The 56676-nt window shown below is 72.1% G+C and carries 49 protein-coding genes and 1 tRNA gene (2 of these 50 only partly in view); 24 read left to right on the top strand and 26 right to left on the bottom strand.

The window, feature by feature from the left end:
* A protein-coding gene (locus ABT354_RS16345) for an MFS transporter (RefSeq protein ID WP_351494059.1) crosses the window boundary here: on the top strand, positions 1-1428 show its 3' portion. The gene continues 117 nt to the left of window position 1, outside the view; the window shows 1428 of its 1545 coding nt (coding positions 118-1545); the start codon falls outside the window, past its left edge; its stop codon occupies positions 1426-1428.
* 188 nt (positions 1429-1616) lie between these two features.
* Here the strand turns inward: ABT354_RS16345 and ABT354_RS16340 are convergent, their stop codons facing one another.
* Entirely contained in the window at positions 1617-2132 is a 516-nt protein-coding gene (locus ABT354_RS16340; RefSeq protein ID WP_351494057.1) for a MarR family winged helix-turn-helix transcriptional regulator, read from the bottom strand.
* A gap of 90 nt (positions 2133-2222) precedes the next feature.
* Between ABT354_RS16340 and ABT354_RS16335 the strand changes: the two genes are divergently transcribed.
* Positions 2223-3029 (top strand): dioxygenase family protein, encoded by an 807-nt coding sequence (locus tag ABT354_RS16335; protein ID WP_502983429.1) that lies wholly within the window; start codon positions 2223-2225, stop codon positions 3027-3029.
* A 49-nt stretch (positions 3030-3078) separates the two neighbouring features.
* Here ABT354_RS16335 and ABT354_RS16330 read toward each other — a convergent pair whose 3' ends face one another.
* Positions 3079-4161: a questin oxidase family protein gene (locus ABT354_RS16330; protein ID WP_351494055.1), complete on the bottom strand. Its 1083-nt coding sequence runs from the start codon at positions 4159-4161 to the stop codon at positions 3079-3081.
* A gap of 590 nt (positions 4162-4751) precedes the next feature.
* On the opposite strand from ABT354_RS16330, the gene ABT354_RS16325 reads away from it, so the two are divergent.
* On the top strand, positions 4752-5765 hold the full coding sequence (locus tag ABT354_RS16325) for a sigma-70 family RNA polymerase sigma factor (protein WP_351494053.1): 1014 nt from the start codon (positions 4752-4754) through the stop codon (positions 5763-5765).
* Between the two features lie 137 nt (positions 5766-5902).
* On the opposite strand, the gene ABT354_RS16320 is transcribed toward ABT354_RS16325, so the two are convergent.
* On the bottom strand, positions 5903-6874 hold the full coding sequence (locus ABT354_RS16320) for a helix-turn-helix transcriptional regulator (protein ID WP_351494051.1): 972 nt from the start codon (positions 6872-6874) through the stop codon (positions 5903-5905).
* Between the two features lie 303 nt (positions 6875-7177).
* On the opposite strand from ABT354_RS16320, the gene ABT354_RS16315 reads away from it, so the two are divergent.
* Positions 7178-8695, top strand: a complete 1518-nt coding sequence (locus ABT354_RS16315) for an MFS transporter (protein WP_351494120.1) — start codon at positions 7178-7180, stop codon at positions 8693-8695.
* A gap of 172 nt (positions 8696-8867) precedes the next feature.
* Here the strand turns inward: ABT354_RS16315 and ABT354_RS16310 are convergent, their stop codons facing one another.
* The 3 genes from ABT354_RS16310 to ABT354_RS16300 all read right to left on the bottom strand — a co-directional run bounded on the left by ABT354_RS16310 (position 8868) and on the right by ABT354_RS16300 (position 12154).
* A complete protein-coding gene (locus ABT354_RS16310) occupies positions 8868-9656 on the bottom strand; it encodes a DUF6227 family protein (protein WP_351494049.1) in 789 nt (262 codons plus the stop codon).
* 144 nt (positions 9657-9800) lie between these two features.
* Complete coding sequence (locus ABT354_RS16305; RefSeq protein ID WP_351494118.1) at positions 9801-10907, bottom strand: P1 family peptidase; 1107 nt, start codon at positions 10905-10907, stop codon at positions 9801-9803.
* Positions 10908-10918: 11 nt separating this feature from the next.
* On the bottom strand, positions 10919-12154 hold the full coding sequence (locus ABT354_RS16300) for a low temperature requirement protein A (RefSeq protein WP_351494047.1): 1236 nt from the start codon (positions 12152-12154) through the stop codon (positions 10919-10921).
* Between the two features lie 598 nt (positions 12155-12752).
* On the opposite strand from ABT354_RS16300, the gene ABT354_RS16295 reads away from it, so the two are divergent.
* Together ABT354_RS16295 and ABT354_RS16290 are read left to right on the top strand one after the other, a co-directional pair.
* Positions 12753-13334: a hypothetical protein gene (locus ABT354_RS16295; protein WP_351494046.1), complete on the top strand. Its 582-nt coding sequence runs from the start codon at positions 12753-12755 to the stop codon at positions 13332-13334.
* A 165-nt stretch (positions 13335-13499) separates the two neighbouring features.
* A complete protein-coding gene (locus tag ABT354_RS16290; protein ID WP_351494044.1) occupies positions 13500-14012 on the top strand; it encodes an MscL family protein in 513 nt (170 codons plus the stop codon).
* A gap of 174 nt (positions 14013-14186) precedes the next feature.
* Here the strand turns inward: ABT354_RS16290 and ABT354_RS16285 are convergent, their stop codons facing one another.
* The 5 genes from ABT354_RS16285 to ABT354_RS16265 form a co-directional block, all read right to left on the bottom strand.
* Entirely contained in the window at positions 14187-14390 is a 204-nt protein-coding gene (locus ABT354_RS16285) for a hypothetical protein (protein WP_351494042.1), read from the bottom strand.
* 170 nt (positions 14391-14560) lie between these two features.
* Positions 14561-15400, bottom strand: a complete 840-nt coding sequence (locus ABT354_RS16280; RefSeq protein WP_351494040.1) for an S-methyl-5'-thioadenosine phosphorylase — start codon at positions 15398-15400, stop codon at positions 14561-14563.
* A gap of 271 nt (positions 15401-15671) precedes the next feature.
* Entirely contained in the window at positions 15672-16022 is a 351-nt protein-coding gene (locus tag ABT354_RS16275; RefSeq protein ID WP_351494038.1) for an FmdB family zinc ribbon protein, read from the bottom strand.
* 68 nt (positions 16023-16090) lie between these two features.
* Positions 16091-17395: an MFS transporter gene (locus tag ABT354_RS16270; RefSeq protein ID WP_351494036.1), complete on the bottom strand. Its 1305-nt coding sequence runs from the start codon at positions 17393-17395 to the stop codon at positions 16091-16093.
* A gap of 319 nt (positions 17396-17714) precedes the next feature.
* Positions 17715-19154, bottom strand: a complete 1440-nt coding sequence (locus tag ABT354_RS16265; protein WP_351494034.1) for a potassium/proton antiporter — start codon at positions 19152-19154, stop codon at positions 17715-17717.
* Positions 19155-19420: 266 nt separating this feature from the next.
* Here ABT354_RS16265 and ABT354_RS16260 point away from each other — a divergent pair, with 266 nt between their 5' ends.
* Entirely contained in the window at positions 19421-22279 is a 2859-nt protein-coding gene (locus ABT354_RS16260; protein ID WP_351494032.1) for a penicillin acylase family protein, read from the top strand.
* Positions 22280-22405: 126 nt separating this feature from the next.
* Here ABT354_RS16260 and ABT354_RS16255 read toward each other — a convergent pair whose 3' ends face one another.
* On the bottom strand, positions 22406-23116 hold the full coding sequence (locus ABT354_RS16255; RefSeq protein WP_351494030.1) for a 5-formyltetrahydrofolate cyclo-ligase: 711 nt from the start codon (positions 23114-23116) through the stop codon (positions 22406-22408).
* Between the two features lie 104 nt (positions 23117-23220).
* On the opposite strand from ABT354_RS16255, the gene galU reads away from it, so the two are divergent.
* From galU to ABT354_RS16220, 7 genes are all read left to right on the top strand, one after another.
* The gene (gene galU, locus ABT354_RS16250) at positions 23221-24123 is read left to right on the top strand and encodes a UTP--glucose-1-phosphate uridylyltransferase GalU (protein ID WP_351494028.1); all 903 of its coding nucleotides are present in this window, start codon (positions 23221-23223) and stop codon (positions 24121-24123) included.
* Between the two features lie 4 nt (positions 24124-24127).
* Positions 24128-25531, top strand: coding sequence for a molybdopterin molybdotransferase MoeA (locus ABT354_RS16245; protein WP_351494026.1), 1404 nt, complete (start codon positions 24128-24130; stop codon positions 25529-25531).
* Positions 25532-25613: 82 nt separating this feature from the next.
* Positions 25614-26093: a cyclic pyranopterin monophosphate synthase MoaC gene (moaC, locus tag ABT354_RS16240; protein ID WP_351494024.1), complete on the top strand. Its 480-nt coding sequence runs from the start codon at positions 25614-25616 to the stop codon at positions 26091-26093.
* Positions 26090-26704, top strand: a complete 615-nt coding sequence (locus tag ABT354_RS16235) for a MogA/MoaB family molybdenum cofactor biosynthesis protein (protein ID WP_351494022.1) — start codon at positions 26090-26092, stop codon at positions 26702-26704. The genes moaC and ABT354_RS16235 overlap by 4 nt, the downstream gene beginning before the upstream one ends.
* Positions 26705-26718: 14 nt before the next feature.
* Positions 26719-27336, top strand: a complete 618-nt coding sequence (locus ABT354_RS16230) for a GNAT family N-acetyltransferase (RefSeq protein ID WP_502983428.1) — start codon at positions 26719-26721, stop codon at positions 27334-27336.
* 141 nt (positions 27337-27477) lie between these two features.
* Positions 27478-28650 (top strand): divisome protein SepX/GlpR, encoded by a 1173-nt coding sequence (sepX, locus tag ABT354_RS16225; RefSeq protein WP_351494020.1) that lies wholly within the window; start codon positions 27478-27480, stop codon positions 28648-28650.
* A gap of 129 nt (positions 28651-28779) precedes the next feature.
* Positions 28780-28853 (top strand) — tRNA-Ala (locus ABT354_RS16220).
* A 627-nt stretch (positions 28854-29480) separates the two neighbouring features.
* Here ABT354_RS16220 and ABT354_RS16215 read toward each other — a convergent pair.
* Together ABT354_RS16215 and ABT354_RS16210 are read right to left on the bottom strand one after the other, a co-directional pair.
* A complete protein-coding gene (locus tag ABT354_RS16215; protein WP_351494018.1) occupies positions 29481-30266 on the bottom strand; it encodes an SDR family NAD(P)-dependent oxidoreductase in 786 nt (261 codons plus the stop codon).
* Between the two features lie 65 nt (positions 30267-30331).
* A complete protein-coding gene (locus tag ABT354_RS16210) occupies positions 30332-31024 on the bottom strand; it encodes an HAD family phosphatase (protein WP_351494016.1) in 693 nt (230 codons plus the stop codon).
* 294 nt (positions 31025-31318) lie between these two features.
* On the opposite strand from ABT354_RS16210, the gene ABT354_RS16205 reads away from it, so the two are divergent.
* A complete protein-coding gene (locus ABT354_RS16205; RefSeq protein ID WP_351494014.1) occupies positions 31319-32299 on the top strand; it encodes a ScbA/BarX family gamma-butyrolactone biosynthesis protein in 981 nt (326 codons plus the stop codon).
* Positions 32300-32415: 116 nt separating this feature from the next.
* Here the strand turns inward: ABT354_RS16205 and ABT354_RS16200 are convergent, their stop codons facing one another.
* Positions 32416-32898, bottom strand: a complete 483-nt coding sequence (locus ABT354_RS16200; RefSeq protein WP_351494012.1) for a GNAT family N-acetyltransferase — start codon at positions 32896-32898, stop codon at positions 32416-32418.
* Positions 32899-32962: 64 nt separating this feature from the next.
* On the opposite strand from ABT354_RS16200, the gene ABT354_RS16195 reads away from it, so the two are divergent.
* The gene (locus ABT354_RS16195; RefSeq protein ID WP_351494009.1) at positions 32963-33760 is read left to right on the top strand and encodes an exodeoxyribonuclease III; all 798 of its coding nucleotides are present in this window, start codon (positions 32963-32965) and stop codon (positions 33758-33760) included.
* A gap of 105 nt (positions 33761-33865) precedes the next feature.
* On the opposite strand, the gene ABT354_RS16190 is transcribed toward ABT354_RS16195, so the two are convergent.
* A complete protein-coding gene (locus tag ABT354_RS16190; protein ID WP_351494114.1) occupies positions 33866-34483 on the bottom strand; it encodes a MerR family transcriptional regulator in 618 nt (205 codons plus the stop codon).
* Between the two features lie 238 nt (positions 34484-34721).
* Here ABT354_RS16190 and ABT354_RS16185 point away from each other — a divergent pair, with 238 nt between their 5' ends.
* From ABT354_RS16185 to ABT354_RS16175, 3 genes are read left to right on the top strand one after another with little or no spacing between them, the layout of a single operon-like run.
* Entirely contained in the window at positions 34722-36419 is a 1698-nt protein-coding gene (locus tag ABT354_RS16185; protein ID WP_351494007.1) for a flavin-containing monooxygenase, read from the top strand.
* Positions 36416-37369 carry an alpha/beta fold hydrolase gene (locus tag ABT354_RS16180; RefSeq protein ID WP_351494005.1) on the top strand — a complete coding sequence of 318 codons (954 nt, stop codon included), beginning with the start codon at positions 36416-36418 and terminating at the stop codon, positions 37367-37369. The genes ABT354_RS16185 and ABT354_RS16180 overlap by 4 nt, the downstream gene beginning before the upstream one ends.
* Positions 37366-38259 carry an SDR family oxidoreductase gene (locus ABT354_RS16175; protein WP_351494003.1) on the top strand — a complete coding sequence of 298 codons (894 nt, stop codon included), beginning with the start codon at positions 37366-37368 and terminating at the stop codon, positions 38257-38259. The genes ABT354_RS16180 and ABT354_RS16175 overlap by 4 nt, the downstream gene beginning before the upstream one ends.
* Positions 38260-38474: 215 nt before the next feature.
* Here ABT354_RS16175 and ABT354_RS16170 read toward each other — a convergent pair whose 3' ends face one another.
* Complete coding sequence (locus ABT354_RS16170) at positions 38475-38771, bottom strand: hypothetical protein (protein ID WP_351494001.1); 297 nt, start codon at positions 38769-38771, stop codon at positions 38475-38477.
* 122 nt (positions 38772-38893) lie between these two features.
* Between ABT354_RS16170 and ABT354_RS16165 the strand changes: the two genes are divergently transcribed.
* Together ABT354_RS16165 and ABT354_RS16160 are read left to right on the top strand one after the other, a co-directional pair.
* Positions 38894-39736 carry a helix-turn-helix domain-containing protein gene (locus ABT354_RS16165; protein WP_351493999.1) on the top strand — a complete coding sequence of 281 codons (843 nt, stop codon included), beginning with the start codon at positions 38894-38896 and terminating at the stop codon, positions 39734-39736.
* Positions 39715-39912 carry a DUF397 domain-containing protein gene (locus ABT354_RS16160; protein WP_351493997.1) on the top strand — a complete coding sequence of 66 codons (198 nt, stop codon included), beginning with the start codon at positions 39715-39717 and terminating at the stop codon, positions 39910-39912. Before ABT354_RS16165 ends, ABT354_RS16160 begins: the two co-directional genes overlap by 22 nt.
* Before the next feature lie 53 nt (positions 39913-39965).
* On the opposite strand, the gene ABT354_RS16155 is transcribed toward ABT354_RS16160, so the two are convergent.
* From ABT354_RS16155 to ABT354_RS16135, 5 genes are all read right to left on the bottom strand, one after another.
* Positions 39966-40760 carry an SDR family NAD(P)-dependent oxidoreductase gene (locus tag ABT354_RS16155; RefSeq protein ID WP_351493995.1) on the bottom strand — a complete coding sequence of 265 codons (795 nt, stop codon included), beginning with the start codon at positions 40758-40760 and terminating at the stop codon, positions 39966-39968.
* Positions 40757-41914 carry a serine hydrolase domain-containing protein gene (locus ABT354_RS16150; protein WP_351493993.1) on the bottom strand — a complete coding sequence of 386 codons (1158 nt, stop codon included), beginning with the start codon at positions 41912-41914 and terminating at the stop codon, positions 40757-40759. The genes ABT354_RS16155 and ABT354_RS16150 overlap by 4 nt, the downstream gene beginning before the upstream one ends.
* Positions 41915-41979: 65 nt before the next feature.
* Positions 41980-42729, bottom strand: coding sequence for an energy-coupling factor ABC transporter ATP-binding protein (locus ABT354_RS16145; protein WP_351493990.1), 750 nt, complete (start codon positions 42727-42729; stop codon positions 41980-41982).
* A 71-nt stretch (positions 42730-42800) separates the two neighbouring features.
* Positions 42801-43565, bottom strand: a complete 765-nt coding sequence (gene cbiQ, locus ABT354_RS16140; RefSeq protein WP_351493988.1) for a cobalt ECF transporter T component CbiQ — start codon at positions 43563-43565, stop codon at positions 42801-42803.
* 1 nt (position 43566) lies between these two features.
* Positions 43567-44625, bottom strand: coding sequence for an energy-coupling factor ABC transporter permease (locus ABT354_RS16135; protein ID WP_351493986.1), 1059 nt, complete (start codon positions 44623-44625; stop codon positions 43567-43569).
* A 387-nt stretch (positions 44626-45012) separates the two neighbouring features.
* On the opposite strand from ABT354_RS16135, the gene ABT354_RS16130 reads away from it, so the two are divergent.
* Positions 45013-45363: an SsgA family sporulation/cell division regulator gene (locus ABT354_RS16130; RefSeq protein WP_351493984.1), complete on the top strand. Its 351-nt coding sequence runs from the start codon at positions 45013-45015 to the stop codon at positions 45361-45363.
* Between the two features lie 146 nt (positions 45364-45509).
* Here ABT354_RS16130 and ABT354_RS16125 read toward each other — a convergent pair whose 3' ends face one another.
* Both ABT354_RS16125 and ABT354_RS16120 read right to left on the bottom strand, forming a co-directional pair.
* The gene (locus ABT354_RS16125) at positions 45510-47750 is read right to left on the bottom strand and encodes an MMPL family transporter (RefSeq protein WP_351493982.1); all 2241 of its coding nucleotides are present in this window, start codon (positions 47748-47750) and stop codon (positions 45510-45512) included.
* Between the two features lie 374 nt (positions 47751-48124).
* A complete protein-coding gene (locus tag ABT354_RS16120) occupies positions 48125-48697 on the bottom strand; it encodes a TetR/AcrR family transcriptional regulator (protein ID WP_351493980.1) in 573 nt (190 codons plus the stop codon).
* Between the two features lie 323 nt (positions 48698-49020).
* Between ABT354_RS16120 and ABT354_RS16115 the strand changes: the two genes are divergently transcribed.
* A complete protein-coding gene (locus ABT354_RS16115; protein WP_351493978.1) occupies positions 49021-52320 on the top strand; it encodes a S41 family peptidase in 3300 nt (1099 codons plus the stop codon).
* Positions 52321-53664: 1344 nt separating this feature from the next.
* Here ABT354_RS16115 and ABT354_RS16110 read toward each other — a convergent pair.
* Positions 53665-55254, bottom strand: coding sequence for an MFS transporter (locus tag ABT354_RS16110; protein WP_351493976.1), 1590 nt, complete (start codon positions 55252-55254; stop codon positions 53665-53667).
* Between the two features lie 158 nt (positions 55255-55412).
* Positions 55413-55997, bottom strand: a complete 585-nt coding sequence (locus ABT354_RS16105; RefSeq protein ID WP_351493974.1) for an NADPH-dependent FMN reductase — start codon at positions 55995-55997, stop codon at positions 55413-55415.
* Between the two features lie 132 nt (positions 55998-56129).
* On the opposite strand from ABT354_RS16105, the gene ABT354_RS16100 reads away from it, so the two are divergent.
* A protein-coding gene (locus tag ABT354_RS16100) for an ATP-binding protein (RefSeq protein WP_351493972.1) crosses the window boundary here: on the top strand, positions 56130-56676 show its 5' end (the start). It continues 2786 nt past the right edge of the window; only the first 547 of its 3333 coding nucleotides appear in the window; the start codon lies at positions 56130-56132; its stop codon lies off the right edge, out of view.

The following is a 56676-nucleotide window of genomic DNA, read 5'->3' as shown; positions in this document are numbered from 1 at the left end:
GACGCGACGATCGTGAACATCGCGCTCCCCACCGCCCAGCAGGACCTCGGGATATCCGACGGCAACCGGCAGTGGGTCATCACCGCCTACGCCCTCGCCTTCGGTGGACTGCTGCTCTTCGGCGGCCGGATCGCCGACATCTGGGGCCGCCGGCGCACCTTCGTCGCCGGACTCGTCGGCTTCGCCGTGGCCTCCGCGCTGGGCGGTGCCGCCACCACCGAGGCGATGATGCTGGCCTCCCGCGCCCTCCAGGGCGTCTTCGGCGCGCTGCTCGCCCCGGCCGCGCTCTCGCTCCTCGCGGTGATGTTCACCGACGCCAAGGAGCGGGCCAAGGCGTTCGGCATCTACGGTGCCATCGCCGGTGGTGGCGGTGCCGTCGGTCTGCTGCTCGGCGGCTTCCTGACCGAGTACCTGAACTGGCGCTGGACCTTCTACGTCAACATCCCCTTCGCGGTCGTCGCCGCCGTCGGCGCCTACTTCGTCATCCGTGAGCCGAGCGGTGCCCGTAACCGCGCCCCGCTCGACATCCCGGGTGTGATCCTGTCCACGACGGGTCTGGTCGCCCTGGTCTACGGCTTCACCCGCGCCGAGCACTCCGGCTGGACCGACGCCTGGACGATCGGCATGTTCGTCCTCTCCGTGGTGCTGCTGGCCGCGTTCGTCGCCGTCGAGGCCAAGGTCAAGGCCCCGCTGCTGCCGCTGCGGGTACTGACCGAGCGCAACCGCGCCGGTGTCTACCTCTCGCTGGGCCTCGCCGTCATCGCGATGTTCGGCCTCTTCCTCTTCCTGACCTACTACCTCCAGGTCGTACGGGGATACTCGCCGGTCAAGACCGGTTTCGCCTTTATGCCGATGGTCGTCGGCATGATCGTGGGCTCGACCCAGATCGGCACCCGGCTGATGACCCGGGTCGCTCCCCGGCTGCTGATGGCCCCCGGCTTCCTGCTGGCGGGACTGGGCATGCTGCTGCTGACCCAGCTGGATCTGAACAGCTCGTACACCACGGTGGTCATGCCCGCACAGCTGCTGCTGGGGCTCGGTATGGGTACGGCGTTCATGCCGGCGATGTCGCTGGCGACCTATGGGGTCGACCCGGCCGACTCCGGGGTGGCCTCGGCGATGGTCAACACCTCGCAGCAGGTCGGCGGTGCCATCGGTACGGCGCTGCTGAACACCATCGCGGCCTCCGCGACCAGTGCGTACATCAAGGACAACGCGGCGGGCGCGGGCGACCCGAAGGTGCTTCAGTTCGAGGGCATGGTCCACGGCTTCACCAGTGCGATCTGGTGGGCGGTCGGCATTCTGTTCACCTCGGCGGTGATCGCGTTCACGCTGATCACCAGTGGGCGTCCGGAGATGTCCGGCGGGGCCGGGTCCTCGGGTGAGGGTGCCGAGGACGAGGTCAAGGTCCCGGTCGTCATGCACTGACGGACCCGAGTGGTTTGCGTGGCCTGAACGGCCCGAGTGGCCCGAGCGCAGGGGGATGCCCCGTCCGGAACGATCCGGGCGGGGCATCCGTGTGCCTGGTGACCTGGTGACCTGGTGACCTGGTGCCTCGTGCCCGGTCGCGGCGGGCCGGGCCGGGCGGCGGGCCCTGCGCCGGACCCGCCGCCGGGTCAGCGCAGCCAGGGCAGGTCCGCCCCCGAGTCCTGGGGCTGGAGCCCCTCGGCCATGATCCGCATGATCTCGCCGAGCTGGCGTACCTGGTCCGGGGTGAGCCGGTCGAACATCGCCTGCCGCACCGCCTCCACATGCCCCGGCGCCGCCCGCCGGAGCACCGCGTACCCCGCGTCCGTCAGTACCGCGTTCTGCCCGCGCTTGTCCGTCGGGCACTCCTCGCGCCGCACCCACCCCTTCTTCTCCAGCCGGGCGATGGCATGCGAGAGACGGGAACGGGTGATCTTGGCGTCGATCGCCAGCTCGGTCATCCGCCGACGGTGGTGGGGCGCCTGCGAGAGCTGCACCAGCAGCCCGTAGTAGATGTGCGGCATCCCGGCGTCGCGCTGGAGCTGGCGGTCGAGATGGTCGTCGAAGAGCGTCGTGGCGTGGAGATAGGCGCGCCATACGCCCTGTTCCTCATCGCTGAGCCAGCGCGGGGCGCGCTCGCCGTCCGTCTCGGATGCCGTGTTCATACCACCACTCTACGACTTGTCCTTGAACGTTGAACTATACGGGTCTACCGTGGAGGTAACTTGAAACTTCAAGTGACTGGAGATCCTCCCATGACCACAGCCACCACGACCTGGGCCGCCCCTCCCGGCGGCCCCGCCCGGATGCCCGCCCTCTATCTTTCCCACGGCGCCCCGCCCCTCGCGGACGACCCCCTCTGGCCGGGACAGCTCGCCGCGTGGTCCGCCGCACTGCCCCGCCCCCGGGCCGTCCTCATGGTCTCCGCCCACTGGGAGGAGGCCCCGCTGGCGCTCGGCGCGACCACGACGGTGCCCCTGGTGTACGACTTCTGGGGCTTCCCCGAGCGGTACTACGCCGTGCGGTACGGGGCTCCGGGAGCACCCTGGCTCGCCGACGCGGTCCGTAAACTCCTCCGCCGCGCCGGAACCCCCGTACAGGATGTGCCCGACCGGGGGCTCGACCACGGTGCCTATGTCCCGCTGGCCGAGATGTATCCCGGGGCCGATGTCCCGGTCCTCCAGATCTCCCTGCCGACGCTCGACCCGACCCGTCTGATGGAGATCGGGCGGCGCCTCGCGCCCCTGCGGGACGAGGGTGTCCTGATCGTCGGCAGCGGCTTCTTCACCCACAATCTGGCGGCGCTGCGCCAGAGCGGGGTACCCGGGTGGTCCGCCGAGTTCGACGACTGGGGGCGGCGGGCGCTGGCGGCGGCGGATGTCGACGCCCTCCTCGACTTCGGGAACACCTCCCCGGCGGGCCGGCTCGCCCACCCCAGGACCGAGCACTTCGCGCCCCTCTTCGTCACCCTCGGCGCGGCCGAGGACGAGCTGGACGCGGGGCGCAGTGTGATCGACGGCTTCTGGATGGGGCTGGCCAAGCGGTCGGTGCAGTACGGGTGAGAAAGGGCCCGCAGGGTCTGTGGGGCCAGTGGGGTGGGTGGTGCCGGTCTCAGAGGAAGGGCGTGTTCAGCTCGATCGAGCGGACGGCGGCCACCAGGGCCCGCTCGTCACCGATGTCGAGCGCGGTGTCGGTGAACTTGATCGTGTGGTCGTCGCCATGGGCGGCCGCCCGCTCGAAGATCTCCTCCGGTCCGGCCGGTACGGGGCCGGGCGCGGCCACCGGCGTCAGCGCGGAGTACGCGGCGGTCACGGCGGCACTCGCCGACCAGGCCGCCGCCAGACTCGGCGCCCACAGCGTGCGCGGGAGCGCGGGCAGCGTCCGCAGTACCGCGTTGGGCGCCGTCGCCGCGTGCACCAGCATCACCGGGTCGCTGTGGCCATGGGTGGCGTACCGATGGGTGGCGGCCGTGACCAGCTCCACCAGCCGGGTCCTGGCGGTCTCCGGGTCCGGGGCCTGCCCCGCGCCGGCGGGCCAGTCGGGCAGCGCGGTGAGCTGGGCCAGCCGGGCCTCGATCCCGGCCGTACGGTCGGGCACCGGGGCGACCGCGTCCAGCGCCGCCGCCGCGCCCGCCGGGGCCGGGAGCGCCCGCAGCCCGGTGATCGGCTGGTGCCGGGCGGCCCAGTAGCCGAGGGCATGGGCCAGCTCGGTCACCCGGGGTGCGGTCTCCTCGGTGGTCAGCAGGGTACGGACGGCATGACCGACCCGGATCACCACATGGGTGGCGCCGCCCGCGATCCCCGGCAGCAGTCGGGGCCACCACTCGGTGAGCACCTCCCGCCAGGGGCGGTCGGCGGTCTCCCGCTCGAACCAGAGGGCCCAGTCGGCGATCCGGCGGGGGTCGCCCAGCGCCTCCCGCCAGTTCTTCCCGGTGACCGGGGTCAGCGGCCGGGGCATGTCCTCCAGCTTGTCCCGGTAGCGGTCCAGCCAGGGGTGGACGGTCTCCGCCCGGCCGTGGCGGACCAGCGCCTCCACCGCCATGGGGGCGTGGTTGCTCAGCCAGCCGTCGCGCTCGGGTCCCGCGACATGGATGCGTTCCAGTGCCTCGTCGAGGGTGCCGTCGGTGGCGGGGCTTCCCGCGCCGCCGGTGAGGGGTGCTTTCTGCGGGTTCCGGGAGTCATTTCGGGAGTCCATGGGCGGGACCCTAGGCAGGCGGGCGAGGGCTCCGTAACGGGCTGGGGACCTACACCTCAGGTCCCGGGCGCCGCCCGCCGGAGGGGGTACGGGCGTCCGCCGGACGGTACGGGGCCGCTGCCGGGCAGGTCGTACGCCCTGGGCGTACGACCCGGGGCAACCTGCGAAGGGGTCCCGTCCGTCTCTATGGGTGAGGGGGGAACGGGCATCACCGGGTACCACCGGGTGCCGGGCATCACCGGCCGATGGGTTCGGCGGTGGGTCAGGCCGATGGGTCCGGGCGATGGGTCCGGTCAGTGCGCCGTACAGGGTGCGCGGTGCGCCGGAAGGGGTGCCGGGTGTGACGGGCGTCTCATGAGGGGCCTGGTGGGTGTGTGCGGAGAGTGTTGGGATACACGCGCTGTGACCCCGCTGACCTGCACCTCTATCGGCTCCTTAGCCGTCTCCCCTCCCATGGGGGCAGGCAGGATACTGCAAGATCGTAAAAATTGACGAGGGGCATGGGAATTCTGTCCGGATTCCAGTCGTTGTTTCCATCGGATGCAGGGCACCCGGGAGGGTGTCGCGACCTACTCAGCAAGGGAGCTCGCATGGCAACCCGTGCCGTCGCCCGTCGCCAGTCCGAGGCCAAGGGGACCACTGAGCGTGCCGGGCGCGTGCGCGCGGTGAGCCGCGCGGTGAGCGGGGAGACAGCCGATCGAGATCTGGTCGGTATGTACCTCGACGAGATCGCACGGACGCCGCTGCTCGACGCCGCTCAGGAGGTCGAGCTGTCCCAGACGATCGAGGCGGGGGTGTTCGCCCGCCAGATCCTCGACAAGGAGGTCGAGAGCGAGGCCGAGGGCGCCACCCGTGAGGAGCTGGAGTCGCTGGTCGCCGACGGCGAGCGTGCCAAGGATGTCTTCATCCGCTCCAATCTCCGGCTGGTCGTCGCCGTCGCCCGGCGCTATCCGCGCAGCGGTCTGCCCCTGCTCGACCTGATCCAGGAGGGCAATGCGGGCCTGGTCCGCGCGGTGGAGAAGTTCGACTACGCCAAGGGCTTCAAGTTCTCCACGTACGCCACCTGGTGGATCCGCCAGGCGATCACCCGTTCCATAGCCGACCAGTCCCGCACCATCCGGCTCCCCGTCCACCTGGTGGAGGAGCTGGGCCGGATCCGCCGGGTCCAGCGCGAGTTCAACCGCGAGAAGGGCCGTGAGCCCGAGCCGGCCGAGATCGCCGAGGAGCTGGGCTCCACCCCGGAGCGGGTCACCGACGTCCTCGACTGGGCGCGCGACCCGGTCAGTCTGAACATGCCGGTGGACGACGCGGGCGAGACCCAGTTCGGCGACCTCCTGGAGGACACCTCGGCGGTCTCCCCGGAGCAGTCCGTCCTCACCCTGCTGCGCAGCGAGGGGCTGGACGATCTGATCGGCAAGCTCGACCAGCGGACCGCTTCGATCATCCGCATGCGGTACGGGATCATGGACGGGCGCGAGCGCACGCTGACCGAGGTCGGCAAGGAGCACGGGCTGACCCGTGAGCGCATCCGGCAGATCGAGAAGCACGCACTGCTGGAGCTGAAGCGGATGGCCCGGGACACCGGCTTCGACGAAGCGGCCTGACCGGCCCGGCCGCCCGCCGTGGCCTCTGCCCCGGGGTCTCCCCGGGGCGCCGGCCCGCGCGGGCTCCCGACGCCGCCGGTGCGCCCCTCGTGCCCCGTTCCGCCCGGGGTCGCCTCCCTGCCCCGTTCCACCCGGTGTCATCCGGCCGACGCCGGGTTTTTTCGTACCGCGCGGGCCAGCCGTTCGGCGACCTCCGCCACTTGGTCGGACAGCTCCGCCGGCGCCACCACCCGGAAGTCGCACCCCACCAGGGCCAGCTGTTTCGCCACCCAGTCCAGGGTGTCCGGCCAGGGCATCCGCAGCCGGCAGCCCGACTCCCCGAGGGGCTCCGGAGCGGGGAAGAAGTGCGGCAGCCGCGCGGCCACCCAGTCGGCCGGGGCCTCGAAATCCACCATCACCCGGTGTTCCCGACGGGGCACCAGGGTGTGTCCCAGCAGACCCTGGCCCTCCGGCCGCTCCCGGGGGGTGAAGCGCTCACCGGTCGCCAGGGGGTCGGACAGCCGGTCCACCCGGAAGGTCCGCCAGTCCTCGCGGTCCAGGTCGTACGCCACGAGATACCACCGGTACCCCGCCGAGACCAGCCGGAAGGGCTCCACCCACCGTCTGCTCGGGGTGCCGTCCCCCGCGCGATAGCCGAAGCGCAGCCGTTCCGGCACCCCGACCGCGCCCGCCAGGACGGTCAGGGTGGCCGGGTCGATCGTCGCCCCGTCGCCCCGGGTGAGCGGGACCGTCGCCGCCTGGAGCGCGGCCACCCGGTGGCGCAGCCGGGACGGCAGCACCTGCTCCAGCTTGGCCAGCGCCCGTACGGACGCCTCCTCGATGCCCTCGATGGCATGGCCCGCCCCGGCCCGCAGCCCCACGGCGATGGCGACCGCTTCCTCGTCGTCCAGGGTCAGCGGAGGCATCGCGGACCCGGCGACCAGCCGGTATCCGCCGATCGCGCCCTTGGTGGCCTCCACGGGGTACCCCAGCTCCCGCAGCCGGTCGATGTCCCGGCGGATCGTGCGGCGGCTGACCCGCAGCCGGCGGGCCAGTTCACTGCCCGGCCACTCACGCGGGGTCTGGAGCAGGGAGAGCAGATGCAGCAGTCGCGCCGGGGTATCCGTCATGCCGTCCAGGGTGCCGCCAAAAGAGGACGCGTAATGACCTAGTTCCCTCTTAGTCTCGTTCCCATGAGTTCACACCATCCCGACGGCAGCAGTCCCCCGCACCCGCCCGGCGACACCGCTCACACCGATACCGCTCACACCGGCACCGCCCATGCCGACACCGCTCACCCGGACACCGTTCACGCGGACACCGGGCGCACCGGTGCCGTGCCGCCGGTGCCGTCCGCGCGAACGGCCGGGGACGGCGTGGTGCCGCCCGCCCCGGCGGAGGACCGTCGCCGCTGGATAGCTCTCACGATCGTGATGACCGCCGCCTTCATGGACCTGGTCGACGTCACCATCGTGAACATCGCGATCCCCGCCATCGAGCGGGATCTCGGTGCCTCCTTCAGCGCCATCCAGTGGATCACCGCAGGGTATGCCCTCGCCTTCGCCGCCGGGCTGATCACCGGTGGCCGGCTCGGGGACATCTACGGCCGCAAGCGTCTCTTCCTGATCGGCATCACCGGCTTCACCCTCGCCTCCGCGCTCTGCGGCTTCGCCCTGAGCACCGAGATGCTGGTGGCCTCCCGGATCCTCCAGGGCGCCATGGCCGCGATGATGGTGCCGCAGGTGCTGGCGATCGTCCACACCACCTTCCCCGCCCATGAACGCGGCAAGGTCTTCGGGCTCTTCGGCGCGGTCGTCGGTCTGGGCGCGGTCTCCGGGCCGCTCCTCGGGGCGCTGCTGACCGAGTGGAACCTCTTCGGTCTGGAGTGGCGTCCGATCTTCCTGATCAACCTGCCGGTCGGTATCGCCGGGATCATCCTCGGCCGGATCTACATCACCGAGTCCCGTGCCCCCAAGGCGCTCCGGCTGGACCTGGTCGGTGTCGTCATGGTCACCACGGCGCTGATGATGCTGATCTACCCGCTGACCCGGGGCCGGGAGCTGGACTGGCCGCTGTGGGGCCATGTCTCCATGCTGTGCAGCCCGCTGGTGCTCGCCGCCTTTGTCGTCTACGAGCGGTACAAGACCCGCAAGGACGGCTCCCCGCTGGTGGAGCTGTCGCTCTTCCGGGTGCGCAGCTTCGCCGCCGGTATCGCCGTCCAGCTGACCCTGGGCGTCGTCATGGGTGTGTTCTTCCTGGTGTGGACGCTCTATATGCAGATCGGCCTCGGATGGAGCGCGCTGCGGGCGGGTCTGACGGGGGTTCCGTTCTCGATCGCCGTCTCGGTGGCGGCCGGTATCTCCGTACAGCAGCTGGTGCCGAGGTTCGGCCGCAAGGTGCTCCAGGCCGGGGCGCTGACGATGGTCGGGGGTGTGCTGATCTACCTCTGGACGGTCGACCGTGTGGGTGTCGACATCACTCCCTGGCAGATGGTGCCCGCACTGGTGGTGATGGGTGTCGGCATGGGGCTGATCGTGGCTCCGCTGACGGACGCGATTCTCTCCGAGGTCCCGCGCGAGCACTCCGGCTCGGCCTCTGGTCTGCTCAATACGGTGCAGCAGACGGGTACCGCGCTGGGCCTGGGTCTGGTCTCGGTGGTCTTCTTCGGTGCGATGCCGGACGGCGCCGGTGACGGCATCTCCGGCCATGGCAGCGCCCAGCCGGGCGCGGAGGGAGCCCCTGCGGGCGATCCCGAGGTGATGCGGGAGATGGTGGGCAACACCTTCGGGGAGGCCTTCCTCAACTCACTGGGATGGGTCGCCGGGGTGCTCGGTGTGATTTTCCTGCTGATGTTTCTGCTGCCCGCGCGGCCGAAGCAGCATCTCGAAGGGGGCGGCTCGGACGAGAGCGAGCCGCTGAAGGAGCCGGAGCTGACGCACTCGGGTCGCTAGACCCGGCGGCGCGGCGGCGGCGCGGCGAGGGCGCGGCGGCGGGAGTGGAGCGGTGGTGCGGGGTGGAGCGGTGGGGGGTGGTACGGGGCGGTGCGGCCGGGTGGTGGCGCCGGGCTCGGGGACCCGGGCCGGGAGAGGCCGTCGGTGACGCCATGGGGGGAACGGGTGGGGCTCAGCGCACCCGGGCGCGCAGCTCCATCGCCTCACGGGCGGTGTGCTCCGCCGCGTACACCTCGCACATATGACGGCCGTCGGGGGTGGCCGTGTGCTCCACCTCCCACAGGCTCACCTCGGCACCGTCCAGCAGCAGGAAGGCGTGCTCGTAGAGGGTGAAGCCGGCTTCCTTGCCCGCCACCTGGCACTGCCGGGCGAACACCTGGGTGATGTGGTGGGCGAAGGCCGAGCGCAGCACCCCGGCGGCCTCCTCGCCGGGCCGGTCCGTGTTCTCCGCGCGGCGCAGGACCCGGCGGGCGTGATCCGCCGAGTTGTCCGGGACATACATCCGGGGCAGGGCCGCCGGGGGAGCCGCCATCAGCCCGGCGAGCAGGGCGAGGTCGGCGTCGAGCCCGGGTGCGGCGGCCGGCCTGAGGGGCCCGTACCCCTGGGCCGGGTCGGTGAGGTCACCGGCGTCCGCGAAGCCGGGAAAGCCTGCGGGCAGCCGGGAGGCGGCGAGCCGCACCTCGGCCTCCTCGGTGTACAGCTCGTGCTGTTCGGGGACGTCCGGCCCGCTGCTGTGCACCAGCTCCCACAGGACCAGGGAGCCGCCGTCGCTCAGCAGGAAGGCATGCCGGTAGGTCGCTCGATCGAGGGTGCCGCTGTGATGGGACGAGTGCAGCGAACTGACATGTGTCAGCGCCGATTCGAGCCGCTCGACAACGGTGTCGGGGAGTTCGAAGGAGTTGAGCGCCCGGCCCAGGAGCCGCTGGAGGTGGAGTTCGGTGGTGTCGTGCGGATCGTTCACAGTGGGTCTCCAGGCAGTCGCCGCAAGTAACACGCTGATTGCTAAAAGTAGCCCCTCGATCTGACAGTGCGTCCACTCGTTCCGGAAAACGAGGCAAGACTTTGTGAAGTTCCCGGGTTTTGGACAACATCCATATGCCGTGGATCAGTTGATGTCGTACAGCTCCCGATAGGACGGGAAGACCCCACCGGGCCCGCTGACCGACTCCGCCGCCAGCAGCGCCCCCACGATCGCCCGGGAGACGCACTCCGCGCCCGCCGCCAGCACTTCGTTGAGGACGAGGGGGTGGTTCCGGGCGCCCCCGGGGGCGGCGTTCACGGTCAGCGGCAGCGCCCCCGTGGCGAGGGTGAAGACGGTGTCCCCGTCGCTCATCAGATGGACGGGGCGGACGGCGCGCGCGATGCCGTCGTGCGCCGTACCCGCGAGCTTCTGCGCCTGGGCACGGGTCAGATCCGCGTCCGTACCCACCACCGCGAGCGTGGTGTTCAGCGGCGGCGGCCCGCTCGCCGCGCGCGCCTCGGCCAGCCGTCGTACCGCCTCCGCGTGCCTCCCGGGGGCGGGGAACTCCACCGGCCCCGTCCCGTACCTCCCGTACGGCACCCCGGTCAGCGGGTCGACGGCGTTCCCCACCGCGTTGACGACGGCGAGCGCCCCCACGGTGATCCCCGAGCCGGGCAGCCGGAGGCTCGCCGTGCCCACCCCGCCCTTGAGCCCGCCCGCCACCGCGCCCGTACCCGCCCCGGTGTTGCCCGTCCGCACCGGCGCGCCCACGGCGGAGCGGGCCGCGTCCTCGACGGCGGCGCGTCCGGTGGCGGCGTCCGGGCGGGCCCGCCAGTCGCCGCCCCGCCCGAGGTCGAAGAGGCAGGCGGCGGGGACCACCGGGACGACCTGCCCGGGGCCGCCGACCGGCACCCCCCGGCCCTGCTCCTCCAGCCAGGCCATCACCCCGGTCGCGGCGTCCAGGCCGTAGGCGCTGCCGCCGGTCAGCACCACGGCGTCGACCCGCTGGACGAGATTGCGCGGATCGAGTGCGTCGGTCTCACGGGTGCCGGGGCCGCCGCCGCGTACATCGACGGCGGCCACCGCGCCGCCCTCCGGGGCGAGGACCACCGTCGTCCCGCTGAGCGCCCCGCTGCCCGGCACCCGGGCGTGGCCCACCCGGAGCCCCGTCACATCCGTCAGGGCGTCGTTCCCGCCCCGTCGTTCCGTTCCGTCGTGCGTGATCCCGTCGTGCGTGATCCGGTCGTTCATGCCGCCGTCGTTCATGAGGTCTGCGTACCACGGCGGTCGGCGGGCCCGCCCGGGCCGCCGGAGCCGTGGCCGCCGCCCGGGTGCCGGGAGAGGAAGACCCCGGCCGCGACGGTCGCCGCCGCGACCAGCCCCGCCGCCAGGACGGCCCAGCCTCCGGCGAAGGAACAGACCAGGATCACCGCCGAGGCGAGCGGCAGGGTCGCCTGCTCGGCCGTGCCGTGCTTGAAGTGACGGGCGTGCAGCAGCCACACCATCAGCAGGAAGACCGCCGTGGGGACGGTCACGGCCGCGCCCGCCGCGAGGGCGGAGATATGCGCCTGCCCGGTGGCGTGCTCCACGGCCACCTCCACCCCCGCGCCGATCGCCGCCGCCGAACCGAAGATCAGCACATGGCCGTACCCCCAGGGCAGGGCCTGCCGGTTGGAGATCAGCCGCTCGTGCGCCGGTACGGCGAAGTAGATCCACCACGCCGAGAACACGATCAGCAGCCCACCGGCGGCGATCGGCAGCAGCTCGCCCACCGCGTCGTGCTCGTCCAGCGCGGACTGGACGGCGACCGTCGCCCCGGCCATCGTCTCGCCCAGCACGATCAGGGTGAACAGGCCGTAGCGCTCCACGATGTGGTGGGCGTGCCAGGGCGTCTCCCGGTGCCGTTCGGCGAGCGGCGGCACCAGCAGCTCGGCCACCACGACGATCGGGAAGAGCCAGTGCCGCGATTCCACGGGCGCGAGGAGCAGTACCACCCAGGCCGCCTGGCAGAGCAGGATGCCGACGACATAGCGCAGGGCGACCTTCCGGGCCTCGCCCCGCTCGGCCCGCGCGGCGCGCAGCCACTGGGTGGTCAGCGCCAGCCGCATGACCAGATAGCCGACGACGGCGATGGTCCAGTCGTTGTTCTGGAAGGCGCGGGGCACCCCGGCGGCGTACACCAGCACTCCGGCGATCTGCACCAGGGCGGCGATCCGGTAGGGGACGTCGTCGCAGTCGTAGGCGGAGGCGAACCAGGTGAAGTTCATCCAGGCCCACCACACGCCGAAGAAGACGAACGCGTAGCCGACGATGCCGGAGACCGGGTGGCCCTCGGCGAGGGCGTGCACCAGCTGGGCGCCCGACTGGGCGACGGCGACGACGAAGCAGAGGTCGAAGAAGAGTTCCAGCGGGGTCGCCGCGCGGTGCGGCTCGTCCCGTCGGCGCGGGATCATCCGGCGCAGGGGGACATAGGCGTCGTCGGCGCCGTGGGCGGTCATGGATCCAGCAGAGCAGAGCGGGGGGTACGGGGAGGCCTGGAGCGTGGGCCGGACGGCGGCCAGGGTCACCCGTACGGACGAGGGGGTTATCCACATGCGGGGGGCTGTCCACAGGCTCCGGCGGGATCGGGGCGGAGGGCGGATCGTGGGGTGCGGATCGACCGGCCGTGCGTTCGGGGCCGGGGGTCCGCCCCTTCCTCCGTGCCCTGTTCCTTCGAGTCCTGTTCCTTCGAGTCCTGTTCCCTTCGTGTCCGTCAGCCGGTGACGGGCGCGGCCCCTTTGACCATGACGGGCGGTGCGTCAGCCGATGTCCCTTCTTCTTCCCTCCTCGTCGTCCGGGTCCTCTTCCTCGTCGTCTTCGCCCCCGTCTTCCTCGCCCTCGTCTTCGCCGTCGTCCAGGTCCGCGCCCTGGGGGGTGGTGTCGTACGGGTGGGTGTGGCCCGGCTTCGCCCGGCCCGGGTCCCCTGGATCGGATTCGGGGCGGCCGGGTTCGGGGCGGTCCGGACCTGGGCGGTCCCGCTCAAGGGCCCCGGGTGCGCGGCGGATCGCGGCCTTTCCCCACCGCTGCGGTACGGGGGGAGGGGGCGCGGGCTCGCCCGTGCCCGACCCGCCGGGGGTGCCGGAGTTCGCGCCGGTGCGGACCCGGCGGGGTGCCCACCGGCTGCGGCGGGCGGTCCGGAGGCGGCGCCGGGCGCTGGTCGCCGGGGTCGCGCTGACCGCCGCCGCCCTCGCCGCCTCCGGCCCCCGCGCCCCGCAGGACCGCGCGGGCGGGGACACCCGGGCCGGTGCGGCCGGTGCGGACGAGGGCGCGACACCCCCGGCCGCCGGGGAGCCGGCCGGGAGGCCCGGCGGTTCCTGCACGGCGGGGCCCGCCGTGCGGACCGCGCCCGGGGAGCCGACGGTGACCGTTCCGGTGCGCCTCGCCGAGGCGGAGACCGTCCGGCGGCTGCGGCCGGGGGACCGGGTCGATGTGATCGCGGTGCCCGGCGCCGGGGAGGGTTTCGCGCGGCCGCCCGGGGCCCGGGTGGTGGCCGGGGGCGTCCGGGTGGCCGGGGAGCCGCAGGAGGTGCCGGCGGTCCGGGGCGGCGGCGCGGTGGTGCCCCTCGCCGTCCCCCGCCGGCTCGCCCCGGCACTGGCTGCCGCCCAGGCCGCCGTCCCGCTGGCGGTGACGGTGTGCTGAGGGATCCCGGTGGTGCGCCCGGCGCGCGTGGGCGTACCGATCGTCGTACTGATGTACAGGGCCGTCACCTCTTCGCGGGTCTGAAGTGGACAGCCCGGCGGCGCTGTGACGTAGGTTGCGGAGCGTTTAGCTCCGTTCCCTGTCCCAGTGAAGAAAGGCTCAGTGGTGAGCGAGAAGAAGGTCGGCCTGGTCGAGGGCTTCAAGGCTTTCCTGATGCGCGGCAATGTGATCGACCTCGCGGTCGCCGTCGTCATCGGCGCGGCGTTCACGCAAGTGGTGAACTCTGTGGTGAAGGGGGTCATCAACCCCCTTGTCGGCGCCTTCGGCACACAGAATCTCGACGCCTACAGCTCCTGCCTCAAGGGCCCCTGCCGCACGGTCAACGGCACGGAGGAGGGCATCCGGATCATGTGGGGCTCCGTCCTGGGCGCCACGCTGAGCTTCCTGATCACCGCGGCGGTCGTCTACTTCCTGATGGTGCTGCCGATGGCCCGCTATCTGGCCCGCAAGGCGGCCCGGGACGCGGCGAAGGAAGGCACCAAGGAGGTCGTGGAGCTGTCGGAGCTGGAGGTGCTCAAGGAGATCCGCGACGCGCTGGTCGCCCAGTCGCGCGGCGGTTCGGCGGGTACGGGACCGGACTCCGCTCCCGGCTCGGGCAAGGGGTTCGGCGGCTCCTGAGCGCCCTGGTCCCCCGCCGGTCCTCCGGGAATCCCGCGCCCGACGGTCACCGGGGCGCGGCCGGGGGTCCTGCGGCGGGCGCGGGCCGGTCACCCGGAGCGGGTGGCGGCGGTGGTCCCGCAGCGGCCGCCGGCACCGGTCCCGGCGGTGGTGCGGGCGGTGCCGGCGGTGGTCTCAGACGTGGTGCGGCGGCTTCTCGTCCAGGAAGCGCGCCAGATCGTCGGCCCCGCCGCCGGTGGCGGGCCGCTCGCCCCACCCCTGGTCGGTGTCGTCGGAGGACGGCCGGTCCAGCGGATCGTCGAAGACGATCCGCGGCCTGGGGGCGTTCTCGGGGGACGGCTCCGCGTCACGCGGGCCGGGTGCGGGGGCGCTGCTCATGCGTCCAGGGTACGGCGGCGCCGCCCCGCCGGGAGGCCGTCCGCCCGCACCGGACGGGCCCGCCACGGGATGTACCGAGAGATGCGCCGAGGGGTGTGCCCGCCGGGCCGGGGCCCGGCGGACCACCCAGGTCACCCAGGTCGCCCGGGTCACCGGGGCCCGGGGCACCCTCAGGGCAGCTCGATGCCCAGGTTCCAGCCGTCGTGGGCGTGGACACAGAGACAGTCGCGCTCCGCGGTCCCCGGCAGCGCGGCCACCGCGTCGAAGAGCACCTTCCGCAGCCGGCCGACGTTCTCGCCGAAGACCTTCATCACCTCGGTGTGGGAGACCCCGTCCCCGGTCTCGGTCCCGGCGTCCAGATCGGTGACCAGGGCGATCGAGGTGTAGCAGAGGGCCAGCTCACGGGCGAGGACGGCCTCCGGGTGCCCGGTCATCCCCACCACCGACCATCCGGCGGCGGCATGCCAGCGGGACTCGGCCCGGGTGGAGAAGCGGGGCCCCTCTATGACCACCATGGTCCCGCCGTCGACGGGCTCCCACTCGTGCTCCCGCGCGGCCTTCATCGCCACGCCCCGACCCACCGGGCAGTAGGGGTCGGCGAAGGTGGTGTGCACCACGTTCGGGACGGCCCCGTCGGCGCGGGGCTCTCCGTCGAAATAGGTCTGGGCGCGGGTCTTGGTGCGGTCCACCAGCTGGTCGGGGACGACCAGCGTGCCGGGGCCGTACTCGGTGCGGAGCCCGCCCACCGCGCACGGTGCGAGCACCTGCCGCACCCCGGCGGCGCGCAGCGCCCACAGGTTGGCGCGGTAGTTGATGCGGTGCGGGGGGATCCGGTGGTCGCGGCCGTGCCGGGGGAGGAAGGCGACCCTCCGGCCGCCGATCTCGCCGAGGAACAGCGAGTCGCTGGGAGCGCCGTAGGGGGTGTCGACCGTGACCTCGGTGACGTTCTCCAGGAAGGAGTAGAAACCCGAACCGCCGATGACGCCGATCTCTGCTCTGGTGTCAGCCATGCGGGTCACCCTAGGTCGTCTCTTCCGGATCTTGCTGGGCTCGCGTGCCCTGGCACCGCACCTCGCCGCGTTGTCGTCAATCACCAATGCTCCGCAGTGGCTCAATCCTCCGCCTTGCGATGCACGTCACCAGACCCCGCTCCCTGATCCAGCCTGATCCGAAAGAAACTCCCTAGTTGGGCCGGGACCCGCTGCCGTGGGCCCGGGTGGGGGGACGCCGAGGACCCCGTGGCGGATGCCGACGGGGTCCTGCGGGGGTGTTCGCCGGGGGTCAGGCGGCCGAGCTGCCGCTCGACGGGGCCGAGGACCCGGAGGAGGAGCTGGAGCCGGACGACCCGGATGATCCGGAGGAGCCGGATGATCCGGAGGCGGTCGCGGTCGTGCCGCTCTTGGTGTCGGACGGCTTGGAGCCGGACGACGCGGGGGGCGTGCTGCTCGACGAGGAGCCACGGCTGTCGTTGCGGTAGAAGCCGGAGCCCTTGAAGACGATGCCGACCGCGGAGAACACCTTCTTGAGGCGTCCGTCACAGTTGGGGCAGACGGTCAGGGCGTCGTCGGTGAACTTCTGCACCGCCTCAAGGCCCTCGCCGCATGCGGTGCACTGGTACTGGTAGGTCGGCACTGGTCTTCCTCCTGGCACTCTCACTCGATGAGTGCTAACGACGGTCCATAGTGACGTATTCCGCCGCGTCAGTCCACCGTCGCCGGTGAGCGGTGATCCATTCCACTCGTGCCGCGGGCGGCGATCCGGCCGGTTCCCGGGGTGCCGTCCGGGCCGGGACGGGGGGCCAGCCGGGACCGCAGGGCGACCAGGACGGCCAGTGCGAGCGCCGTTCCGATCAGCGGGACGGTGAAGCCCGCGGCCGGGCCGTGGGCATCGGTGAGCTGTCCGGCGGCGGTGACGGCGAGGGCCTGCCCGAGGGCGACGGCGCCGGTCAGCCAGGTGAACGCCTCGGTCCGGGCCGAGGCCGGGACCAGCGATTCGACCAGGGTGTATCCACCGATCAGAGCGGGGGCGATGCAGAGTCCGACCAGCAGACCCACGGCGGCGAGCAGGACGACCGAGTCCACCGCCCACAGGGTGGAGGCGGCCAGGGTCAGCCCGGTGTAGCCGAGCACCACCCGGCGGAGCGGGCCGGTCTTCCAGGCGATGGCGCCGCAGGCGATGCCCGCGAGCATATTGCCGGCGGCGAAGACGCCGTACAGGACGCCGTTGACGCCGGGGTCGCCGATCTGCTCGCTGAAGGCGGTGATCGAGACCTGCATGCCGCCGAAGACGGAGCCGATGCCGAGGAAGGCGACCACCAGGACCCGGACGCCGGGGATGGAGAGCGCGGAGACCCGGGGGCCCGTGCCGCTGCCGGCGGTGGCGCGGAGGACGGGGGGCTGGGTGCGCTTCTGGGCGGCGAAGAGCAGACCGCCGACGAGGGTCAGTCCGGCCTCGGCGACGAGTCCGGCGGCGGGGTGGACCCCGGTACAGAGCGCGGTGGCGAGCACGGGGCCGACGACAAAGGTGAACTCGTCGGTGACCGACTCGAAGGCGGCGGCCGTCGGCATCAGCGGGGAGCCGTCCAGCCGGGCCGCCCAGCGGGCCCGCACCATGGGCCCGACCTGGGGCACGGAGGCGCCCGCCGGGACGGCGGCGGCGAACAGCGCCCACAGCGGGGCGTCGGCGAGGGCCAGCGCGGTCAGCGCGGAGACGGAGGCGGCGTGCACGACCACGCCCGGGAGCAGCACCGCGCGCTGGCCGTAGCGGTCGGCGAGTTTGCCGCTCTGGGGGGCGAAGAGCGCCATGGAGACGCCGGTGGCGGCGGCCACCGCGCCGGCTTTTCCGTAGGAGCCGGTGGTGTGCTGGACGAGGAGCACGATGCTGATGGTGAGCATCGCGAAGGGCTGCCGGGCGGCGAAGCCGGGGAGGAGGAAGGTCCACGCTCCCGGGGTGCGGAGCAGCTGTCCGTATCCGGGGCGGGAGCCGTCGGTGACCGTGGATGCCACGGCCCGTGCCTTTCTGCCACCTGGTAGCCGTCTCCGCCGGGGGCGGGGAGGGCCGAGAGCTGTCCTCTGCGCGCGGGACTGCGGTAGATACCGGGTCCGGGAGGTGGACAGCTCGGCCGCCATACGGTCGCGCCAGCTCTGCGTCAGGCAGAGGTGGTCGTCGATGAAATGCCGTCCCATCGTACAGTCGCCGGCCGGATCCGTCCCGGGGCGCCGGTCCCGGAGCTGCGGTGACCCGCCTCCCGGCCCCCGGTCCGCCGGGCGGGGCCGGGGCCGGGGGCACGGGAGCCGGGGTGCCGGGCGGGGGTCGGGGCCGGGCTCAGCCGGTGCCGAGCCAGCCGGCGAGCTTGCCGCCCTGGCCGACCGCCCGGAGGCGTTTCTCCGCCGCGTCCCGTACCGGGTCCGTGGCGACGACCAGCAGTTCGTCGCCGCGCCGCAGCACGGTGGAGGGCAGCGGGACGAAGCTCTTGTCGTCCCGGACGACGAGGGTGACGGCGGAGCCGGCGGGCAGCCGCAGCTCGGAGACCTCGACGCCGTGCATCCGGGACTCGTCGGGGATGGAGACCGAGAGCAGATGCCCGCGCAGCCGTTCCAGCGGGGCGGACTCCACGCCCAGGTCGGCGGGGCCGCCGGGGCCGAGCCGCAGGGCCCGTGCGAGCCAGGGCAGGGTCGGGCCCTGGACCAGGGTGTAGACGACGACCAGGACGAAGACGATGTTGAAGATCCGGTCGCTGTCCGCGACCCCGCCGACCATGGGGATGGTCGCCAGGATGATGGGGACGGCGCCGCGCAGCCCGGCCCAGGACATCAGGATCTGTTCCCGCCGGGGGATGCCGAACGGCAGCAGGCTGAGCAGTACCGACACCGGGCGGGCCACCATGGTCAGCACCAGGCCGACGACGACCGCCGGCCAGAAGTCGTCCACCAGCTCATGCGGGGTGACCAGCAGCCCCAGCAGGACGAACATCCCGATCTGGGCGATCCAGCCGAGCCCCTCGGCGAAGCCCTGGTTGGCGGGGGCGTGCGGCAGCTTGGCGTTGCCGAGCACCATCGCGGCCAGATATACGGCGAGGAAGCCGCTGCCATGGGCGAGGGCCCCGGCCGCGTAGGCCATCACCGCGATGGCCATGACGGCGATGGGGTAGAGGCCGGAGGCGGGCAGGGCCACATGCCGCAGCCCGTAGGCGCCCAGGAAGCCCGCCGCGAGGCCGATGGCCGCGCCGATCGTCAGTTCCAGCAGGATCGTGCCGACCAGGACGTACCAGGAGTCCACCGGTCCCGCCGCGGAGAAGGCCACCACCAGGATCACCACGGGGGCGTCGTTGAAGCCGGACTCGGCCTCCAGCACTCCGGTCACCCGGGACGGCAGCGGCACCTTGCGCAGGACGGAGAAGACGGCCGCGGCGTCCGTGGAGGAGACGACCGCGCCGATGATCAGTGCCTGCCGCCACTCCAGGCCGACGATGTAGTGCGCTCCGGCGGCGGTGATGCCCACGCTGATCGCGACCCCGAGGGTCGAGAGCAGGACAGCGGAGGGCAGTGCCGGTTTGATCTCCTGCCACTTGGTGCCGAGCCCGCCCTCGGCGAGGATCACGACCAGTGCGGCATAGCCGATGACCTGGGTCAGTTCGGCGTTGTCGAACTGGACGTCAAAGATGCCGTCCTGCCCTATGACCACGCCGATCCCGAGATAGAGCAGCAGGCTGGGCAGTCCGCTGCGCGACGAGACGCGTACCGCCGCGACGGCGATGAGCAGCACGAGCGAGCAGTTGAGCAGGAGTTCGTTGAGCTGCTGGACAGTCAGTGGCCGATCCTTCCCCTCGCGCCTCTACGTGCCGGATCACTGATCCGGGCGGCGACACTTCGTTACCTTACCTAATCTTTAACGTTTTCTTGACGGTCCCAGGGGTGCGGATCTCCACCGTTGTGGAGCCTTCCGCGCGGATACCGCGTCCGGACGGGTGGGGCGCTGCGCCTATGGTGGGCACAGCACTCCTGGACCAGCCTGCGCCTCGAAGGACAGCGATGCCCTCCAACACATCCGCCTCTTCCCGCAAGAAGAAGAAGGGGCGACGCGCCCGCTTGCTTGTGATCCTGCTGGTGCTGGCACTGCTCGGCGGTGTCGGATATGCCGGGTATTGGGGCGTGAGCACCGTTCGTTCCTCCTTCCCGCAGACCACCGGCACCCTCCGCATCGACGGCCTGAGCGGGGATGTCGAGGTCAAGCGGGACGACTACGGCATTCCGCAGATCTACGCCGACACCGACGAGGACCTCTTCCGCGCCCAGGGGTTCGTCCACGCCCAGGACCGCTTCTACGAGATGGACGTCCGCCGGCACATGACCGCGGGCCGTCTCTCCGAGATGTTCGGCAAGGACCAGGTGGAGACCGACGCGTTCCTGCGGACGCTCGGCTGGCGCCGGGTGGCGCAGAAGGAGTACGACGAGAAGCTGTCGGACTCCACCAAGAAGTATCTGAGGGCGTACGCGGAGGGGGTCAACGCCTACCTCGACGGCAAGGCTCCGAAGGAGATCTCGCTGGAGTACGTCGCGCTGGACTTCGCCCATGACTACCGTCCCGAGCCCTGGACCCCGGTGGACTCGGTGGCCTGGCTCAAGGCGATGGCCTGGGATCTGCGCGGCAATATGCAGGACGAGATCGACCGTTCGCTGATGACCAGCAGGCTGAGCCCGAAGCAGATCAAGGAGCTGTACCCGGAGTACCCGTACGACCGGAACCGTCCGATCGTGGACCGGGGCGGCATCGACCCCGTCACCCGCACCTTCGACCCGGAGGCCGAGCCCTCGGGCACCCTCACGGGCCAGGGCACGGGCACCGGCATCGGCACCGACACCGGCACGGGAACGGGGACCGGGACGAACACCGGCACCGGAACGGGTACGGGCACCGGGACGGGTACAGGCACCGGCACCGGGACCGGGACGGCCACCGACCCCGCCACCGCGACCCAGGGCCTGAACACCCAGCTCTCCGCGCTCTCCGAGACCCTGGACACCATCCCCCAGCTGCTCGGCCCCAACGGCAGCGGCATCGGCTCCAACTCCTGGGTCGTCTCCGGCAAGTACACGACCACCGGCAAGCCGCTGCTCGCCAACGATCCGCACCTGGCCCCGCAGCTGCCCTCGCTCTGGTACCAGATGGGTCTGCACTGCCGGAAGGTCTCCAAGAGCTGCCAGTACCAGACCGCCGGTTTCACCTTCTCCGGTATGCCGGGTGTGGTCATCGGTCACAACCAGAACATCGCCTGGGGCTTCACCAACCTCGGCGCCGATGTGACCGACCTCTATCTGGAGAAGCTGACCGGGAACAGCTACCAGGTCGGCGACGAGCAGAAGGAGCTGACCAGCCGCAAGGAGGTCATCCAGGTCGCGGGTGGCGAGAGCAGGACCATCACGGTCCGCTCCACCCGTAACGGCCCCCTGGTCTCCGACCGCAGCGACGAGCTGGAGAAGGTCGGGCAGCGCGCCCCCGTCTCCAACGCCGCCCCCGACCGGGCCACCGGCTACGGCGTCGCCCTCAAGTGGACCGCGCTGACCCCCGGCTCCTCCATGGACGCCGTCTTCATGCTGAACCGCGCCTCCGACTTCGCTTCCTTCCGCAAGGCGGCCAAGGCGTTCGAGGTGCCCTCGCAGAACCTCATCTACGCGGACCGCAAGGGCACCATCGGCTACCAGGCCCCCGGCCGGATCCCCAAGCGCGCCCAGGGCGACGGCTCCGTCCCCGCCCCCGGCTGGGACTCCAAGTACGCGTGGGACGGCTATATCCCCTTCGACGAGATGCCGTACGAGGAGAACCCCGAGCGGGGCTATATCGTCACCGCCAACCAGGCCGTCATAGACCCCGACAAGTACCCGCACCTCATCACCACCGACTACGGCCACGGTGCGCGCAGCCAGCGGATCAACAATTTGATCGAGTCCAAGATCAATGGTGGCGGCAAGATCTCCACCGAGGACATGCGGACCATGCAGATGGACAACGCGAGCGAGATCGCCCGGCTGCTCACGCCGTATCTGCTGAAGATCGATGTCAAGGACAAGAACGTCCGCGACGCCCAGAAGCTGCTGGAGACCTGGGACTACACCCAGGAGCCGGACTCGGCCGCCGCCGCCTACTTCAATGCCGTCTGGCGGAACATCCTCAAGCTGGCCTTCGGCAACAAGCTCCCCCAGGAGATGCGGATCGAGGGCGACTGCCTGAGCGTCCGCCCCGCCGACAGCACCTCCCCGGACGACCTGGTCAAGTCGGTCATCGAGTGCGGTGAGCGGGACGCCGACTCGGCGCAGCCCGATGGCGGCGACCGCTGGTTCGACGTGGTGCGCTCGCTGGTCAAGGACGAGGACAGCAGCTGGTGGCAGGTGCCCCACAGCCGGCTGGACAAGTCGACCGACAAGCCGACCGAGAACCGCGACGAGCTGTTCGCCCGCGCCATGAAGGACGCCCGCTGGGAGCTGACGGCGGAGCTGGGCAAGGACATGGACAGCTGGAGCTGGGGCCGGCTGCACCAGCTCAACCTGAAGAACCAGACCCTCGGCAGCGAGGGCCCCGGCTTTCTGAAGTTCCTGCTCAACCGAGGCCCGTGGAACCTGGGCGGCGGCGAGGCGGCGGTGAACGCCACCGGCTGGAACGCGGCGGCCGGCTATGAGGTCGTCTGGGTCCCGTCCATGCGGATGGTGGTCAATGTGGGCGACTGGGACAAGTCGGACTGGATCAATCTCTCCGGCGCCTCGGGGCACGCCTACAGCGCCCACTACACCGACCAGACCGACAAGTGGGCCAACGGCGAACTGCTCGACTGGTCCTTCACCCCCGACGCGGTGGAGACCAACACCGTCGACACCCTGACGCTGTCACCCCGCTGACGGACCTGTAGGCGGACCTGTCGGCGGGCCGAAGCACCGAGCGCCCCCGGAACCGGAAACCCCGGCTCCGGGGGCGCCCCCGTTCACCCGTGCCCCTTCACCCGCGCCCGTTCGCCCGGGGCCGGGTCACTTCTCCGGTACGGGGAAGCGGCGCACGCCCTCCGGGGTGACGGCGGCCCGTACCGGCCGGTCGTGCGGCTCGGCCGGGACCCGGTCGACCACCTCGTGCCCGTACAACAGCACCACCAGCGCGGGGGAGCGGCCCGCGCGTTCCAGCCGGGCGAGGACCCGGTCGTACGAGCCCCCGCCGCGCCCCAGCCGGACCCCGCGCCCGTCCACCGCGAGTCCCGGTACGAGCATCGCGTCGGCGTCCAGGACCGCCTCCGGGCCGAGCCGGGGCCCCGTCGGCTCCAGCAGTCCCCGCCCCGCCGGTGCCAACGAGCCCGGTCCCCGGTACTCTCCCCAGTCCAGGTCGTTGTCGGGCAGCAGGACCGGCAGCAGCACCCGGATCCCCCGTGCCCGCAGCGCGTCCAGCAGCGCCCGGGTGCCCGGTTCACCGCCGACGGAGACATACGCGGCGACGGTGGCCGCCCCGGCCAGCTCCGGCAGGTCCAGGGCGTGCCGGGCGAGCGCGGCGGCGGCCCGTTCCACCTCCGCCGGGGCGAACCCCCTGCGGGCGGCGAGCAGCCGGCCGCGTACGGTGCGCTTGTCCGCGGGCTCCCCGCCGGAAGCCGTCGGTTCCCCACCGGGAACCCTCGGCGCCCCGCCGGAAGCTGTCGGTCCCCCGCCCGGGGCCGTCGGTTCTCCGCCGGGCATCTCCGGCAAAGCGTCCCTCATCGCCACTGGCAAACCTCTCGTATCCCACGTTCTGTGGACGAAGTTAACCGGAACATCATCTTCTGCCCCCCATACTGCTCCGATCACCAGATATTGTGCGGGACATGACTCAGTCGAACGCCAGGATCAGTAAGGCGGTCATCCCGGCCGCCGGCCTCGGAACGCGCTTTCTGCCCGCCACCAAAGCGACTCCGAAGGAGATGCTGCCGGTGGTCGACAAGCCCGCGATCCAGTACGTCGTGGAGGAGGCCGTCGCCGCCGGGCTCTCCGACGTCCTGATGGTCACCGGACGCAACAAGCGTCCCCTGGAGGACCACTTCGACCGCAACTACGAGCTGGAGCAGGCCCTGACCCGCAAGGGCGACGAGGGCCGCCTGAAGAAGGTTCAGGAGTCCAGCGACCTCGCCACCATGCACTACGTCCGCCAGGGCGACCCGCGCGGCCTCGGCCACGCCGTCCTGTGCGCCGCCCCGCACGTCGGCGACCAGCCCTTCGCGGTCCTCCTCGGCGACGACCTCATCGACCCGCGCGACCCGCTGCTCTCCCGCATGGTGGAGATCCAGGAGCGCGAGGGCGGCAGTGTGGTGGCCCTGATGGAGGTCGAGCCGTCGCAGATCCATCTCTACGGCTGTGCCGCCACCGTCCCCACCGGCGAGGACGATGTGGTCCGGGTGACCGGTCTGGTCGAGAAGCCCGCCCCGGCCGACGCCCCCAGCAACCTCGCCGTCATCGGCCGCTATGTCCTCGACCCCGCCGTCTTCGCCATACTGCGGGAGACCGCGCCCGGACGGGGCGGGGAGATCCAGCTGACCGACGCCCTGGAGATGCTCGCCGAGGACGAGTCCATCGGCGGCCCGGTGCACGGTGTCGTCTTCACCGGCCGGCGGTACGACACCGGCGACCGGGGCGACTATCTGCGGGCCATCGTCCGGCTCGCATGCGAACGTGATGACCTGGGCCCGGAGTTCCGGAGCTGGCTCCGCAGCTATGTGACCGAGGAGATGTGACCTGGTGAGCAGCGCGATCTGGTCGGTGGACGACCACCTGGAGGACATCCTGGCGGCGGTCCGGCCGCTCGACCCGATCGAACTGCATCTGCTGGACGCGCAGGGCTGTGTCCTGGTCGAGGACGTCACCGTCCCGGTGGCCCTGCCGCCCTTCGACAACAGCTCGATGGACGGGTACGCGGTCCGGGTCGCCGATGTACGGGGCGCGACCGAGGAGTTCCCGGCGGTTCTCACCGTGGTGGGCGATGTCGCCGCGGGTGCCGGGCCGCTGCCCGTCGTCGGCCCCGGACAGGCCGCGCGGATCATGACCGGGGCCCCGCTGCCGCCCGGCGCGGAGGCCGTCGTCCCGGTCGAGTGGACCGACGGCGGCAGCGGCGGGGGAGCCGCCACCGCCATGCGCCCCGCGCAGTCGGCCCCCGAGGACGCGCGCGGCGAGGTCCGGGTCCACCGGGGCGCCGAGGAGGGCGCCCATGTCCGCCCGCGCGGCAGCGATGTGCAGGCGGGGGATCTCGCGCTGGCCCGGGGCACCGTGCTCGGCGCCCCGCAGCTGGGCCTGCTCGCCGCGATCGGCCGGGCCACCGTGCGGGTACGCCCCCGCCCCCGGGTCGTCGTGCTCTCCACCGGCAGCGAACTGGTCCAGCCGGGCGAAGGGCTGGGCGAGGGTCAGATCTACGACTCCAACAGCTTCGCCCTCGCCGCCGCCGCCCGGGAGGCGGGGGCGCTGGCCTACCGGGTCGGCGCCGTCACCGATGACGCCGACACCCTGCGCGCCACCATCGAGGACCAGTTGATCCGCGCCGATCTGCTGGTCACCACGGGTGGTGTCAGTGTGGGCGCGTACGACGTGGTGAAGGAGGCGCTGTCGTCGCTGGGCGGGCCTCCCGGCGGGCCCGGGAGTGCCCAGGACGACCGGCCCGCCGACGAAGGGCACTCCGGCCAGGAGGGACACCCGGGCCAGGAGGGCCGGTTCGGCGCCGGGGAGGGCCAGCCGGGTGGCTTTGTCGACTTCCGTACGCTGGCCATGCAGCCGGGCAAGCCGCAGGGGTTTGGCACCATCGGGCCCGATCACATCCCGCTGCTCGCCCTGCCCGGCAATCCGGTGTCGTCATATGTCTCCTTCGAGCTGTTCGTCCGCCCGGCGATCCGTACCCTGATGGGCCTGCCCGATCCGCACCGGCCGCAGGTACGGGCCGCGCTGAAGTCCGATCGGGCGCTCACCTCGCCGCAGGGGCGGAGGCAGTTCCTCCGGGGTACGTACGACGCGGACAGCGCCACCGTCACCCCGGTGGGCGGTTCCGGCTCCCATCTGGTGGCCGCCCTCGCCCACGCCGACTGCCTGATCGTGGTGGGCGAGCGGGAGACGGAGGTCGTCCCCGGCACGGAGGTCGAGGTGATCCTCCTCGGCTGAGCGGGCCCCCGGGGAGGTACCGTGTCTGCCCAGCTGGGCCCACCGGGTCCGGACGGTCCGGACCGGGAGCGGCGACCACGAGATGAACACCGACGGCAGGCTGACGCACATCGACGACGCGGGCGCGGCCCGTATGGTCGACGTCTCGCGCAAGGAGGTCACCGCCCGCACCGCACGGGCGAGCGGCCGGGTCCTGGTCTCCTCCCGGGTCGTCGAGCTGCTGCGCGGCGAGGGCGTCCCCAAGGGCGACGCCCTGGCGACCGCGCGGATCGCCGGGATCATGGGCGCCAAGCGCACCCCCGAACTGGTCCCGCTCTGCCATCCGCTGGCGATCTCCGGGGTCACCGTCGACCTCACCGTCGCCGACGACGCCGTGGAGATCGCCGCCACCGTGCGCACCACCGACCGCACCGGGGTCGAGATGGAGGCGCTGACCGCCGTCACCGTGGCCGCGCTCACCGTGGTGGACATGGTGAAGGCCGTGGACAGAACGGCGGAGATCACCGATGTCCGGGTGGAGGAGAAGTCCGGCGGCCGGTCCGGCGACTGGAGCCGCCCATGACCGCCGCTGACCGGCCCACCGCCCCGGACCTGCCCACCGCCGCTGACGGATCCGTCGCCCCGGAGCGGCCCGTGGACGCGGACCCGACCGTGGACGCGGACCCGCCGGCCCCCCGCGCCCTGGTGATCACCGCCTCCAACCGCGCCGCGGCCGGGGTGTACGAGGACCGGGGCGGCCCGGTCCTCGCCGACGGGCTGACCCGGCTCGGCTTCGCCGTCGACGGCCCCCGGGTCGTCCCCGACGGCGACCCGGTCGAGGCCGCCCTGCGCGCGGGTGTCGCCGCCGGGTACGACGTCATCCTCACCACCGGCGGCACCGGCCTCTCACCCACCGACCGCACCCCCGAGGCCACCGCCGCCGTCCTGGACCGGGAGGTCCCCGGCATCCCCGAGGCCATCCGCGCCCACGGCCGGGACGCCGTGCCCACCGCCGCCCTCTCCCGGGGCCTGGCCGGGGTCGCGGGCACCACCCTGATCGTCAACCTCCCCGGCTCCACCGGGGGCGTCCGGGACGGACTCGCCGTCCTGCGACCGCTGCTGGCGCACGCCGTGGACCAGCTCCACGGCGGCGACCACCCCGCATCCGCCCCTCCCGCCGGGGGCCCCCGCTGAACGCGCCCTGGCCGGTGGTCCTCCACGACGGCGATGTCGTCCTGCGGCCCATAAGGATGCGCGACCAGCGGGCCTGGCGCGAGGTCAACCGCCGCAACCGCGACTGGCTGCGCCCCTGGGAGGCGACCGTCCCGCCGCCGGTCCCCGGCGCCCCCGCGGCCCGCCGTCCGACCTACCGTCAGATGGTGCGCCATCTGCGGTCCGAGGCGAACGCGGGCCGGATGTTCCCCTATGTCATCGAGTTCCGGGGACGGCTGGTGGGCCAGCTCACCGTGGCCGGTATCACCTGGGGCTCCATGTGCTCCGGCCATGTCGGCTACTGGGTGGACCGGGAGGTCGCCGGGCGCGGGGTGATGCCCACCGCCGTGGCGCTCGCGGTGGACCACTGCTTCCGCGCGGTCGGGCTGCACCGGATGGAGGTCTGCATCCGGCCGGAGAACGGCCCCAGCCGCCGGGTGGTCGAGAAGCTGGGCTTCCGGGAGGAGGGGCTGCGCCCCCGCTATCTCCACATCGACGGGGCCTGGCGGGACCACCTGGTCTTCGCCCTCACCGCCGAGGAGGTACCGGAGGGACTGCTGCGCCGCTGGCGCCGTGAGCGACCCGGTGTACACCGCCCCGGAGCCGAGAAATAGCAAACATGTTCGAAACCCGATCGGCGGTACCACGCCGTTGAAACCGACTATCAGAAAAAAAGTCAGTGAGATGAGAGGGATCGTGCGACACACCGGGCCAATTGGCGGATGCCGCCCCGAGAATCCCTCTACGGTGTGACCGTGAGCAGCAGCGGCCTCATCTACGCAGTCATCGTCGGGGCCTGGGCCGCCTACCTGGTGCCGATGTGGCTCCGCAGGCAGGACGAGTTGAACGAGGCTCGTCCGACGGAACGCTTCTCCACCGCCATCCGGCTGCTGTCCGGCCGGGGGGCGATGGAGCGCCGGTACGCCAAGGAGCTGCGGGAACGTACCGAGGGGGAGGCCGGTCCCGGCGCGGACCCGGACGCCGTCACCGATCGCCTGAACGCGGTGGACGTCCGGGGCTTCGCCGCGCCCCGAGCCGAGTCCCGGCCCGACGGCAGGCCTGATGGCAGGTCCGAGCCCAGGCCCGAGTCCCGGCCCGACGCCAGGCTCGACGGCAGGCCCGAGGCTCCCGCCCGCCCGCAGCCGTCCGCGCAGCCCGCGCCCGCGCAGGCCGCCCCCGCGCACCCCGGGCCCGCTCAGCCGGTGCCCGCGCAGGCCGCGCCCCGGGGCCGGCGTCCGCGTCCGAGCCCGGGGGCCGCCGAGCGCGCCCGGCGCGGCAAGGCGCTGGCCCGGCGGCGACGGACCACCACCCTGCTCTTCCTCGGCTTCACCCTCGGCTCGATCGTCGCGGCGGTCGGCGGACTCGGCTTCCTCTGGGTGCCGGCCGTCCCCGCCGTCCTCCTCAGCGCGTACATCGGCTATCTGCGGAGGCAGGAGCGCCAGCGGTTCGTGGTCGTGATGGACCGCCGCCGCGCCGAGATCGCCGCCCAGCGGCTGCGCGAGCGCGGACGCCCGCAGCAGGGCGCCCCGGCCGCGCCCGCCGAGCCGCTGCCCGAGCCCGAGGCCCGCCCCGAGCCGGAGCTGCCCGCGCTCTCCCCGCAGGCCGCCGACCGGCGGGCGCTGGTGGAGCAGACCGACCATGCCGAGTGGGTCGACCAGCAGCGCGCCTCCGGGCCCGCCTCCGGGAGCAGCTGGGACCCGGTCCCGGTGCCGCTGCCGACCTATGTCACCGCCCCGGTCGCCCCCCGCGCCACCGGCGGCGTCGATCTGAGCGACCCGGACACCTGGAGCTCCGCCCGCTCCTCGGCGGCGGACCCGGCCCCGGCGGACCCGGTGCCCCAGCGCCGGGTCCCCCGTGAGCGCGGTCGTACGCCCCTGTTCGACCAGTACGCGGAGGACGACGACCGCCCCCGCGCCGCCAACGAGTGACCCCCGCACGGCCGGCGGGCGGGCCCCCGCGGGGCCGCCCGGCGACACCGCCGTGCGGGCCCGTGTGACCAGCGCCGGAGCGGATTTCCGGGCACCCCGATGGGGATGCTAGAGTTTCACTCGTTGCAAGGGCCTGTGGCGCAGTCTGGTAGCGCACCTCGTTCGCATCGAGGGGGTCTGGGGTTCAAATCCCCACAGGTCCACCCAGCAACTGTCCCGGGTCCGCCCGGGACGAGCGCGCGAAACCCCGTACGATCATCTGATCGGGCGGGGTTTTTGCGTTGCCCCGACTCCGGCCCCAGGCCCCGACCCCGGCCGTAGGTGCGCCCTCCCCTTCGTCCGTCGGTACGCGCTTCCCTTATGTACATCGGAAGCGGCGAACGGCTTTCCCCGCCACCGTCGGGAACGCCCCCGGAACGGCCCGCGAAGGGCCCGCCGAACGGAGCGCCAATGCCCCGGCGGAAGTATGCGCGAACAGAGCGGTAAGGGATTGGCGAACGGACCGGTGGAAGACCCGGTGAAGGCTCCGGGGGACGTTGATTCGGCTGGTCGGCCGGAATTCCCGGGAGCGGAAAGTGAATCGCCTTTGCAAAAGGCGGAAATCGGCTCGGTTTCTGGAAAACCGTTCCGCAGACTACCGAAAATTCACGGTGCTGGGGAGGAAGGAAGAGAGACCGCCCCGGAGGCTTGGCCGGTATGCGTCCCCCGTCGGACCCGTATTACCCGCTGCTGTACGGCGGTGCAGCCGCCCGGCGCGCCACTGCTGTACGGCCGTGCAGCAGCGGTACGGGGTGCGGCGGCGGGCGGCGGCGGGTCGTGGGCCGGCCGGGTCAGCGGGCCGTGGAGCCGCCGTCCACGGGGAGCACCGCCCCGGTGACGAAGGAGGCGAGGTCGCCCAGGAGCCAGGCCGCCGCCTGGGCCACCTCCTCCGGCCCCGCCGCCCTGCCCTGCGGCACCTTGGCCCGCATCCGGGGCTCGGCCGCCGGGTCCCGCTCGAAGAGCCCCTCCGTCATCTCGGACCGGGTGAAACCCGTGGCCAGGGCGTTGATCCGGATCCCGGAGCCGGCGTACTGGACCGCTGCCGCCCGGGTCAGTCCGACCACCGCGTGCTTCGAGGCGACATAGGCCGGCCCCATGGAGGTGGCCCGCAGCCCCGCCGTACTGCTGTTGTTCACGATCGCGCCGCCGCCCGCCGCCAGCAGGGCCGGGATCTCCTGCCGCAGACAGTTCCAGACGCCCCGGACATGGGTCTCCATGACCAGGTCGTAGTCGCTGTCGCCGGTGGTGTGCAGGGGGCGCGGCTCGGTGATGGCGCCCGCGTTGTTGAAGGCGCCGTCCAGCCGTCCGTACCGCTCGACCGCGAGCGCCACGGCCCGCTCGACCTGCGCGGATTCCCGTACATCGGCGACCGCCGCCTGGGCCTCGCCGCCGTCGGCCCGCACCGCGCGCACCAGCTCCTCCAGCCGTTCGGCCCGGCGCGCCAGCAGGGTCAGCCGGGCCCCCTGGGCGGCGAACACCCGGGCCGCCGCCGCGCCGATGCCGCTGCTCGCCCCGGTGATCAGCACACTGCGCCCGGCGAGCGGCCCCGCCCCCGGGGCCGCGCCCCCGGCACTCATCCCCGGGCCCGCTCCGCCCGGGCGTCCGGGCTCGTCCAGGGGCTCGATTCGCCCGGGGGCCGCGCTCACCAGTGGGTCCCCGCCGCCGCCTCCGCGTCGACCGCGCGGAGCAGGGCCTCATCGATATCCACCACAGAAGTCACCACATGCCTCACCCCCACCTCCCGCATCAAAAGTGGCTGAAAGCCGTGCTCGAAGGAGCTGGGGGCGCCGATGAAGGCGGCGGAGAGCCGCCGGGCCTCCTCCGCCACCCGGGCCACATCGTCGATGAACAGCGTCCGCTCCGGCGGGAGGTGGAAGATCTCCTCGCTGATCTCCCGTACCCCGGGGCGGAAGTCGTTGGTGCAGACATACCCGGGTGCGTCGAACAGATCGGCCAGCGGGCCCAGCTCGCGGTGGAAGTGGTCGTGGTCGAGCCCGCCGTAGCAGACGGTCCGCAGCCCCAGCCCCCGTAACCGCTCCAGCAGTTCTACGGCGCCGTCCCGCGTACGTACCGGATGCTCCAGAAGGAACTCCTCACGTTCGCGCAGATAGATGTCGACCGTCTCCTGGGGGCCCGTCTCCATCCCCGTGGCCTCGGCGAGTATCTGCCCGGCCACCAGGCGGGGCTGTGAGAAGACGCGGCGTTCCAGCTCGGCGGTGTAGGCGCCGCCCCGGCCCGTCACGAAGCGGTGGAGCATCGGGCTGAAGGTGTCGTCCAGCAGGACACCGTCGATGTTGACCGCGGCGAGGCGGAGCCGGCTCAGTTCCTCGGACAAAGGAGTGTCCTATCCGTGTGGACCGGGTGGGGGGAATAGTGACAGCGCGGATGCCGGGCCGATGACGGTGGCCGTCCCGTGACGGTCGCAGGGGCCGATCGGCCTTGCCGGGTCAGGTAGGTGGTCTTCCCAATGACCGTGTCTCCGAGGAAATGCCCGGCCCCGCCAGAATGAGCGGCAGCGCGAAGGATTCTGGCACCTTTACCGGATCTTTGCTAGGGCTTGAATAGCGCCGCGCAGTCTGTACGTTGAACAGTGTCGCGTTCGCCGCAGCACGTTTCTTGTGGGAGGGACATGACCATGCCGTTACGCCGGGAAAGCCTTGCCGTCGTCGACCGGCCCGTCGCACACGGGCCGTTCACCACCACGGTGCCCAGGGAGTACGTCCACCGCGCCGCTCTCGCCGAGGTGTTCCTCACCGGCCTTCACCCCACGGGCCTCGACAGTCTGACGGTCACCGCCCAGTGGCCGCGCGCCCATACCTTCTACGGTCCCACCGCGGGGTTCCACGACCCGCTGATGTTCGTCGAGACCCTGCGCCAGGCGGTGCATCTGATCACCCACACCGTCTACGCCGCCCCGATGGACCACCACCAGATCTGGCGCCGTCTCACCGTCGACCTCGACCGGGACGCCCTGGCCGTCGGGGAGACCCCCGCCGCCGTGGAGCTGGACATCCGCTGCGCCGGGGTCGAGCGGCGGGCGGGCGCGCTGCGCGGGCTGCGGATGGAGGTGACCGCCCGCCGGGACGGGCGCTTCCTCGGCAGCGCCGTCAGCGGGGTGACCTCGCTCCCCAGAACCGTCTACCGCAGACTGCGCGGCCCGCACGCCGAGGCGGCGGCGTGGCGGCCCGATCTCCTGCCGCCACCGGTCCAGCCCGCGCTGGTGGGCCGCTCCCGCCCGGAGGACGTGGTGCTCGCCCCGACCCCGGTACGGGACCGCTGGCTGCTGCGGGCGGACACCCGGCATCCGATCCTCTTCGACCATCCGCAGGACCACGCACCCGGGATGCTGCTGCTGGAGGCCGCCCGGCAGGCGGCCCTCGCGGTCAGCCCCCCGGTGCCGGTCGTGCCGGTCGGCACGGAGGCCGTCTTCCACCGGTACGCGGAGCTGGACGCCGACTGCTGGATCGAGGCGGTCCCGGCCGCGCCGGACGCCCGGGGGAACGGGCGCACCCGGGTCGTCGCCGTCCAGCACGACGCCTGCCTCTTCGAGTCCGTGGTGACCACGGTGCCCGCCAGGGAGGGGATCCAGGTGCTCCCGCCCGGATTCTGAGGGATCCCCGCTGTCCTCCCGGGCCCCGGACCGGTTCCGGCCCCGGTGGGGCCGTGGACCGGGGCGACCCAGGTGTGCGCGTGGCGCGAGGACCCGTGCGGCGCGCGCGGACGGCGTCAGACCAGTGGCTTCACCAGGCAACGGCTGGCGTCGTACTCCCGGTAGTGGCCGAACTTCGCCTGGGCCGGGACATATCCGCACGAGGCGTACAGGGCGATGGCCTCCGGCTGCTGGTCGCCGGTCTCCAGCACCATCCTGACCCGGCCCGCGGCCCTGGCGTCCTCCTCGAGCAGTGCGAGCAGCCGGCGGGCGTGACCCTGCCCCCGGGCCTCGGGTATGACGTACATCCGCTTCAGCTCGGCGTCGCCGTCCCCGTATCCTTCCTCGTTGTGGTCCTGGACACGCCAGGCGCCGGTCGCCACCGGCCGGCCGTCCGCGTCGTAGACCATGAGGAAGAGGCCGTTCGGCGGGACGAAGTCCGCGGTCAGCACCACGGACCCGTCACCCCCGTCCCCGTACCGCTCCTGGTACTCCTGCTGGACCCGGTCGTTCAGCAGCTGGGCGTCCGGGTGATCGAAAGAGGTGGCTCGTACATCCATGCGATGGATCGTACGGGTATGAGTGGGTTCGGCTCCCGAGTTTTTTCCTGGGTATGGTGCCTGGATGCTCATCGTTACCTCCGTGAATGTGAACGGTCTCCGCGCCGCCGCCAAGAAGGGCTTCGTGGAGTGGCTGGCCGGCACCGACGCCGATGTGGTCTGCCTCCAGGAGGTACGGGCCGAGCCCGCGCAGCTGCCCGAGGCGGTACGCGCCCCCGAGGGCTGGTTCACGGCGCACGCCCCGGCGGAGGCCAAGGGCCGCGCGGGTGTGACCCTGCTCACCCGCCGTGAGCCGGACGCGGTACGGACCGGCTTCGGCGTCCCCGAGTTCGCGGCGAGCGGCCGGTACATCGAGGCCGATCTCCCCGGGGTGACCGTCGCCAGCCTCTATCTGCCCTCCGGCGAGGTCGGCACGGAGCGCCAGGACGAGAAGTACCGCTTCATGGACGCCTTCCTCCCCTATCTCCAGGAGCTGCGGGAGCGCTCCGCGGCGGCCGGGCGCGAGGTCGTGGTCTGCGGCGACTGGAACATCGCCCACCACGAGGCGGACCTCAAGAACTGGCGGGGCAACCGGAAGAACTCCGGCTTCCTGCCCGAGGAGCGCGCCTGGCTCACCCGGGTCTACGAGGAGACCGGGTACGTGGATGTGCTGCGGGCGCTCCACCCGGAGCAGGAGGGCCCCTACAGCTGGTGGTCCTACCGGGGCCGGGCCTTCGACAACGACACCGGCTGGCGGATCGACCTCCAGGTCGCCACGGAGGGGCTCGCCGGGCGCGCGGTGAAGGGGTTCGTGGAGCGGGCGGCCACCCATGAGGAGCGCTGGAGCGACCACGCGCCGGTGACCGTCGTCTACGGGGCCTGACGGGGCCCGGCGAGAACAGGCGGGGCCCGGCGGGAGCGGGCGGGCGCCGGCGAGGGCGCCGGGGCGGACCGACGGGGGCCGGCGGGGGCCGGTGGGCCGGGGGTCTCAGCCCTCGCGCAGCCGCCGGTCCAGCGCCATCGACAGCTCCGCCTCCACCACACTCTTCGCCAGCGGCCGCAGCCGCTCCGCGTCCCCCTCCGGGACATGGGTCCGCAGCACCTCCACGAACAGCTCCGCCAGCGCGTCCGCGTGCGTCCGCACCCGCCGCCCCGCCGCCAGGACCGCCGCCAGCGGCACCCCTTCCCGTACCAGCGACGCCGACACATCCAGCAGCCGCCGGCTGATGTGCACGATCTCGTCGCCGTCGGTCGCCAGATACCCCAGGTCCAGCGCGGACGCCAGATTCTCCGGGGTCACCTCGCCCTCGAAGTAGTCGGCCAGCTCCTCCGGTGTCAGCCGTACCGGGGTCTCCTCGCTCGGCTCGCCCAGACCCAGGACCTCGCCCACATCCCGGCCGCTCTCGAACGCCTTCGCCAGATCGGCGATCCCGTTCAGTGTGTGACCGCGCTCCAGCAGCGCCGAGATGGTCCGCAGCCGGGCCAGATGGTGATCGCCGTACCAAGCGATCCGGCCCTGTCTGCGCGGGGGCGCCAGCAGTCCGCGCTCGCGGTAGAAGCGCACGGTGCGCACCGACACGCCGGCCCGGCAGGCCAGCTCATCCATCCGGTACTCGCGTCCCTCTGCCACGGGGGAAAGCCTATGTTGTCTGGTCAGTAACTTGGCGGGTCCGACCCCTACCGCTTGGTATCCGGCTGCTCTACTCTCCCCTATTGCGCCAGTGATTACTGGCAAGGTCGCCGGTCCGGAACCAAGGCACCCCCGGATCGCGACCCTTGAACGGGGGCGGGGACACGGACCCGGTCGTGACGTTCGGTCGGGGCGTTCAGTGGGAGGCGGCAGCATGAGCCGGCAGCGACACGAGCAGCACGACGAGCATCCGCACGGAACCGAGCACGAGCGCGAACACCCGGGCGACCGGCCCGGCGACCGGACGGACGACCGCCCCGCCGACCGCCCCGCCGACCGGCCCGGCGACCGCCCCGCCGACCGGACGGGCGATCGGGCCGGGGAGCATCTCGGCCATGTCCGCGTCGCCGTCATAGGCGCCGGATTCGGCGGCATCGGCGCCGCCGTCCGGCTGCGCCGCGAGGGCGTCACCGACTTCGTCGTCCTGGAGCGCGCCGACTCCGTGGGCGGCACCTGGCGCGACAACAGCTACCCGGGGTGCACCTGCGACGTCCCGTCCCACCTCTACTCCTTCTCCTTCGCACCCAACCCCGACTGGCCCCGCACCTTTTCCGGCCAGGGGCACATCCGCGCCTATCTGGAACATGTCACCGATGTCTTCCGGCTCCGCCCCCATCTCCGCCTCGGCCATGAGGTGCTCCGGCTGACCTGGGACGAGACCGAGCTGCGCTGGACGATCGAGACCGGCCGGGGCGTCCTCACCGCGGAGGTCGTGGTCTCCGCGACCGGCCCGCTCTCCGACCCGAAGATCCCCGAGGTCCCCGGGATCGAGGACTTCCCCGGCGAGGTCTTCCACTCCGCCCGCTGGCGCCATGACCTCGACCTCGCAGGCAAACGGGTCGCCATGATCGGCACCGGCGCCTCGGCGGCCCAGATCGTGCCCGCGATCCAGCCCCTGGTCGGCCGGCTCACCCTCTTCCAGCGGACCCCGCCCTGGGTGATGCCCCGGGTGGACCGGCGGATCAGCGAGGCGGAACGCTGGCTCCACCGGCGGCTGCCCCTCACCGGCACCGTGCGGCGCGGCCTGCTCTGGGGCATCCGCGAACTCCAGGTGTCCGCCTTCACCCGGCACCCCTCCCGGCTCGGCCCGGTGGAGGCGCTCTCCCGTGCCAACCTCGCCAAGTCCGTGAAGGACCCGGAGCTGCGCGCCAAGCTGACCCCCTCGTACCGCATCGGCTGCAAGCGCATCCTGCTCTCCAACGAGTACTACCCCGCCCTCGCCCGCCCCAATGTCGAGGTGGTCGCCTCCGGACTCCAGGAGGTCTCCGGCTCCACCCTGATCGCCGCCGACGGCTCCCGGGCCGAGGCCGATGTGATCATCTTCGGTACGGGGTTCCGCGTCACCGACATCCCCATCGCGGAACGGGTCACCGGCGCGGACGGGCACACCCTCGCGGAGGCATGGCGGAAGGACGGCATGCAGGCGCTGCGCGGCGCCACCACGGCGGGCTTCCCCAACTGGATGACGATCATCGGCCCCAATACCGGCCTCGGGAACTCCTCGATGATCCTGATGATCGAGTCCCAGCTGAACTACATGGCCGACTATCTGCGACAGCTGGCCGTCCTCGGCGGGGGCACCGCGCTCGCGGTCCGCCCGGCCGCGCAGACGGAGTGGAACCGCGAGATCCAGCAGCGGATGCGGCGGACCGTGTGGAACACCGGCGGCTGCACCAGCTGGTACCTGGACGCCCAGGGCCGCAACACCACCGTCTGGCCCGGCACCACCGGCGAGTTCCGCCGGCTGACCCGCGAGGTCGACCTCGCCGAGTACGACATCCTCCGCGTCCGGAGCCCACGGGACACCCCCCTGCCCGCCTCCGGCGCCGCCGCGACCGGGGCCGCCCGATGAGCCGCGACCTGCTCGGCGGTGTCGACCACCACACCCTGTACGCCGTCTCCGCCGACGGCTCACGGGTGCACACCCGGGTGTACGGGGAGCGGGGCGCGCCCCCGCTCGTCCTGGTCCACGGCTGGACCTGCTCCACGGAGTTCTGGAACGAGCAGATACGCGAGCTGTCCGCGGAGTACCGGGTCGTCGTCTACGACCAGCGCGGACACGGCCGTACCCCCGCCGCCCCCACCGGGACGGAACACCTCGCCGACGATCTGGAGGCCGTGCTCGCCGCCGTGCTCGAACCCGGCGAGAAGGCGGTGGTCGCCGGGCACTCCATGGGCGGCATGACCATCATGGCCGCCGCCCGCCGGGCCGTCTTCCGCGACCACACCGCGGCGGTGCTGCTCCTCAGCACGGGGGGCTCCCACCTGGTGGACGAGGCCCGCGTCCTCCCGCTGCGGCGCGGTCCCCTGCGCCGCCGGCTCACCCTCTCGATCCTCGGCACCACCGCGCCCATGGGCCCGGTCACCCCGCTCTCCCGGCTGCTGCTCCGCTACGCCACGATGGCGGCGGGGGCGCCGCGGGAACGGGTCGCCGAGTGCGCGCGGATCGTCCACGCCTGTCCCCGGCGGGTACGGGCCGACTGGGCGGGGATACTCGCCACGCTCGACCTCACGGCCGGGGTACGGGCCCTGGAGGTCCCCACGGTGGTCGCCGCGGGCACCGAGGACCGGCTCACCCCCATGGTCCACGCCCGGCGGCTCGCGGCGCTGCTGCCCGACTGCGTGGAGCTGGTGGAGATCTCCGGCGCGGGCCATATGACCCCGGTGGAGAGCCCGCTGACGGTGTCCTCGCTGATCCGGGGGCTCGCCCGGGACCATCTGCCGGTGCGGGCGCGGGGTACGGACCGTGTGAACGGTACGACGGGTACGAACGGTACGAGTGAACGGGAAACCGCCGCGTGAGCCGGGTGTCGCTGGACGGGCAGGTCGCCGTCGTCACCGGGGCGGCGCGGGGCCTCGGTGAGATCGTCGCCCGCAAACTCTCCGCGCGCGGGGCCACGGTCGCCCTCGTCGGGCTCGAACCCGACGAGCTGAAGCGGGTCGCCGCGCGGCTCCACACCGAGGGCGACTGGTGGCACGCCGACGTCACCGACCACGAGGCCATGGCCCGCGTCGCGGCCGAGGTCAAGGAGCGCTTCGGCAAGGTCGACATCGTGGTCGCCAACGCGGGGGTCGCGGCGGGGGGTCCCCTCGACGGCTCCGACCCCCTCGTCTGGCGCCGGGTCATCGAGGTCAACCTCATCGGCAGCGCGGTCACCGGCCGCGCCTTCCTTCCGGCGCTGGCCGAGAGCCGGGGCTACTTCCTCCAGATCGCCTCCCTCGCGGCCATCGCCGCCATGCCGCTCATGACCGCGTACTGCGCCTCCAAGGCGGGCGTCGAGGCGTTCGCGCACGCGCTCCGCGCGGAGGTGGGGCACCGGGGGGTGCGGGTCGGCGTCGCGTATCTCTCCTGGACCGATACGGATATGGTCCGGGGCGCGGACGAGAACGAGGTCATGAGCGCGATGCGGCGTCGGCTGCCGTGGCCCGCGAACCGGACGTATCCGCTCGGTCCGGCGGCGGAGCGGCTGGTCGAGGGCATCGAGCGCCGTGCCGCGCACGTCTATGGCCAGGGCTGGATCCGCGGCACCCAGCCCTTCCGTGGGCTCCTCCCGTCCCTCCTCGGCACCCTGTCCCGCTACGAGATGCGCCGTGCCGCCCCTCTCCTGGCGGAGGGCCCGCCGGACGCGGATCGCCTGGTGGGCGCGGGGGGTGCGGCGGACGCCGAGTCCAGACGCTCTGGGGGAGTTTGAAGCGGGGACCTCAAAATCAAGCCCCTCCGGCGATTGAGGAGCAGGGGTTCGGGGGCTGGCCCCCGACGCTCACCCGAGCCGACTCGGGGCCAAGGTCCGTCCTCAAACGCCGGACCGGCTGGGTTTGTGCGGGCGGTCCGCGACGGGAGGCGGAGAGGCCCGGGGTGGGGCGCACACCTGTGAGAAGCCCCCCACCCCGGGGGATCAGGGGAGCGTCAGGTCGCCTGGTTCTCCCGGAACGTCCGGGGGCGCCGGTTCTCGTTCGCCCTCCGCAACGCCGCGATCAGCTCCGACGCCAGCACCCCCGCCTCGTACGGCGCGAGATAGAGCCCGGTCGGACGGCCCATGCTGCCGTCCGACACGGTCAGCGGGATGTAGACCTCGGCGTCGCCGTCATGGAAGTCCACCAGGTCCACCCGCGCGCCGAGCGTACGGTTCACGGTCCAGGCGGCCTCGGCCTCGTGCCGGATCGGTGATGGAGCGGTCTCGCGCGGATGGTGCGTGGGGAACACGAGAACGTCACCTCCTTGGGGAGTGTTGTCGCGGAACGTGGCTCAAGCATCACGCTCCGCCGCTAGCCTCCGGAAGAGGAAAGGGCGCGGCACCGCGCCTGTACGTGAAGGGCGCTGAGAATATGGGCAAAGAGGACAACCCGTACACGGGGCGCACGAAGGACTTCCTGGGCGAAGAGCTGCGAAGGCGGCGTAACGCCAAGAAACTCTCCCAGCGGGAGCTGGGGAACCGGATGTTCATCTCCGGCTCCTACCTCGGGCAGATCGAGGTGGGCCGCCGGAGGTTAACGAAGGAGATCGCCGTCCGGCTGGACGAGGAGCTGAACACGGACGGCTTCTTCGAACGCCTGGCGAAGGCCACGAAGACGAACAACCATGAGGACTACTTCGCGGACGCGGCCGAGCTGGAGACGCTGGCCCAGGTCATCTGCGAGTACGCCTGCACCCTGGTGCCCGGACTGCTCCAGACCGAGGACTACGCCCGCGCGGTCGTCCGGTCCAGCAATCCGACCGCCCGGGCGGAGAAGGTGGACGAGATCGTCAAATGGCGGATGGAGCGCCAGGGCGTCCTGAAGAACCCCGATCAGCCCGACATGTGGGTCATCCTGAATGAGACCGTGCTGCGCATGGTGGTGGGCGGGCCGAGCGTCATGGCGGCACAGCTGCGGAGGCTCGCCGAGGTCGTCCGGTCCCATCGCGCTGTGGTCCAGGTCGTCCCCTTCTCGGCCGGGCCGCATGGGTGCACCGGTGGAATGGTCACCCTGATGTCCTTCGACGACGCCCCCGATGTCGCCTATGTAGAAGGCGCTTTGTCGGGGCAGTTGTTGGACGATCCGGCCCTGGTTGCCCTGCATCGAAAAGCCTACGATCACGCCAGGGCCGTCGCGCTGTCCCCGGCGGCGTCCCTGAAGCTGATCGAGTCGGTGGCGGAGGAATTCGAGCGATGCGCAGAGAAGCAGACCTGAACGGCGCCGTCTGGCGCAAGTCCAGCTACAGCAACGGTCAGAGCGCGAGCTGCGTCGAAGTCAGTGATGGCTTCCCCGGGCTCGTCCCCGTACGGGACAGCAAGGTCCCCGCCGGGCCCGCGCTCCTCATCGGTGCGCCCGCGTGGACCGCGTTCGTCCGGGACCTGGGCGAGTAATTTCACCGCGCGGCCCCGGCGGGTGGAGTGCTCGCCGGGGCCGTGCCGTGGGATCAGGCTTCGTCGTCCGTCGCGGACAGGATCATCTGGAAGGACTGGTTCACCGCGAGGAGGCCGCCGTCCACGCGCAGGGTGGTGCCCGTGATCCAGGAGGCGTCGGAGGAGGCCAGGAAGGCCACCGCGTTCGCCACGTCCTCGGGTCGGCCGACGCGGCCCAAGGGGTAGAGGGCCCGGCCCAGTTCGGCGATGCCGCGTTCGCGGCCGTCCCAGGCGCGGGTGTGGATCGTGCCCGGGTTGATCTGGTTGACCCGGACCCCGCGCGGGCCGCCGTGGCCCGCCAGCGTGCGGGTGAAGGAGGCGAGGCCCGCCTTGGCCGCGCTGTAGGCGTGGCCGTCGAAGTCGACCTCCGCGTTCACGGAGCCGATGTTGACGATCGCGCCCCGGCCCGACGCCTCCAGATGCGGCATCGCCGCGCGGGCGAAGCGGAAGGCGCCCGTGAGGCAGATGTCGATGACCCGGTTCCAGGAGTCCTCGGGCTGGTCCTCCACCAGCGGGGTGTCGTCGGTGTTGGCGAAGGCGTTGTTGACCAGGACATCGAGCCGGCCGAAGTGCTCGACGGCGTGGGCGACGGCCGTCTCGACCTGGTCCGTGTCGGACACGTCGCAGACGACGAAGGAGGCGCCGGGGATATCGGCGGCGGTCTTCCGTGCCGCCTCGGGGTCGATGTCGGCGATGAGGACCCGGGCGCCCTCGGAGGCGAGGCGGCGTGCGGTGGCCTCGCCCACACCACGGGCGCCGCCGGTGATCAGTGCCGCGTACCCCGCAAAACGTTTCAGCGCATCGGTCATAGCGCTGAACGTACAGCGCGGATCAAGCTCTGACCACGGGAATCCGCCGTAACTCCCTGACGCAGACCGTTGGTCACATAGCCGAGGGCGATCCCGGACTCCGGGTCCGCGAAGCCCAGGGAGCCGCCGCGCCCCGGGTGGCCGAAGGAGCCGGGGCCGAGCAGGGGGCAGGCCGCGCCGTGGAGCATGTAGCCGAGGCCGAAGCGGGTGGGGACGGCGAGGACCCGGTCGGTCCCGGCGGACTCCTCGGTACGGGCGAGGGTGAGCGTCGCCGGGGCGAAGAGGCGGGGGCGGCCGTTGACGGGGCCGATCGTCGCCGCGTAGAAGCGGGCCACGGCGCGGGCGGTGGAGATGCCGTTGGAGGCGGGGAGTTCGGCGGCGCGGTAGGCGGGGTCGTTCTCGTCGGGGAGCGGGTCGATCACCCCGAAGGCCCGGCGGGTCAGGGAGTCGGGGTCGCGGTAGGCGTCGGTGACCGAGCGTTTGGGGCGCAGGGTGAGGCCGGGCGATGTCGCGGGCTCCTCGACCGGGCCGATCCGGCCCACGCGGTGGGCCTCCTCCGGGGGCAGCCCGATCCAGAAGTCCAGGCCGAGGGGGCGGGCGATCTCCTCGGCGACCCAGCGGCCGATGGTGCGGCCGGTGACCCGGCGGACCAGTTCGGAGATCAGCCAGCTGAAGCTCTGCGGGTGGTAGCCGTGGTCGGCGCCCGGCGCCCAGGCGGGGGCCTGCGCGGCCATCGCGGCGGGGCCGCTGACCCCGTCGATCGCCTGCGCCGGGGTGAGCGGGTGGTCCAGGGCCGGGAGCCCCGCGCGGTGGGCGAGGAGATGGCGGACCAGGACCCGTTCCTTGCCGGCCGCCGTGAACTCCGGCCAGTACGTGCCGACGGGGGCGTCCAGGTCGATCTGGCCGCGCTGGTGGAGCAGGAGGACCACGGCGGCGGCGACGCCCTTGGTGACCGAGCGCACGACCTGCGCGGTGTCCACGGCCCAGGGCTCGTCGCCGTCCACGTCGCGGGTCCCGGCCCAGAGGTCGGCGACCTTGTGGCCGTGGTGGTAGACGGCGACGGCCGCGCCCCGCTCGCCCCGTTCCTCGAAGTTGCGTACGAACGCTGCGCGTACCGGCTCAAAGCCCTCCGCCACCGTGCCCTGGACGTCCACTGCTCTCGGTGTCCCTTCCCGCCGCTGCCGACCCCCATGGTGCAACGACGGGTGGGCCGGCCGGTTCAGCGGGGGCGGGCGGCGGCCGGATCGAAGCCGAAGGGCAGCTCCAGACGGTGGCGGTGGAGGAGACCGGTGTCGGTGAGGAGTTCCCCGGTGGGGCCGTCGGCGACGATCACGCCGTCGCTGAGGATCACCGCACGGGGACACAGCTCCAGGGCGTAGGGGAGATCGTGGGTGACCATCAGGACGGTGACGGCCAGGGAGCGCAGGATGTCGGCGAGTTCCCGGCGGGAGGCGGGGTCGAGGTTGGAGGAGGGCTCGTCCAGGACGAGGATCTCCGGCTCCATCACCAGGACGGTGGCGAGGGCGACCCGGCGGCGCTGACCGAAGGAGAGGTGGTGCGGGGGCCGGTCGGCGCAGTCGGCCATGCCGACCCGGTCGAGGGCGGTGCGCACCCGGGCGTCGAGCGCGTCGCCGCGTAATCCGGCCGCCGCCGGGCCGAAGGCCACGTCGTCGCGGACGGTGGGCATGAAGAGCTGGTCGTCGGGGTCCTGGAAGACGATGCCGACCTTCCGCCGTATCTCGGCGAGATGGGGCCGGCCGACGGGGAGCCCGCCGATACGGACCTCGCCCGCGCCGCCGCCGAGGATGCCGTTGAGATGGAGGGCGAGGGTGGTCTTGCCCGCGCCGTTGGGGCCGAGGAGGGCGACCCGTTCGCCCCGGGCGACGGTCAGATCGACGCCGAAGAGGGCCTGATGGCCGTCGGGATAGGCGAAGGCGAGCCGGCTGATGTGGAGGGAGTCGGTGGTCATACCGGCCCTTTCGGTCGTACGGTCATGGCTGTCCCGGCCGGTGCTCTGTACGCCGTGCGCCGGTGATCCGTTCACCGGGTGGTCCACCCCATGAGACAGAGGGCGAGGGCCGCTGCCGGGAGGGCGAGGGCGCAGCACCACTGGGCCCGGGTGGCGGCGGTGTCGGCGAGCGGGGGCAGGGCCCCCGTACCCCCTCGACTGACCATGGCGAGATGGACCCGCTCGCCGCGCTCGAAGGCCCGGACGAAGAGCGCGCCCGCCGACGCGGCCAGGACCCGCCAGTGGTGGGGTCCCCGGGCCTCGAACCCCCGGGAGCGGCGGGCGATCGACATCCGGCGGGACTCCTCGGTGAGGAGATCGGCGTAACGGACCATGAAGGCGGCGATCTGGAGGAGGAGCGGGGGCAGTCCGAGCCGCTGGAGGCCGAGGAGCAGGGCGGTCGGCGCGGTGGTGGCGGCGAGGACGACGGAGGCGGCGACGCCCAGGGTGGCCTTGGCGAGGATGTTCCAGGCGCCCCAGAGCCCGGGGAGGCTCAGATCGAGCCCGAGGAGCCGGGTGGTCTCGCCGGGCACGGTCAGCGGCAGCAGCAGGGCGAAGGCGATGAACGGCACCTCGATCAGCAGCCGCCGGGCGACCAGTCCGAAGGGCAGCCGGGCGAGTGCGGTGACGGCGGCGATCAGCAGCGCGTACCCGCCGAAGGCCCAGACCGCCTCGCGCGGGGTCGCGGTCACGGCCAGGGTGAGGCCCAGGGTGGCGAGGATCTTGCAGGGGGCGGGGAGCCGGTGGACGGGGGAGGTGCCGGGGTGGTGGAGCCGGTGGGCATGGCCCGCGCCCATCTCAGCCGTCCCGGCGGGGGGTACGGGCATGGCGGGCGGCGCGGCGGCGGCGCACCACCGGGTAGAGGACGGCGGTGCCTGCGGTGACGGTGACGGCGACCCCGGTCAGCCCCGCGAGGCCGGTGGCGAGCCGGTCGTCGGTGAGATCGCCGAAGCCGTAGTCGGCGAGGGGGGAGTCGGCGGCGGCGTGCTCCTCGGCGTGCTCGTCCATGCCGTGGTCGGCGGCGACCTTCTCCAGTCCGTCGGGGCTGGCGGAGGCGTAGAAGGAGACCCCGCCCGCGAGGACGGCGGCGACGGCGAGCCCGGCGAACAGGAAGCGGCGGGGTGGGGCGGCTGTCTTCGGGGGAGGGGCCGGGGCGGTGCCCAGCTGGAGGGGGCGGTGTACGCCCCGGGCGGCATGGACCAGGTCGGGGCGGACGGCGAGCACCGCGCCCACGGTGAGTGCGGTGATCACGGCCTCACCGGCGCCGATCAGGAGATGGACACCGGCCATCGCGCCGAGGACGGTCCCGAGGGGGATCCCGGTGGTGCCGCCGAGCGCGTACAGCAGGGTGAAGGCGACGGCGGAGGCGGGGACGGAGACCAGGGCGGCGGTGAAGGCGGCGGCGGTGACCGAGCGGTGGGTACGGGGCAGCACGGCGAGCAGCCCGCGCAGCAGGGCCTGGGCGACGAGGACCGTGACCACGCCCATGACCAGCACATTGACGCCGAGGGCGGTGAGTCCGCCGTCGGCGAAGAGCAGGCCCTGGACCAGCAGGACGACCGTGACACAGAGGATCGCGGTGTACGGGCCGGCCAGGGCGCAGGCGAGCGCCCCGCCGAGGAGATGGCCGCTGGTGCCGCCCGCGACGGGGAAGTTCAGCATCTGCGCGGCGAAGACGAAGGCGGCGACGAGTCCGGCGAGCGGGGCGAGGCGTTCGCCCCGGTCGCCGGGGCCGGTGGCGGCGGGTGCGTCCAGGTCGCGGCGGGCGCCCTGGAGGCAGATCCCGAGGGCGGTGGCCGCCGCGACCCCGGCGGCGAGGGAGACGGGCGCGTTGATGAATCCGTCGGGTACGTGCATGGCTGGCTCCGCATCGGACAGACGCGTGGAAGGCGTGTCGGCGTGTACGTACGGGTGCGTACGGGTGCGTACCGGTGGCGTACGGGTCGGCGTGTGCGTACGGGGCGCGGGTGGGCGTACCGGGGCAGGGAGAAGGGCCTGAGCGGGAGCGCGGGGGGTTCGCATGACGTCACAGGGGCGTACCGGACGACTACCGGGCGGCTGCGGTACGGAGCCGGGGGCCGTGGGCGCGCGGGGACGGACCGTTCCGTCGATAGTGGGCCTGTCGCACAGGGCTGGCAAGGGCGCTGCGGTCGTAGATGCGGACCGCTCGCGGGCGGGGCTCGTGCCCGCACGCCAAAATATGGGACATTAGATGACGAATAAGACAAATGTGAGGAGCGTTCGATGTCCGCCACGGCTGTCGAGGAACACGCATGGGGCCGGATCGTCACCGACGCTCCCCAGGCGCGCCCGGTAAGGGTGGCGCTCCGCTACGAACCGGCCGAGGACCCCCGCGCCATCCACTTCTCCTTCCCCAGCGGCAGCGACTGGACCCTGCCCCGCGAGGTGCTGGAGACCGGGCTGCGGGCCCCCGCCCGCAGTGGCGATGTGGAGGTCTGGCCCTGTGGGCGGGTGCAGGCGGTCGTGGAGTTCCACACCGCCGACGGGGTGGACGTGGTGCAGTTCGACACCAGCGCGCTGCGCCGCTTCATCCGGCACACCTATGCGGCGGCGGCCGGGGCGCCCATCGATTAGCGGCTTTTGGGCGGGTACGGAAAGGGCCGGGTGCGACAAGGGCCGGGTACGGAAGGGGCCGCGTACGGAAGGGGCCGCGTACGGAAAGGGCCGTGCCCGCCGCTCCCTGAGGAGTGGCGGGCACGGCCCTGTGGTGATCGGAGCGATCAGACGCCGACCAGGCGGCGGCGCTCCTCGTCCGGGTCCTCCGGGGAGGCGGCGAGGTGCTGCGAGAGCTTCTCACCCTCCACGTCCACATTGGGCAGGATCCGGTCCAGCCAGGCCGGCAGCGACCACGCCTTGGCGCCGAGCAGCGCCAGCACGGCGGGGACGATCGCCATCCGGACCACGAAGGCGTCGAAGAGGACCGCGATGGCGAGACCGAAGCCCATCATCGTGACCATCTGGTCGCCCGAGCCGATGAAGCCGGCGAAGACGCCGATCATGATGACCGCGGCGGCGGTGACCACCCGGGCCCCGTGGTGGAAGCCGGTGACCACGGCATCGGCGGGCCGCTCGCCGTGGACGAACGCCTCCCGCATCCGGGTCACCAGGAACACCTCGTAGTCCATGGCGAGACCGAAGACCACACCCACCATGAAGATCGGCATCATCGACATGATCGGGCCGGGCTGCTCGACATTGAACAGCTCGCCCATCCAGCCCCACTGGAAGACCGCGACGACCGCGCCCAGCGCCGCGAGGACCGAGAGCAGGAAGCCCAGGGCCGCCTTGAGCGGGACGAGGATGGAGCGGAAGACCAGCATCAGCAGGAGGAAGGCGAGGCCCACCACCAGCGCCAGATACGGGACCAGCGCGTCGTTCATCTTCTGCGAGAAGTCGATGTTCAGCGCGGGGACACCGGTGACCAGGATCGAGGTGCCCTCGACCGACTTGACCGGGCCGCCGGCCTCACGGATCTCGTGGACCAGGTCCTCGGTCTTGGTGGAGGACGGACGGTCCTCGGGGATCACGGTGATCATGCTGGTGTCGCCCGCCTTGTTCAGCGGGGAGGGCGCCGCGAAGGCGACCCCGTCGACCTTGCCCAGACGCTCGGTGATCTCGTCGACGGCACCCTTGGGGTCGTCGCTCTTCTTGGCGTCCACGACCAGCGTCAGCGGGCCGTTGAAGCCCGGACCGAAGCCCTCGGAGAGCATGTCGTACGCCTGGCGCGGGCTGGACGACGGCGCCTGGGCGCCCTCGTCCGGCAGGCCCAGCTGGAGCGAGGAGACCGGTGCGGCGATCACACCGAGACCGACGACCGCGACGACCAGCACCGCGACGGGGCGGCGCAGGACGAACCGGGCCCAGCGGGTACCGCCGTTGGGCTTGCCTGCGGCGACCTTGGCGGCGATGGCGGTGGGCGTCTCGCCCGCCTTCATGGCCTTGCGGGTCTTGCGGCTGAAGGCCATCTTCCCGGCGAAGCCCAGCAGCGCGGGTATCAGGGTCAGCGCGATGACGACGGCGATGACCACGGTCGCGGCGGCGGCGAAGCCCATCTTCGTCAGGATCGGGATGTTGACGACGGCGAGGCCGCACAGGGCGATGACGACGGTCAGACCGGCGAAGACCACCGCGGAGCCCGCGGTGCCGGTCGCCCGGCCGATCGCTTCCTCACGGCTGTGTCCGTCGGCCACCTCGGCCCGGTAGCGGGAGACGATGAAGAGCGCGTAGTCGATACCGACCGCGAGACCGATCATCGTCGCCAGGGTGCCGGTGGTGGTGCCCAGGTCCAGGACGTTGGCGAGCGCGGTGATCGAGGAGATACCGATACCCACACCGATGATGGCGGTGAGCAGCGGCAGACCGGCGGCCACCATGGAGCCGAAGGTGATGACCAGCACCACCGCGGCGATGGCGATACCCACCGCCTCGGCGGAGGACGGGTCCATCTCGGCCATGGCGGCGTCGCCGCCGATCTCGACCTGCATCCCGGAGTCGCGGGCCTGCTCGCCCGCCTTCTGGAGCGCCTCACGGGTGTCGTCGGTCAGCTCCATGGCGTTGGCCTTGTAGCTGACGGTGATGTAGGCGGTGGAGCCGTCCTTGGAGACGGCGTCCGTGGTGAACGGGTCGGCGGCGTCGGCGACCTGCTTCGAGCCCGCCTTCAGACCGTCGACGGCCTTGGTGATCTCCGACTTGAACTTGGCGTCGGTCACCTTCTGGCCGTCGGGGGCCTTGAAGACCATACGGCCGACGGCACCGTCGGCCATGACTCCGGGGAAGCGCTCTTCCATGAGGTCGAACGCCTGCTGGGACTCGGTTCCGGGCAGCGCGAAACCGGGGTCCTTGGCCTTGGCCGCGGCGGAGGCGCCCGCACCGGCCAGCACCAGGAGCGCTATCCAGGTCAGTAGGACGATCCAGCGTCGGCGGAAGGAGCTTCTGCCGAGCTTGTAGAGAAACGTGGCCACGAGGGCTTTCTCCCGTTGAGTGAGACGAGACAGGACATGGGGAGTCGGCCCGACGGACGAGAGCGGCGCGCGTCAGGTGCGGGTGCTGCGGTACTGCTGAGCGGGTTCCGGACGGGGTCCGGGCCCTTCCGGTGGGTGCCGGGAGGGCGTCCCGGCGGGTGGCCGGGGATTCCCGGTGGGTGCCGGGAAGGGGTTCGCGGGGGGAGCCGGTGGGGACGGCTCCGGTCAGCAGGGTCGGTCGCCGGACTCCGGGGGTGGGGACACCCGGTCCGTGCTGTCGTGGTGACGACAGCACGGGGCCCCTCCGGCACCCCGGCAACGGGGTCGCGGAAGCGGCGGGTGCGGTGCGGTGCGTATCGGTCCGGTGGAGCCCATCACGCCTCCAGCGCCGGAAGGACGACGGAGTCGACATACCGGGTCAGATACTCCCGGTCGGGCGCCTTGTCGTCGATGATCTCCCGGGCGACGAAGGCGCCGAGCAGCGTATACGCCGCCAGCTCCACCGCCGGATTGTCCGGACGGATCTCCCCGCGGTCGATCGCGCGGTCCAGCACCTTCCTCAACTCGCCGGTCTCCGGGCCGATCACCCGCTCCCGCATGGCCTCATGGAGGTCGGGATACTCATGGATCGCCTGGAAGAGGCCGCGCATCAGCGCGGTGTCCTTCTCCAGCTGGAGATCGTCGGTGAGCTTGATCATCTCGTGGAAGTCCCCGCGGAGCGTGCCGGTGTCGACCTGCACGTCGTGGGGCGGGCACTTCTGGAGCGCGGTGGCGACCAGCTGGGGCTTGCTGCCCCACTGGCGGTAGAGGGTGGCCTTGCTGGACCGGGTGCGGGCGGCGACGGCGTCCATCGTCAGGGCGCCGTACCCCACCTCGCGGAGGAGATCGAGCACCGCCTCAAACAGCTCGACCTCGCGCTCAGGGGTGAGTCGGCTCCGGGTCGTCATGACCGGGCCTCCTTTCCCTTGTTCGCTCGAACGAAACGGTTTCGTACACCTGGACTCCAAAGGTAGCCCACAGGTTGAGCGAAACGAAATCGTTTCGCTTGTGGTGTCGCTCACGAGAGGGCCTGTTCCGGTGATATCGCCAGGTGATGGGGGGTGCGGCGGGCGCGGGCCCGGTGGGATCACCCAGGGAATCCCGCGGAAATCCCGCAGGACTTCAGCGGGATTTCAGCGGGGCGCAGGGCGGGGCCCGGGGCGCCGTCCGGCCGGCCCGGTCCGGTACGGCTCCGGTTGCCGGGTCCCCGGGGCGCGGAAAGCATTGAGGGGTGAGCGACGACCGTGACGCGCCGGCATACCTCCGCTTCCCCCATCTCCACGAGGACCTGCTGTGCTTCGCCGCCGAGGACGACCTCTGGCTCGCGCCCCTGGTCCCGGCGGGGCACCGGCCCGGCCGCGCCTGGCGGCTCACCGTGGACCGCACCCGCCTCGGCCCGCCCCGCTTCTCCCCCGACGGCCGCCATATCGCGTACACGCACTGGCGCACCCTGGACCCCGAGATCCAGCTGCTCCCGGTGGCGGGCGGCCCGGCCCGGCCGCTCACCCACTGGGGCTCCGCCGACACCCGGGTCTGCGGCTGGGACCCCGACGGCCGGATCCTCGCGGTCTCCTCGCAGGGGCAGCCGTTCTCGTACTTCTCCTGGGCGTACACCGTCCCCGTGGACGGCTCACCCGGCGGACGGCTGCCCTGGGGGCCGGTCTCCGACATCGCCGTCGCCGATCTGCCCACGGGTGAGGCCGAGGGGGAGCGGCGCACCCTGCTGCTGACCGGCCGGCCCCCGCACGAGGCCGCCTCCTGGAAGCGGTACCGGGGCGGCGCGACCGGGCGGCTCTGGCTGCACGGGCGGCGGCTGCTCGCGGGCCTCGGCGGCCAGCTGGAATGCCCCATGATCGTCGGCGGCCGGATCGCCTTTCTCTCCGACCACGAGGGGATCGGCAACCTCTACTCCTGCCTGCCGGACGGGAGCGGGCTGCGCCGCCACACCGACCACGACGCCTTCTACGCCCGCCATGCCTCGACCGACGGACGGCGGGTGGTCTACCAGTGCGCGGGCGAGCTGTGGATCGCCGAGGAGCTGACCGCCCCCGACGCCGTCCCGCGCCGGCTGGAGATCCGGCTGGGCGCGGCGCGCCCCGGGCGGCGCCCGTACCAGGTCCCGGCCGCCAGCCATGTCGACGCGGTCTCCGTGGACACCACCGGACGGGCCAGCGCGGTCTCCGTACGCGGCAGCCTGTACTGGCTCACCCACCGTGACGGCCCGGCGCGCACCATCGCGGACACCCCGGGGGTACGGGTGAGGCTGCCGGTGATGCTCGGCACGGGCGGACGGCTGGCGTATGTCACGGACGCGGCGGGCGAGGACGCGGTGGAGCTGGCGCAGCTCCCCCGGGCCAGCGGGGAACGGCCACCGCTGCGGCTCGCGGCGGGACCGCTCGGCCGGGTCCAGGAGATGGTCTCCGACCCGGCGGGGGAGCGGCTGGCGCTGGCCGCGCACGACGGGCGGCTGCTGCTGCTCGACGTACCGGAGGAGGACGCCGTCGGCGGTACGGGGGCCGTCGAGCTGATCCGGTCGGTCAACGGCCCCGTGCGGGACCTCGCCTTCTCCCCGGACGGCGGCTGGCTCGCCTGGTCCCACCCCGGCATCGGCCGCTCGCTGCGGCAGATCAAACTGGCCCGGATCAAGGACCGGACCATCGTGGACGCCACCAACGGCCGCTTCGAGGACGAGAACCCGGTCTTCACCGGCGACGGCCGGTATCTCGCCTTCCTCTCCTGGCGGGGGTTCGACCCGGTGTACGACGTGCACACCGGCGATCTGTCGTTCCCGCTGGGCTGCCGCCCCTATCTCGTACCGCTGTCGTCGGCGACCCCGTCCCCCTTCGCGCTCTCCCCGGACGGGCGGCCCGCGGCGGGCGGCCTCGATCCGCTGGAGGAGCCGGAGGAGGGCGAGGGCGCGGCGGCCGGCGAGGGGGCGGCGGTGATGGTGGAGGTCGAGGGGCTGGAGAGCCGGGTGACGCCGTTCCCCGTGGCGGCCTCCAAGTACTCCTCGATGGAGCCGGTGAGCGGCGGCGGGCTGGTCTGGCTGCGCTGGCCGATCTCCGGCGCCCTCGGGGAGACCTTCGCCAACCCCGCCGACACCTCCGGGCGGCCCACGCTGGAGCACTTCGACATCTCCAAGGCGAGCCGTACCGAACTCATGGTCCATGTGGACTGGTTCGCGGTGAGCGGCGACGGCACCCGGCTCGTCGTCGTGGACGAGGACGAGCTGAGCGCGGTGCCGGCGGCCGAGCCCGGGGACGCGGAGTCGACCGTCCTCCTCGATCTGCGGCGGATCCTCCACGAGGTCGACCCGGCCTCCGAGTGGCGGCAGTCCTACGCGGAGGCGGGGCGGCTGATCCGCGCCTACTTCTGGGACCCGGGGCTGAGCGGGATCGACTGGGACGCGGTCCTCGCCCAGTACCGGCCGCTGGTGGAACGGGTCGCGTCGCCCGACGAGTTCGCCGATCTGCTCCGCGAGGTCCTCGGCGAGCTGGGCACCTCGCACGCCTATGTCGCGGCGGCCCGGCGGAACGAGGGCCCGCCGCACTACCAGCGGCCGATGGGGCTGCTCGGCGCGGACCTGGTCCGCCGGGACGGCGCCTGGACCGTCCGGCGGATCCTCCCGGGCGACTCCTCCGACTCCCGGGCCCGCTCCCCACTGGCGGGTACGGGCATCCGCGAGGGCGCCGTCCTCACCCAGGTCCACGGCCGCCCGGTGGACCCGGTGGCCGGCCCCTTCCCCATGCTCGCCGGGGCCGGGGGCACCACCGTGGAGCTGACCTTCCGGACCACCGACGGTGGGCTGCGCCGGGTGGCGGTGATCCCCCTGGTGGACGACCGGCCGCTGCGCTACCAGCACTGGGTGGCCAAGCGACGGGCGGTGGTACGGGAGCTGAGCGGCGGGCGCTGCGGCTATCTGCACATCCCCGACCTGGGGGGATCGGGCTGGGCCCAGTTCAACCGCGACCTGCGGCTGGAGGTCTCCCGGCCCGCGCTGATCGTGGACGTCCGGGGGAACGCGGGCGGTCACATCAGCGAGCTGGTGGTGGAGAAGCTGACCCGGCGGATCCTGGGCTGGGACCTCACCCGGGACGCCCAGCCGGTCTCCTACGCCTCGAACGCGCCGCGCGGACCGGTGGTGGCGCTGGCGGACGAGGCGACCTCGTCGGACGGCGACATGATCACGGCGGCGTTCAAACTGCTGGGTCTGGGGCCGGTGGTGGGGACGCGGACGTGGGGCGGGGTGGTGGGGATGACGGGGCGGCACGGGTTGGGGGACGGGACGGTGATCACGGTGCCGATGAACGCGGCGTGGTTCGACGCGTATGGGTGGTCGGTGGAGAACCATGGCGTCGAGCCGGACGTCGAGGCGCTCCGGACGCCCCTCGACTGGGCCGAGGACCGCCACGCCGGCCTCGACGACGCGGTCCGCCTCGCGCTGTCCGCCCTCGCCGACCACCCCCCTGCGAGCCCGCCGGGCTACGACACGGCCCCGGACCGGACCAGACCGCCGCTGCCGCCCCGCTGAGCGGGGCCCCGGTTTTCCGGATCTGCGAGGCAGCGCAGCTCTTGTGGTATCGCTTGAAATCGCCACAAGGTGATTCTCCGCCGAAATGGTAAAGGGTGGCCAAATCGGTTCCCTTGAACCTCAAGCAAACATCAAATAATCACGGCTGGATCAAATTAATCGAAAACCTGTACCGGAGATGGCGCTGGCGTGATTGAATGGTCACAGCCCGCAAGGATGGGAAGTCCGAGAATAGGGAAACAGGGGGAGTTTCTGTCGTGTCTCGAACTCGAACCGCGTCCGCTCTGATAACGGCGACTGTGGCTCTGTGTGCGTCGTCTCTTCTGGCGCCCACGGCCGCAGTTGCGGCAGACCCTGAACCCGGGTCATGGGATGTCTGCTCCGGGGGGTGGCGAAAGAATGTATATGGATACAAGGCGACTCATGTCGGCAAGGGTCCTGTCTACAAGGATGGCCCTGGCGGAACGATGGTGATCACCAAGAGTGCTTCCGGGTCGGTGAAGACTGCGATTACGAGCGGTGGGGGTATTTCGGTAGACTTCGCGGTCGCCCAGGCGAAGGCGGAGATCGATCGAGAGTCCGTGAAGGAAGTCGGATGGGGTACCGATCATCAGTATCGGCGAAACATCAAGAACGGGAAGTACGGAAACGCCCAGTACGGATCCTGGGGCCATACGGCCACGTGGGAAAAGTATTATGAGCTTCCCAGCTGTCGGAAGTCCCAACGCACGTCGGGCGGGGTCAAGGTGGTCAATAAGGCCATAGGTTTTCGATATTGGGAGACCAGTAGCTGATGTCCATCTCTCGGCGCGTGGTGACGGCTTCCGTGGTCGTTGCCGTGGCAGCGGCGATAGCTGGGTGTAACGATTCAGATCGTGAAGCACCCAGTCCCTCGCCTACTCCTTCGAAATCCGCTCTGGTGTTGACGCCGCCGGATGTCCGGCCCGGGCATCATAGGATTGCTCTGGAGGGGCCGCGAACCGGTGACTGGGACCTCGGTGCGGTTCGGCTCGCTAAGGGCATCTCCTGGGTGAATGTGAACTGTGTCGCAGAAGGCGGTAAGGGTCGAATCACGATTTCCGTCGACACGGTAGGGGAATTCAAGATGGATTGCCCCAGCACTGAGGTCCGCATCAGCGTCAACCAACTGGATCTGTCAGACAGCCGTAAGGGTCGCTTCCATATCGAAGCCGCAGATAACGTCCGCTGGATAGCCGATATCCAGGTGCCCGACTGACAATGTGCTTCTGGGCGGCAACCAGGATTGCCGCCCAGAAGCATAAGGGCCGTCCGGGCCTAGAGCTCGACTCCATGGCACGCCACCCCGTTGACGATAAAGGTGCCTCAGAGAATAGTCGCGCCTTGCTCCTCCGCTGGTGTGGAGGCCGTGGCTGGCGCCGGGGCCCCGGGGGTGCGGCCGCCGACGCGGCGGAGGAGGGTCATGGCCAGCAGCGCCGTGGCCGTGGCGAGGACCGTGCAGACCACCGCGACCGTGTGCAGACCGGAGGTGTACGCCTCGCGCGCAGCCGTGAGGACCTCCGCGCCCAGGGCGTCGGGCAGCGTCGCCGCGACCGCCAGCGCGGACTCCGCGCCGGCCCGTACCGCCTCCGCGTCCGCGCCCGTCACCCCGTCCGGCACGGTGATCCGGGACTGGTAGATCGCGCCCCCCAGGCTGCCCAGCGCCGCGAGGCCGAAGGAGACCCCGAACTCACCGCTGGTCTCGGAGATCGACGCGGCCGAACCGCCCTTCTCCGGCGGGGCGGAGCTGACGACGAGGTTCGTGCCCAGCGCGCCCAGCGGCCCCGTACCGAAGAACGCCACCACAAAGCCGGTGATCAGCAACGGCAGCCCGCCGACCGGGTCCACGAAGACGAGGAGCAGATAGCCGATCGCGGTGAGACCGAGCCCGCCCCCGATGACCGCACCCACGGTGAAGCGCTGGGCGAGCGCGGGCGCGAGGGTCGCGGTGACGATGGAGGCCAGCGCGGACGGCACCATCCAGAGGCCCGCCTCGAATGGCGAGAGCCCCTCCACCAGCTGGAGGAAGCCGGTGATGAAGAGATAGCTGCCGCTCATCGTCGCCATCGCCAGCATCAGCACGATCAGCGCCGCCGTGAACGCGGTGTGCCGGAAGACCTTCAGATCCAGCAGCGGACGGGTCAGCCTCCGCTGCCGTGCGACAAAGAGGAAACCCAGGGCCACGCCCGCCGCCGCGATGAGCACCACCCCCGGGTCCCAGCCGTCCCGGGCGATCTCCTTCAGACCGTAGATGAAGGGCAGGATCGCGCCGAGCGACAGCACCACACTGGGCAGATCGATCGAGCCCCCCTCCGGATCGCGGTACTCCGGCAGCAGGAACGGCGCGGTGACCAGGAGCAGCACCATCACCGGCACCCCCAGGACGAAGACCGAGCCCCACCAGAAGTACTCCAGCAGCACCCCGCCGACCACCGGGCCGAGCGCGGTGCCGCCCATGAAGCAGCTGGCCCAGACGGCGACCGCCCGCCCGCGCTGGACCGGGTCCCGGAACATATTGCTGATCAGGGCGAGCGTCGACGGCATCAGCGTCGCGGCGGCGACCCCCAGCAGGGCCCGGGTGGCGATCAGCATCTCGGCGCTGGTGGAGAACGCCGCCAGCAGCGACGCGGCGCCGACCGCCGTGGCGCCGATCATCAGCAGTCTGCGGCGGCCGATGCGGTCACCGAGGGTGCCCATGGTCACCAGAAAGCCCGCGATCATGAAGCCGTAGACATCCATGATCCACAAGGTCTGGGTGCCGGTCGGGGCGAGCGACTCCGCGAGATGCGGCAGGGCCAGGAAGAGCACGCTCTGGTCGAGCGCGATGAGCAGGGTCGGCAGGGCCAGCACGGCGAGCCCGGCCCACTCCCGGGGCCCCGCCTTCGGCGGCGCGCCCTCGGTGGCGGTCGATTGCATCGGAATCCCTCCAGGGGACGGTGTCAGGGATGGAAAAGGGAAGGGGAAGGCGAAGAGGAAGGGGCAAAGGGGTAAGGGGGTAAGGGGGGTTAAGGGACTCAGAGGAAGGGGGGAAGGGGGGGGAAGCGCGGGCACACGGGTCGGAACAGGCCCCCTGGTCAGCCGGGGTACGGGCGCCTCGCGCGCGCCTCGCGCAAGGTCCGGCCCCACCACACGAGCTGATCGAGCATCGCCTCCGCCGCGCCCCCGCACCCCTCCGTGTCCCGGGGCCGCCCCGCCTCGTCGAACGCGTCCCAGCAGCCCGGGAAGGCCACCGAGTTCCGTACGGTGATCGCGTGCAACCCCGGGAAGACCTCCCGCAGATGCGCGACCGCGCGCAGACCCCCCGCCGTCCCGCCGTAGCTGACGAACGCCACCGGCTTCGCCTTCCACTCGTCCACGAACCAGTCGACGGCGTTCTTGAGCGAGGCGGGATAGCTGTGGTTGTACTCGGGGGTCACCACGATGAACGCGTCCGCGCGGGCCAGCCAGGGCGCCAGATCCCGGACCGCCTGCGGCGTCGGCACCTCCGCGCTCTCCGAGAGCACATCGGGGAGCCAGACCGTGGCCAGATCGATCACATCGACCTCCAGCCCCTCCCGCCGGGCCGCCTCGGCGGCGATCCAGCGGGCGGGCGTCGGGCCGAAGCGCCCGTTCCGGACGCTGCCGATGATGACGGCCACCCGCAGTGGTTCCTGGGACATCGCGGCTCCCCTCGCCGTGGTGGTATCGGTACGGGAACCACCCTGCGACCGGCCCCTCTTGGTTCTCTCCCGGTCCACTCCCGGCCCGCTCCCGTCCCTTTCCGGCCGCCACCGGTGGGTTAGCGTGACCGCATGCGTTTCGGAGTGCTGGGCCCCCTGGACGTGGGGACGGAGGACGGTCGGCCGGTCCGGGTCCCCGAACTCAAGGTGCGGGCGCTCCTCGTCTGTCTGCTGGTCCATCAGGGCGCCCCGGTCTCCGCCGACCGGCTCATCGAGGACGTCTGGGGCGACACCCTCCCCGCCAACCCCACCGCCGCCCTCCAGAACAAGATCTGGCAGCTGCGCCGCGCCCTCGCGGACGCCGAACCCGGCGGCCGTGACCTCGTCGTCTCCCGCCCGCCCGGCTACCAGCTCGGCGCCGCCCCGGACGCCGTGGACGCCGGCCGCTTCGGCGAACTGACCGCCCGTGCCCGTGCCACCGCCGACCCCCGCGCCCGTGCCGCCCTCCTCGCCGACGCTCTCGCCCTCTGGCGCGGGCCCGCCTACGCCGACTTCGCCGACGAGGAGTTCACCCGTACCGCAGCCGCCCGGCTGGAGGAGCAGCGGCTGACCGCCCTGGAGGACCAGGCCGAGGCCCGGCTCGACCTGGGCGAACACGCCCTGGTCGCCGATGAGCTGG

Source organism: Streptomyces sp. NPDC000594 (assembly GCF_040299965.1).
Lineage (GTDB): Bacteria > Actinomycetota > Actinomycetes > Streptomycetales > Streptomycetaceae > Streptomyces.
The sequence above is the reverse complement of the archived record's forward strand: the minus strand, read 5'-3'. Positions and strand labels throughout refer to the sequence as shown.

What these genes read in the sequence shown, in the direction of transcription:
- ABT354_RS16340 (WP_351494057.1), bottom strand. Translation starts at nt 2,132, where the DNA reads ATGAACACGGCATCCGAGACGGACGGCGAGCGCGCCCCGCGCTGGCTC.
- ABT354_RS16335 (WP_502983429.1), top strand. Translation starts at nt 2,223, where the DNA reads ATGACCACAGCCACCACGACCTGGGCCGCCCCTCCCGGCGGCCCCGCC.
- ABT354_RS16330 (WP_351494055.1), bottom strand. Translation starts at nt 4,161, where the DNA reads ATGGACTCCCGAAATGACTCCCGGAACCCGCAGAAAGCACCCCTCACC.
- ABT354_RS16325 (WP_351494053.1), top strand. Translation starts at nt 4,752, where the DNA reads ATGGCAACCCGTGCCGTCGCCCGTCGCCAGTCCGAGGCCAAGGGGACC.
- ABT354_RS16320 (WP_351494051.1), bottom strand. Translation starts at nt 6,874, where the DNA reads ATGACGGATACCCCGGCGCGACTGCTGCATCTGCTCTCCCTGCTCCAG.
- ABT354_RS16315 (WP_351494120.1), top strand. Translation starts at nt 7,178, where the DNA reads ATGACCGCCGCCTTCATGGACCTGGTCGACGTCACCATCGTGAACATC.
- ABT354_RS16305 (WP_351494118.1), bottom strand. Translation starts at nt 10,907, where the DNA reads ATGAACGACCGGATCACGCACGACGGGATCACGCACGACGGAACGGAA.
- ABT354_RS16300 (WP_351494047.1), bottom strand. Translation starts at nt 12,154, where the DNA reads ATGACCGCCCACGGCGCCGACGACGCCTATGTCCCCCTGCGCCGGATG.
- ABT354_RS16285 (WP_351494042.1), bottom strand. Translation starts at nt 14,390, where the DNA reads ATGAGCAGCGCCCCCGCACCCGGCCCGCGTGACGCGGAGCCGTCCCCC.
- ABT354_RS16280 (WP_351494040.1), bottom strand. Translation starts at nt 15,400, where the DNA reads ATGGCTGACACCAGAGCAGAGATCGGCGTCATCGGCGGTTCGGGTTTC.
- ABT354_RS16260 (WP_351494032.1), top strand. Translation starts at nt 19,421, where the DNA reads ATGCCCTCCAACACATCCGCCTCTTCCCGCAAGAAGAAGAAGGGGCGA.
- ABT354_RS16255 (WP_351494030.1), bottom strand. Translation starts at nt 23,116, where the DNA reads ATGAGGGACGCTTTGCCGGAGATGCCCGGCGGAGAACCGACGGCCCCG.
- galU (WP_351494028.1), top strand. Translation starts at nt 23,221, where the DNA reads ATGACTCAGTCGAACGCCAGGATCAGTAAGGCGGTCATCCCGGCCGCC.
- moaC (WP_351494024.1), top strand. Translation starts at nt 25,614, where the DNA reads ATGAACACCGACGGCAGGCTGACGCACATCGACGACGCGGGCGCGGCC.
- ABT354_RS16235 (WP_351494022.1), top strand. Translation starts at nt 26,090, where the DNA reads ATGACCGCCGCTGACCGGCCCACCGCCCCGGACCTGCCCACCGCCGCT.
- ABT354_RS16215 (WP_351494018.1), bottom strand. Translation starts at nt 30,266, where the DNA reads ATGAGTGCCGGGGGCGCGGCCCCGGGGGCGGGGCCGCTCGCCGGGCGC.
- ABT354_RS16205 (WP_351494014.1), top strand. Translation starts at nt 31,319, where the DNA reads ATGACCATGCCGTTACGCCGGGAAAGCCTTGCCGTCGTCGACCGGCCC.
- ABT354_RS16200 (WP_351494012.1), bottom strand. Translation starts at nt 32,898, where the DNA reads ATGGATGTACGAGCCACCTCTTTCGATCACCCGGACGCCCAGCTGCTG.
- ABT354_RS16195 (WP_351494009.1), top strand. Translation starts at nt 32,963, where the DNA reads ATGCTCATCGTTACCTCCGTGAATGTGAACGGTCTCCGCGCCGCCGCC.
- ABT354_RS16190 (WP_351494114.1), bottom strand. Translation starts at nt 34,483, where the DNA reads ATGGATGAGCTGGCCTGCCGGGCCGGCGTGTCGGTGCGCACCGTGCGC.
- ABT354_RS16185 (WP_351494007.1), top strand. Translation starts at nt 34,722, where the DNA reads ATGAGCCGGCAGCGACACGAGCAGCACGACGAGCATCCGCACGGAACC.
- ABT354_RS16180 (WP_351494005.1), top strand. Translation starts at nt 36,416, where the DNA reads ATGAGCCGCGACCTGCTCGGCGGTGTCGACCACCACACCCTGTACGCC.
- ABT354_RS16165 (WP_351493999.1), top strand. Translation starts at nt 38,894, where the DNA reads ATGGGCAAAGAGGACAACCCGTACACGGGGCGCACGAAGGACTTCCTG.
- ABT354_RS16160 (WP_351493997.1), top strand. Translation starts at nt 39,715, where the DNA reads ATGCGCAGAGAAGCAGACCTGAACGGCGCCGTCTGGCGCAAGTCCAGC.
- ABT354_RS16155 (WP_351493995.1), bottom strand. Translation starts at nt 40,760, where the DNA reads ATGACCGATGCGCTGAAACGTTTTGCGGGGTACGCGGCACTGATCACC.
- ABT354_RS16145 (WP_351493990.1), bottom strand. Translation starts at nt 42,729, where the DNA reads ATGACCACCGACTCCCTCCACATCAGCCGGCTCGCCTTCGCCTATCCC.
- cbiQ (WP_351493988.1), bottom strand. Translation starts at nt 43,565, where the DNA reads ATGGGCGCGGGCCATGCCCACCGGCTCCACCACCCCGGCACCTCCCCC.
- ABT354_RS16135 (WP_351493986.1), bottom strand. Translation starts at nt 44,625, where the DNA reads ATGCACGTACCCGACGGATTCATCAACGCGCCCGTCTCCCTCGCCGCC.
- ABT354_RS16130 (WP_351493984.1), top strand. Translation starts at nt 45,013, where the DNA reads ATGTCCGCCACGGCTGTCGAGGAACACGCATGGGGCCGGATCGTCACC.
- ABT354_RS16120 (WP_351493980.1), bottom strand. Translation starts at nt 48,697, where the DNA reads ATGACGACCCGGAGCCGACTCACCCCTGAGCGCGAGGTCGAGCTGTTT.
- ABT354_RS16110 (WP_351493976.1), bottom strand. Translation starts at nt 55,254, where the DNA reads ATGCAATCGACCGCCACCGAGGGCGCGCCGCCGAAGGCGGGGCCCCGG.
- ABT354_RS16105 (WP_351493974.1), bottom strand. Translation starts at nt 55,997, where the DNA reads ATGTCCCAGGAACCACTGCGGGTGGCCGTCATCATCGGCAGCGTCCGG.